50 protein-coding genes, 1 tRNA gene and 1 other RNA gene (2 of these 52 cut by a window edge) are annotated in these 57,554 nt (G+C 64.2%); 16 read left to right on the forward strand and 36 right to left on the reverse strand.

The genetic code is table 11. The features are described 5' to 3' along the window. The 4 genes from GE253_RS17445 to GE253_RS17460 form a co-directional block, all read right to left on the reverse strand. A protein-coding gene (locus GE253_RS17445) for an inositol monophosphatase family protein (protein ID WP_153205427.1) crosses the window boundary here: on the reverse strand, positions 1 to 659 show its 5' portion. Its footprint begins 169 nt before the window's first position; the window shows 659 of its 828 coding nt (coding positions 1-659); the start codon lies at positions 657 to 659; its stop codon lies off the left edge, out of view. Between the two features lie 154 nt (positions 660 to 813). Continuing rightward, positions 814 to 2,481, reverse strand: coding sequence for a glycosyltransferase family 4 protein (locus GE253_RS17450; protein ID WP_153205428.1), 1,668 nt, complete (start codon positions 2,479 to 2,481; stop codon positions 814 to 816). A 128-nt stretch (positions 2,482 to 2,609) separates the two neighbouring features. Beyond that, entirely contained in the window at positions 2,610 to 3,176 is a 567-nt protein-coding gene (gene efp / locus GE253_RS17455) for an elongation factor P (protein WP_153205429.1), read from the reverse strand. A gap of 128 nt (positions 3,177 to 3,304) precedes the next feature. After that, on the reverse strand, positions 3,305 to 3,730 hold the full coding sequence (locus GE253_RS17460) for a VOC family protein (protein ID WP_211101500.1): 426 nt from the start codon (positions 3,728 to 3,730) through the stop codon (positions 3,305 to 3,307). A 100-nt stretch (positions 3,731 to 3,830) separates the two neighbouring features. Here GE253_RS17460 and parA point away from each other — a divergent pair, with 100 nt between their 5' ends. Further along, on the forward strand, positions 3,831 to 4,469 hold the full coding sequence (gene parA / locus GE253_RS17465; RefSeq protein WP_153205430.1) for a ParA family partition ATPase: 639 nt from the start codon (positions 3,831 to 3,833) through the stop codon (positions 4,467 to 4,469). A gap of 47 nt (positions 4,470 to 4,516) precedes the next feature. On the opposite strand, the gene bcp is transcribed toward parA, so the two are convergent. Next, a complete protein-coding gene (bcp, locus tag GE253_RS17470) occupies positions 4,517 to 4,981 on the reverse strand; it encodes a thioredoxin-dependent thiol peroxidase (protein WP_153205431.1) in 465 nt (154 codons plus the stop codon). A 77-nt stretch (positions 4,982 to 5,058) separates the two neighbouring features. Between bcp and GE253_RS17475 the strand changes: the two genes are divergently transcribed. Further along, positions 5,059 to 5,607, forward strand: coding sequence for a DinB family protein (locus tag GE253_RS17475; RefSeq protein WP_153205432.1), 549 nt, complete (start codon positions 5,059 to 5,061; stop codon positions 5,605 to 5,607). A gap of 48 nt (positions 5,608 to 5,655) precedes the next feature. Here GE253_RS17475 and GE253_RS17480 read toward each other — a convergent pair whose 3' ends face one another. Then, positions 5,656 to 6,138, reverse strand: coding sequence for a peroxiredoxin (locus tag GE253_RS17480; RefSeq protein WP_153205433.1), 483 nt, complete (start codon positions 6,136 to 6,138; stop codon positions 5,656 to 5,658). A 163-nt stretch (positions 6,139 to 6,301) separates the two neighbouring features. Here GE253_RS17480 and GE253_RS17485 point away from each other — a divergent pair, with 163 nt between their 5' ends. Together GE253_RS17485 and pal are read left to right on the forward strand one after the other, a co-directional pair. Then, the gene (locus tag GE253_RS17485; protein WP_153205434.1) at positions 6,302 to 6,913 is read left to right on the forward strand and encodes a YqgE/AlgH family protein; all 612 of its coding nucleotides are present in this window, start codon (positions 6,302 to 6,304) and stop codon (positions 6,911 to 6,913) included. Between the two features lie 193 nt (positions 6,914 to 7,106). Next, positions 7,107 to 7,649 carry a peptidoglycan-associated lipoprotein Pal gene (pal, locus tag GE253_RS17490; protein WP_153205435.1) on the forward strand — a complete coding sequence of 181 codons (543 nt, stop codon included), beginning with the start codon at positions 7,107 to 7,109 and terminating at the stop codon, positions 7,647 to 7,649. A 9-nt stretch (positions 7,650 to 7,658) separates the two neighbouring features. On the opposite strand, the gene GE253_RS17495 is transcribed toward pal, so the two are convergent. Continuing rightward, complete coding sequence (locus GE253_RS17495) at positions 7,659 to 10,937, reverse strand: DUF3971 domain-containing protein (RefSeq protein WP_153205436.1); 3,279 nt, start codon at positions 10,935 to 10,937, stop codon at positions 7,659 to 7,661. Between the two features lie 98 nt (positions 10,938 to 11,035). On the opposite strand from GE253_RS17495, the gene GE253_RS17500 reads away from it, so the two are divergent. After that, on the forward strand, positions 11,036 to 13,996 hold the full coding sequence (locus GE253_RS17500; protein ID WP_153205437.1) for a bifunctional [glutamine synthetase] adenylyltransferase/[glutamine synthetase]-adenylyl-L-tyrosine phosphorylase: 2,961 nt from the start codon (positions 11,036 to 11,038) through the stop codon (positions 13,994 to 13,996). Positions 13,997 to 14,252: 256 nt separating this feature from the next. On the opposite strand, the gene GE253_RS17505 is transcribed toward GE253_RS17500, so the two are convergent. The 24 genes from GE253_RS17505 to GE253_RS17620 form a co-directional block, all read right to left on the reverse strand. Continuing rightward, positions 14,253 to 15,023 (reverse strand): AAA family ATPase, encoded by a 771-nt coding sequence (locus GE253_RS17505; RefSeq protein WP_153205438.1) that lies wholly within the window; start codon positions 15,021 to 15,023, stop codon positions 14,253 to 14,255. Positions 15,024 to 15,154: 131 nt separating this feature from the next. Beyond that, a complete protein-coding gene (gene recN / locus GE253_RS17510; protein WP_153205439.1) occupies positions 15,155 to 16,849 on the reverse strand; it encodes a DNA repair protein RecN in 1,695 nt (564 codons plus the stop codon). Between the two features lie 40 nt (positions 16,850 to 16,889). Next, positions 16,890 to 17,717: an outer membrane protein assembly factor BamD gene (locus tag GE253_RS17515; protein ID WP_153205440.1), complete on the reverse strand. Its 828-nt coding sequence runs from the start codon at positions 17,715 to 17,717 to the stop codon at positions 16,890 to 16,892. 142 nt (positions 17,718 to 17,859) lie between these two features. Continuing rightward, a complete protein-coding gene (locus GE253_RS17520) occupies positions 17,860 to 18,642 on the reverse strand; it encodes a transporter substrate-binding domain-containing protein (RefSeq protein WP_153205441.1) in 783 nt (260 codons plus the stop codon). Between the two features lie 158 nt (positions 18,643 to 18,800). Beyond that, positions 18,801 to 19,700: a UDP-3-O-acyl-N-acetylglucosamine deacetylase gene (lpxC, locus tag GE253_RS17525; protein ID WP_153205442.1), complete on the reverse strand. Its 900-nt coding sequence runs from the start codon at positions 19,698 to 19,700 to the stop codon at positions 18,801 to 18,803. 353 nt (positions 19,701 to 20,053) lie between these two features. Next, positions 20,054 to 21,766 (reverse strand): cell division protein FtsZ, encoded by a 1,713-nt coding sequence (ftsZ, locus tag GE253_RS17530; RefSeq protein ID WP_153205443.1) that lies wholly within the window; start codon positions 21,764 to 21,766, stop codon positions 20,054 to 20,056. 163 nt (positions 21,767 to 21,929) lie between these two features. Beyond that, positions 21,930 to 23,210: a cell division protein FtsA gene (ftsA, locus tag GE253_RS17535; protein WP_153205444.1), complete on the reverse strand. Its 1,281-nt coding sequence runs from the start codon at positions 23,208 to 23,210 to the stop codon at positions 21,930 to 21,932. Between the two features lie 12 nt (positions 23,211 to 23,222). After that, entirely contained in the window at positions 23,223 to 24,137 is a 915-nt protein-coding gene (locus GE253_RS17540; RefSeq protein WP_153205445.1) for a cell division protein FtsQ/DivIB, read from the reverse strand. Further along, complete coding sequence (locus tag GE253_RS17545) at positions 24,125 to 25,060, reverse strand: D-alanine--D-alanine ligase (RefSeq protein WP_153205446.1); 936 nt, start codon at positions 25,058 to 25,060, stop codon at positions 24,125 to 24,127. The genes GE253_RS17540 and GE253_RS17545 overlap by 13 nt, the downstream gene beginning before the upstream one ends. 228 nt (positions 25,061 to 25,288) lie before the next feature. Next, entirely contained in the window at positions 25,289 to 26,224 is a 936-nt protein-coding gene (murB, locus tag GE253_RS17550) for a UDP-N-acetylmuramate dehydrogenase (RefSeq protein WP_153205447.1), read from the reverse strand. Beyond that, a complete protein-coding gene (gene murC / locus GE253_RS17555) occupies positions 26,224 to 27,657 on the reverse strand; it encodes a UDP-N-acetylmuramate--L-alanine ligase (RefSeq protein WP_153205448.1) in 1,434 nt (477 codons plus the stop codon). Before murC ends, murB begins: the two co-directional genes overlap by 1 nt. A 3-nt stretch (positions 27,658 to 27,660) precedes the next feature. Further along, on the reverse strand, positions 27,661 to 27,858 hold the full coding sequence (locus GE253_RS17560; RefSeq protein ID WP_153205449.1) for a hypothetical protein: 198 nt from the start codon (positions 27,856 to 27,858) through the stop codon (positions 27,661 to 27,663). Beyond that, on the reverse strand, positions 27,855 to 28,958 hold the full coding sequence (murG, locus tag GE253_RS17565) for an undecaprenyldiphospho-muramoylpentapeptide beta-N-acetylglucosaminyltransferase (RefSeq protein ID WP_348770889.1): 1,104 nt from the start codon (positions 28,956 to 28,958) through the stop codon (positions 27,855 to 27,857). Before murG ends, GE253_RS17560 begins: the two co-directional genes overlap by 4 nt. Continuing rightward, positions 28,955 to 30,094, reverse strand: a complete 1,140-nt coding sequence (locus tag GE253_RS17570; protein WP_153205450.1) for a putative peptidoglycan glycosyltransferase FtsW — start codon at positions 30,092 to 30,094, stop codon at positions 28,955 to 28,957. The genes murG and GE253_RS17570 overlap by 4 nt, the downstream gene beginning before the upstream one ends. A gap of 4 nt (positions 30,095 to 30,098) precedes the next feature. Further along, positions 30,099 to 31,496 carry a UDP-N-acetylmuramoyl-L-alanine--D-glutamate ligase gene (gene murD, locus GE253_RS17575; RefSeq protein WP_153205451.1) on the reverse strand — a complete coding sequence of 466 codons (1,398 nt, stop codon included), beginning with the start codon at positions 31,494 to 31,496 and terminating at the stop codon, positions 30,099 to 30,101. Between the two features lie 14 nt (positions 31,497 to 31,510). Further along, positions 31,511 to 32,596 carry a phospho-N-acetylmuramoyl-pentapeptide-transferase gene (gene mraY, locus GE253_RS17580; protein WP_153205452.1) on the reverse strand — a complete coding sequence of 362 codons (1,086 nt, stop codon included), beginning with the start codon at positions 32,594 to 32,596 and terminating at the stop codon, positions 31,511 to 31,513. Continuing rightward, entirely contained in the window at positions 32,586 to 34,061 is a 1,476-nt protein-coding gene (locus GE253_RS17585) for a UDP-N-acetylmuramoylalanyl-D-glutamyl-2,6-diaminopimelate--D-alanyl-D-alanine ligase (RefSeq protein ID WP_153205453.1), read from the reverse strand. Before GE253_RS17585 ends, mraY begins: the two co-directional genes overlap by 11 nt. Before the next feature lie 219 nt (positions 34,062 to 34,280). Continuing rightward, positions 34,281 to 35,753, reverse strand: a complete 1,473-nt coding sequence (locus GE253_RS17590; protein ID WP_153205454.1) for a UDP-N-acetylmuramoyl-L-alanyl-D-glutamate--2,6-diaminopimelate ligase — start codon at positions 35,751 to 35,753, stop codon at positions 34,281 to 34,283. Continuing rightward, positions 35,750 to 37,564: a penicillin-binding protein 2 gene (locus GE253_RS17595; protein ID WP_153205455.1), complete on the reverse strand. Its 1,815-nt coding sequence runs from the start codon at positions 37,562 to 37,564 to the stop codon at positions 35,750 to 35,752. The genes GE253_RS17590 and GE253_RS17595 overlap by 4 nt, the downstream gene beginning before the upstream one ends. Further along, entirely contained in the window at positions 37,561 to 37,989 is a 429-nt protein-coding gene (locus GE253_RS17600) for a septum formation initiator family protein (protein ID WP_153205456.1), read from the reverse strand. The genes GE253_RS17595 and GE253_RS17600 overlap by 4 nt, the downstream gene beginning before the upstream one ends. Continuing rightward, complete coding sequence (rsmH, locus tag GE253_RS17605; RefSeq protein ID WP_153205511.1) at positions 37,986 to 38,951, reverse strand: 16S rRNA (cytosine(1402)-N(4))-methyltransferase RsmH; 966 nt, start codon at positions 38,949 to 38,951, stop codon at positions 37,986 to 37,988. Before rsmH ends, GE253_RS17600 begins: the two co-directional genes overlap by 4 nt. Beyond that, positions 38,951 to 39,439, reverse strand: a complete 489-nt coding sequence (locus GE253_RS17610; RefSeq protein WP_153205457.1) for an MraZ family transcriptional regulator — start codon at positions 39,437 to 39,439, stop codon at positions 38,951 to 38,953. The genes rsmH and GE253_RS17610 overlap by 1 nt, the downstream gene beginning before the upstream one ends. A gap of 660 nt (positions 39,440 to 40,099) precedes the next feature. After that, positions 40,100 to 40,529, reverse strand: an RNA gene (rnpB, locus tag GE253_RS17615) — RNase P RNA component class A. Positions 40,530 to 40,539: 10 nt separating this feature from the next. Then, complete coding sequence (locus GE253_RS17620) at positions 40,540 to 41,346, reverse strand: N-acetylmuramoyl-L-alanine amidase (protein WP_153205458.1); 807 nt, start codon at positions 41,344 to 41,346, stop codon at positions 40,540 to 40,542. A 70-nt stretch (positions 41,347 to 41,416) separates the two neighbouring features. Here GE253_RS17620 and GE253_RS17625 point away from each other — a divergent pair, with 70 nt between their 5' ends. Continuing rightward, on the forward strand, positions 41,417 to 41,803 hold the full coding sequence (locus tag GE253_RS17625; RefSeq protein WP_153205459.1) for a VOC family protein: 387 nt from the start codon (positions 41,417 to 41,419) through the stop codon (positions 41,801 to 41,803). A gap of 6 nt (positions 41,804 to 41,809) precedes the next feature. Here the strand turns inward: GE253_RS17625 and GE253_RS17630 are convergent, their stop codons facing one another. After that, positions 41,810 to 42,685 carry an EamA family transporter gene (locus tag GE253_RS17630; protein WP_153205460.1) on the reverse strand — a complete coding sequence of 292 codons (876 nt, stop codon included), beginning with the start codon at positions 42,683 to 42,685 and terminating at the stop codon, positions 41,810 to 41,812. 373 nt (positions 42,686 to 43,058) lie between these two features. Between GE253_RS17630 and GE253_RS17635 the strand changes: the two genes are divergently transcribed. From GE253_RS17635 to GE253_RS17660, 6 genes are all read left to right on the forward strand, one after another. Beyond that, entirely contained in the window at positions 43,059 to 43,937 is an 879-nt protein-coding gene (locus GE253_RS17635; RefSeq protein WP_348770891.1) for a radical SAM/SPASM domain-containing protein, read from the forward strand. A 119-nt stretch (positions 43,938 to 44,056) separates the two neighbouring features. Beyond that, on the forward strand, positions 44,057 to 45,361 hold the full coding sequence (locus GE253_RS17640; RefSeq protein WP_153205462.1) for a CAP domain-containing protein: 1,305 nt from the start codon (positions 44,057 to 44,059) through the stop codon (positions 45,359 to 45,361). A gap of 204 nt (positions 45,362 to 45,565) precedes the next feature. Next, positions 45,566 to 47,035 carry an IMP dehydrogenase gene (gene guaB, locus GE253_RS17645; RefSeq protein ID WP_153205463.1) on the forward strand — a complete coding sequence of 490 codons (1,470 nt, stop codon included), beginning with the start codon at positions 45,566 to 45,568 and terminating at the stop codon, positions 47,033 to 47,035. Between the two features lie 99 nt (positions 47,036 to 47,134). After that, positions 47,135 to 47,884 (forward strand): RNA methyltransferase, encoded by a 750-nt coding sequence (locus GE253_RS17650; protein ID WP_153205464.1) that lies wholly within the window; start codon positions 47,135 to 47,137, stop codon positions 47,882 to 47,884. After that, positions 47,871 to 48,083 (forward strand): hypothetical protein, encoded by a 213-nt coding sequence (locus GE253_RS17655; RefSeq protein ID WP_153205465.1) that lies wholly within the window; start codon positions 47,871 to 47,873, stop codon positions 48,081 to 48,083. Before GE253_RS17650 ends, GE253_RS17655 begins: the two co-directional genes overlap by 14 nt. Positions 48,084 to 48,226: 143 nt before the next feature. Next, positions 48,227 to 48,394, forward strand: a complete 168-nt coding sequence (locus GE253_RS17660; RefSeq protein WP_153205466.1) for a hypothetical protein — start codon at positions 48,227 to 48,229, stop codon at positions 48,392 to 48,394. A gap of 6 nt (positions 48,395 to 48,400) precedes the next feature. Here GE253_RS17660 and GE253_RS17665 read toward each other — a convergent pair whose 3' ends face one another. Beyond that, entirely contained in the window at positions 48,401 to 49,009 is a 609-nt protein-coding gene (locus GE253_RS17665; protein WP_153205467.1) for a UbiX family flavin prenyltransferase, read from the reverse strand. Between the two features lie 300 nt (positions 49,010 to 49,309). Here GE253_RS17665 and GE253_RS17670 point away from each other — a divergent pair, with 300 nt between their 5' ends. Further along, complete coding sequence (locus GE253_RS17670) at positions 49,310 to 49,477, forward strand: YdcH family protein (RefSeq protein WP_153205468.1); 168 nt, start codon at positions 49,310 to 49,312, stop codon at positions 49,475 to 49,477. 442 nt (positions 49,478 to 49,919) lie between these two features. On the opposite strand, the gene GE253_RS17675 is transcribed toward GE253_RS17670, so the two are convergent. Next, positions 49,920 to 51,755, reverse strand: coding sequence for a tetratricopeptide repeat protein (locus GE253_RS17675; protein ID WP_153205469.1), 1,836 nt, complete (start codon positions 51,753 to 51,755; stop codon positions 49,920 to 49,922). Between the two features lie 172 nt (positions 51,756 to 51,927). Here GE253_RS17675 and GE253_RS17680 point away from each other — a divergent pair, with 172 nt between their 5' ends. The 3 genes from GE253_RS17680 to GE253_RS17690 all read left to right on the forward strand — a co-directional run bounded on the left by GE253_RS17680 (position 51,928) and on the right by GE253_RS17690 (position 56,776). Beyond that, on the forward strand, positions 51,928 to 52,944 hold the full coding sequence (locus GE253_RS17680) for an MBL fold metallo-hydrolase (RefSeq protein ID WP_247878718.1): 1,017 nt from the start codon (positions 51,928 to 51,930) through the stop codon (positions 52,942 to 52,944). 88 nt (positions 52,945 to 53,032) lie between these two features. Next, the gene (locus GE253_RS17685) at positions 53,033 to 55,201 is read left to right on the forward strand and encodes a TonB-dependent receptor (RefSeq protein WP_173012701.1); all 2,169 of its coding nucleotides are present in this window, start codon (positions 53,033 to 53,035) and stop codon (positions 55,199 to 55,201) included. 399 nt (positions 55,202 to 55,600) lie between these two features. Then, positions 55,601 to 56,776, forward strand: a complete 1,176-nt coding sequence (locus tag GE253_RS17690; protein ID WP_211101501.1) for an MFS transporter — start codon at positions 55,601 to 55,603, stop codon at positions 56,774 to 56,776. 198 nt (positions 56,777 to 56,974) lie between these two features. Here the strand turns inward: GE253_RS17690 and GE253_RS17695 are convergent. Beyond that, a tRNA-Pro gene (locus GE253_RS17695) sits at positions 56,975 to 57,051 on the reverse strand. A gap of 233 nt (positions 57,052 to 57,284) precedes the next feature. After that, positions 57,285 to 57,554, reverse strand: partial view of a polyprenyl synthetase family protein gene (locus GE253_RS17700; RefSeq protein WP_089286352.1) — the 3' portion only. 753 nt of this gene lie beyond the right edge of the window; only the last 270 of its 1,023 coding nucleotides appear in the window; its start codon lies off the right edge, out of view; its stop codon occupies positions 57,285 to 57,287.

Here is a 57,554-nt window from a genome sequence, read left to right on the forward strand (position 1 = left end):
ATGCCGGCGGCCAGATCCCACGGCTTCAGATCGGCTTCAAAGAAACCATCAAAGCGACCGGCGGCGGTATAAGCCAGATCCAGCGAGGCGGCACCGAAGCGGCGGATGCCGGAAATCTGACCCATCAGCGCTTCCAACTGTACCAGGAATTCCTTGGCATTGCCGTGGCCCTTGAAGGGGATGCCGGTGGCGATCAGGGCGTCGGCCATGGTGCGACGGTTGGAGACGCGCAGGCGCTGGTGATTCAGGAAGGCACCGGCACCCTTTTCGGCCCAGAACATCTGGTCATGCACCGGTTCATAGACGACGCCGGCGATGATCTCACCCTCACGCTCCAGACCGATGGAGATGGCCCAGTGCGGAACGCCGTGCAGGAAATTGGTGGTGCCGTCCAGCGGATCGACGATGAAACGGTGGGCCGTGTCCTTGCCCTTGATCTCGCCCGTCTCTTCCATCAGGAAGCCGAAATCGGGGCGGGCCTTTTGCAGTTCCTCACGCACAATACGCTCGGCCTTCTGATCGGCGGCGGAGACGAAATCGGCGGGGCCCTTGCGGGAGACCTGGAGATGCTCGACCTCACCAAAATCGCGCAGGATGGCCTTACCGGCCTTTTCCGCCGCACGGGTCATGACGTTCAGGATGGCCGAACGGGCTGCCATGGTCGAACACTCCACAATGTCTAAGATCGCTGGAGGCCGCGCCAGCAGCCTCTCATTCTGGGGAACAGCGTATATTCCATTCTGCTGTTACAGCAAATGCGGCAGCGATGCGCAGCAGGGTTGCGGCAGACTGGAACCGTTGATGTGGCACCGATCAATCGGGAATGATGCTGATCAGATCGAATTTCCATAGCCACATGACCATGCGTGCCCCGGTGGCATTCATCATCCCCGCGTCATTCAGCAAGCTCTGTACGCTGCAACCCCTCTGCATCGCCAATCGTAACAACCGCGCGGCGGTTTCGGGGTCGAACTGGTTATTATCGAACGCATAGTTGGCGATACCGAGATCTTGAATCACGGCCAGCCGTTCCAGGCTGTCAGGCTTGGCAAAGATAGGCCAGTGGAGTTGAAGCTGGTCGGTGGAGAAGTGGCCGAAAAGCCGGAACGGGTCTTGCTGCTGTGGCAGGAGAAAGGGCTGTGATGTCTGTTGGACCGATGCCGCCAGCCTGATCTCCCGCAGGTGTGCGGCCAATTCTGCGTAACGGTGCAGGATCTGCGGCCAGTCATATTCCTGCTGCGCCCGTCGCTGTCCTGCGGCACCCATGCGTCGGCGAAGTTCCGGGTCGTTGACCAGCCGCGCCAAGGCATTGTGGATGGCATCCACCGTTATGACCGTCGCCAGGCTGCACCGCCCGATATACCTGTCATAGGCTTGTTCATTGCCAAGATAGAGGTCCATGATCGGGACGCCGCTGCCGGGTGGCGGCACGAAGGATGGGACGCGGAACCCGTCAATGCCGTCCCTCACCGTGTCCTTGTAGCCGTCCCAATCGCTGACGACGGTTGGCAGGCCGTAGGCCATTGCCTCCACCGGTGTCAGGCCGAAGGATTCTTGAATATTGTCAGAAAGGGAGACGAAAATATCCGCCGCCTGCCACGCGGCCCCATAGGGTGCCGGGGCGGCCCCGTCGACCTGGATGAAGCGAACAGAAGGCGCCAGCGCTGCCCGTGCCTTTGCCAGCGCTGCCGGCACGGCATGATGGGAGACGACCCCGGCCTCAATGCAAATGATCGGCTGGGTCTTCGCCAGACGCTCAAGCGCCAGATAGAGGGGGGCTGGGTTGCTTTTGGCGTGGATGGTCAGCCGCCCGGCGGAAAGAATGACAATATCGTCATCGGCCAGCCCCATGCTTGCCCGTGCGGCGGCACGCCCGATACCCCCCGCCGCACGGGCGGGGACGTCAACACCCAGCGGGATAACAGGAAGAACGGGTTCATTGAACTTGCTGGCCCCCGTTGTCCGCGCCCAGAGTTCGCAACTTTCCTGAAGCAACCGGGTAACCAGCGTCTGCACGGCTGTGGAGGTGCAGATCAGCGCATCCCAGGGGCGGAACGGCGGCAACATCAACGCTGCAATCCGATCAAGGGCCCCTTGCGAGGACAGGCTGTGGGTGACACCCATCAGGCTGAAGGCGGTGGGGCCGATCCGCTCCCGGCGGACGGCAATATCTTGCGGTACCGGGCATGGATAATAAAGGCAGCCACTGTCGATGGCGGCCTCCCAGCCGGGCGGCAGGCTGCTGCGGATCTGGCCGCGATAGCCAAAATCGCGCATCTGGCTGTTCAGGGCCGCAAGCGCCACCTGGGACGGGCAGATGGTATTGATCGGCGAATCCGGCCAGGTTCGGGCCATGCCCTGCAACAGTGATTTGCCTGCCACCTGTCGGCCCATGATCTTATCATCGGTGCTGTAGGCTTCACCGATGTACCAAAGGCAGAAGGGCGCGGGCGGCAGGGTGTGGCTGTTTTCTGCCGTCATTTTAAAGCCTGAGCCGTGATTGTGACCGATCAAGGTGGACTGATCGTTGCCCTTGCCTGGATAAAGAAAAAGCCCGCGTGCATCAACACGCGGGCTTTTTCAATAACCGTCAGGAACTGATCGGAAGATCAATCCTTGGCGCGTTCCAGATACTCGCCCGTCTCGATATTGACGACGATGCGGGTGCCGGCTTCGATGTGCGGCGGCACCAGAACGCGGGCGCCATTTTCCAGCACAGCGGGCTTGTAGGAGGAAGAAGCCGTCTGGCCCTTCACCACCGGGTCAGCCTCGGTGATCGCCAGCGTCACGGTCTGCGGCAGTTCAACCGACAGCGGCGTACCTTCGAAGGACTGCACGACCACTTCCATGCCATCCTGCAGGAAGATCTTGCCGTCGCCGATGATGTCACCGCCGATGGTCACCTGCTCGAAGGTTTCCTTGTCCATGAAGGTGAAGTTGTCGTCTTCAGCAAACAGGAACGTCATCTCGTGATCGTCGAGACGCGCACGCTCGACGGCTTCGCCGGTGCGGAAGCGCTCGATATTCTTGTTGCCGCTCTTCACGTCCTTCATTTCCAGCTGAATGAAGGCGCCGCCCTTGCCGGGCTGCACGATCTGGGTGCCGGTGATGACATAGAGTCGGCCGTTATGCTCAAGGATATGACCCTTGCGCATGGTGTTCGCATTGACCTTCATGACACGCTTCTCAAACTTTGGAATCGAGCGGCGCGGAACCTAACAGCAAAGGCCCCATCTGGCAAACACCCTCTGCGGGCGCTCACCGCATAGGCAACCGGCGGGGCACGCAGGGGCGGGCGGGCCGATCAGGCCACCCCCGGCTTCAGCGAGAAGACCACGCCCCAGCCATCGGGATCTTCAAAACAGACGGCCCGATCCAGCCAATAGGCATTTTCCGGCTGTACGGGAATCCCGCCGCGCGCCTGGATGGCGGCGCTGACGGCGTTCAGCGCCGCCCGGTCATCCACATACATCACCAGCAGATAGTCCCGGCTGGGGGCGGGGCAGGGGCTGCCATCGCGGTGCTGGGTGAATTCCAGCTGGATCCCGGCATCGGGCAGGCCGAACAGCACCCCGTCATAGCCGCCATGATTGCCGCCTTCATCCCGCCAGCCGCCAATCAGCGGCAGACCGATGACATCACGGTACCAATTGGTGACGGCATCAATCTGGTCTGTCGGTCGGGCAACGCGCAGGCGGGTGATGGGCAGATGGGCGGGCCAGGAAGTCACGGCGCTCTCTCCTTTTGTGCGGCGCAACACTTGCCGCGTCGCTGCCTTACCGGCACACTCCAAGGCCGATAATCAGAACATGAAGGGGGGGAAACCTGCCATGGCGGGCCGCGTCTTTACAATCGCACAGCAGAAGGGCGGGGCGGGCAAGACGACGCTGGCCATCCATCTGGCCCATGCCTGGGTGCTGGCCGGGCGCAGCGTCGCCCTGGTGGATATCGATCCCCAGGGCAGCCTTTCCGCCTGGTATCAGCAACGGGTGGCGGCCCTGGGGGAGGGGAGCACAGGCTTGACCCATGCCCAGCTTTCCGGCTGGCGCACCCAGCGGGAGGTGGAAAAGCTGGTGCAGGCGCATGAGGTGGTGGTGATCGACAGCCCGCCGCACGCAGAGACGGAAGCGCGAATCGCCGTGCGCGCTGCCGATCTGGTGGTGGTGCCGGTCCAGCCCAGCCCGATGGACCTGTGGGCCACCCGCCCCACGTTAGAGCTGGCCAAAGCCGAAAAGCGCCCGGCGCTGATCGTGCTGAACCGGGTGCCGGCGCGGGGGCGGCTGGTGGATGCGGTGGCGGAAAAGGCAGCCGAACTGGGTGTTCCGGTTGCGGTGGCGCACCTGGGCAACCGCATCGGCTTCGCCGCCGCCCTGATGGAGGGGTTGACCCTGCCGGAAACCGAGCCGCGTTCGCGTGGGCGGGACGAGGTGGAGGCGCTGGCGGCTGAAATCTGGGGCTTTGATCGGTAAGGGAAAATCCCGGCGGCACCCTTGCCCGTGATGCCACCGTGGAAACATCACAGTGACTGAACGGCCTCCAAAACCTTCTCCACATGGCCGGGCACTTTTACCTTGCGCCAGATCTGGCGGACCACGCCCTCCTTGTCGATCAGGAAGGTGCTGCGTTCGATGCCCATATATTTCTTGCCATACATGTTCTTTTCTACCCAGGCGCCGAACTGCTCCGTCACGTCGCTCTCGGCGTCAGAGGCCAGGGTGAAGGGCAGCTTGTACTTGGCCTTGAACTTGTCGTGGCTGGCCACACTGTCCTTGGAGATGCCGATGATGGTGGCGTCCACCTGCTCAAAATGGGGCAGGTTCTCGCCAAAGCCGCAGGCCTGTGTGGTACAGCCGGATGTATCGTCCTTGGGGTAGAAATAGACCACGACATTGTGACCCCGCAGGGCCGACAGGGTAACGCTGCCATTGCCGTCGGTGGGCAGGGTGAAATCCGGCGCGGGTGCGCCGATGGAAATGGTCATATCGGGTTTCTCCGATGGTGGTCGAGGCACGATGGCTGTTAGGTAGCCCGCCACCGGCATCAGAAAAGGGTTAAGGAATGATCGACGTCGATTATGTGCGGACCATGCTGGTTTATGGAAGCTGGATGAATCGCCGCCTGCTGGACGCCAGTGCTGCCATCCCCGACAGCGACCGCCGCCGCGACCTGGGCGCCTTTTTCAAGTCGCTGCATGGCACGCTGGATCATCTGTTATGGGGTGATCTGATCTGGATGCAGCGTTTCATCGGCAGCCCCGTGCCGCAGCCCGGCGCCGATGGCCTGATCTGCCCGACCTGGGAGGGCTTGGTGGAACACCGTGCCGCCGCCGATGCGCATATGCTGAACTGGGCGGAAAATCAGCTTACGGCAGAATGGCTGGCCGCCCCGCTTCATTATGCCAGCAAGCTGGCGCGTCGCCAGCGCGTCATGCCGGCCTGGGTGCTGGTGACCCATATGCTGAACCATGGTACCCACCATCGCGGTCAGGCGACCACGCTGATGATGCAGTTGGGTGTCGATCCGGGGGTCACCGATCTGGCGGCCATGCCGGCCCTGTTCGATGGTTCGCTGGGGATTGCGGCCCAGGACGAACCCTGGCTTGAATGATGACTGAAGCGGATGGGCGCCGGCCGCAGCCGGCACCCATCCTGCCGATTACAGCTGCTTCAGGATGTAGTCAGCGCTGGATACTTCGAACGCGCCCGGCTTTTCCACTTCCAGGCGGGTCACCACGCCATCGTCGGCCACCAGGGCGAAACGCTGGCCGCGATGGCCCAGATTATAGGCAGTGCCATCCATTTCCAGGCCCAGGGCCTTGGTCAGGGTGCCATTGCCATCGGGCAGCATGGTGATCTTGCCGGCCGTATTGTTGGCCTTGCCCCAGGCCTGCATGACGAACGGATCGTTCACGGCCAGGCAGACGATCTCTTCCACGCCCTTGGCCTTCAGCGCCTCGGCATTATCGACAAAGCCCGGCAGGTGCTTGGCGGAGCAGGTGGGGGTGAAGGCACCCGGCACCGAGAACACCACCACCTTCTTGCCCTTGAACAGATCGTCCGTGCTGATCTCCTGCATACCCGACTCAGTCAGATGCTTCAGGGTGACCGACGGAACGCGGTCGCCAACCTTAATGGTCATCGCTTGGTTCTCCCCATGGGATACATGTTGGTGGATGATGCATAGGTTCTAGGCTGTGGACCGTTCCACGGCAAGGCGGGGATGGATCGGCCAGGAAATTAACCCACATTCTCTTCACGGGGACTGGTATCATTCCCCCTGTCATCCTGTTGAGCCGATGCCCATGAAGCAACCCTTCAAACACGCCGCTGGCCGGTCGGACAAGCCGGCAAACCCACCTGGTGATAAGCTGACCGGGCAGTTCCTGGTCGCCATGCCCCAGATGCCGGACGAGCGATTCGCCCGCACCGTCATCTATATCTGCGCCCATAGCGGCGAGGGGGCCATGGGGCTGGTGGTCAATCGCCTGTTCCAGGGCGTGGCCTTCCCCGATCTGCTGGCGCAACTGCATGTCGAGGTGGAGAAGCCGCGCGGCAGCCTGCGCGTCCATTATGGTGGCCCGGTGGAGACCGGGCGTGGTTTTGTGCTGCACAGCGCCGATTACCTGCGCGAGGGCAGCATGGCCGTCACGCAAGAGGTGGTGCTGACCGCCACGGTGGACATATTGCGCGCCGTGGCGGAGGGGGCGGGGCCGCAAAAGGGCTTCCTGGCCCTGGGCTATGCCGGCTGGGGGCCGGGTCAATTGGATCAGGAAATGCAGGCCAATGGCTGGCTGAACGTGCCGGCCGATGCCGCCCTGCTGTTTGATCCCGACCTGGACCATAAATGGGAGCGCAGTCTGGCCCGGCTGGGCATCGACCTGTCCATGCTCTCCGCCGATATCGGCCACGCCTGATCTTGTGATCCGAGGGGGCGCCTGTTGTGTTAACGATCCGACCACGCGGGTCCGCGTGGCTGCGGCCGGCCCCGGCCTTGCCCGTCTTTCGTCTTACTCCAGACGCAATCATGGGCTGTTCTTGGGGCCGGGTGTGCCCGGAAGGGTGCCGGGCCGCCCCCTGCGAAAGCCAATAAGGAAGCGAGAGACCACCATGAAGCCTTCCCACCTTCTGATGCTGGCCCCGATGATGCTGCTGGCCGCCTGTGCCGGTGTGCGGGACGATAAGGCCGGCGCCACGCGCAATGGCAGCGGTGCCTATGACGCGGCCGCAGCCGGAACCGCCGGCCAGGGGCAGGGCTATGGCGCCACCCCGGTGGATAGCAGCACACTGAACAGCAACCTTTCCCCGCAGCAGCAGCTGGCCAGCATCGGCGACCGGGTCTTCTTCACGGTGGACCAGTATGAGGTATCGGCGGAGGCGACGGCCACGCTGGACAAGCAGGCCGCCTTTCTGCGCAGCAACCCCAATATCAGCCTGACCATTGAAGGCCATGCCGATGAGCGTGGCACGCGTGAATATAATCTGGCGCTGGGCCAGCGCCGTGCCGATTCGGTGCGCCGCTATCTGATTGCAAGCGGCATTGAAGCCAGCCGTCTGCAGACGGTCAGCTTCGGCAAGGAACGCCCCGCTGTGGCCGGCAGCGGCCAGGCCGTGTGGGACCAGAACCGCCGTGCAGTCAGCGTCGTCAATTAATCGATCGAGCTATGGTCCCGGCGGTGATGGAGGCGGCTGGGCGGGTTCGCCTGCCGCCGCCTTTGCCGGCGCCGGGGCAACGTCGCCCTTCTTCTCCTTGGCCGGCTTCGGTGCCTTTTCCTCCTTCGGCGGGGCTTCGCCGGCGGGCGGGGGCAGGAAGAACAGGTTGCGCAGGAAACCCGGTGCCAGCACGGCCAGCGGGTTTACGCCGGTCTGCAGATTATCCAGCGGCCCCTTCACCGTATAGGTGGCGGCAAACAGGCCCTGGCCTTCGCCGCCCACCAGCAGGTCGCCCAGCAGCGGGATCGCCCCCAGCAGCTTGTTGACGGTGGAGAAGGGCACAATCGTACCCTGAAGCTGGGCTTGGCCCTTCTTCAGGTCGATATTGCCTTCCAGTGTCAGCCCGACCTGCGAGCCCGACGTGCGCATGTCGCGCAGGGAAATCCCATTGCTGTTCCACTGATACTGGCCATGCAGCTGCGAGAAGGCGATGGGCTGGCCGGACATGAAATTGGCAAAGCCGCGCGGGGACGCGGCGGAGAGCAGCCGCGCCAGCACCGGCGCATCCTGCACCTGATAGTCGCGCAGGTCGGCCTCTCCGTTCACGGCCTTGGCCGGATCGTCGGCGGCGCTGCGGCCATTAATGGTCAGGCTGCCACCCTTGAGCTGACTGATCACATCCAGATTGCGCAAGGTGGCCCCGGCATCATCGGTGGCCATATCCAGGGTCAGAATACGCGGATCGGCGGCATCCGGGCCATAGCGCACCGAAAGCCGGCCCTTTTCACCGACCTCCGCATCCAGATCGGTGCGGAACCAGATATCGCTGTCGCGTTCCATCCGGCCGCGCGCATTGCGGATCACCCGGCCGTCATCGCCCATGATGGCGTGGCCCAGGTCAAAGCTAATAGCCAGGGCGGGCAGCTTGGCAGGCTCTGCCGGTTCGATCGGTTCTGCCGGATGGGTGTCGGCCTCCCCCTTTTTCTTCTTGCCCCGGAAGGGGCGGACATCAAAGGCGGGGCCGCGCACATCGATGGCCATGCCGCCCTGCCGGTCGGTGCTGCGCAAATCGATGCGGGCGTCGCTTTCGCCCAGCCGGAAGCTTTCCAGCAGCAGATGATCCATGCCGAAATCATCCTCGCGCAGGCGGGCGCTGCCGGTGGCATGCAACTCCTCCGTCTCCACCGTGAAGCCGCTGATCACCAGCGGCTTGCCATCGATGAAACGGATATTGGCCGTGCCCCGGCCGGGCTTGCCGGCCTCCTTCCGCCAGCCCAGCACATCGATGCGCAAGATGCTGGGGGTAAGGTCCAGGGCGGCATCGATGGTTTCCACCCGTGCCGGCCCGCTGCCCCGGCGGGTATAGGTCATGTCCACCCCGGCGGGGCCGTTCAGCCAATCGGGGAAGTCCAGCTTGAAGGCGGCGCGCTGGGCATCATCCGGGCGGGCCAGTACCTGGACCCGTGTACCGAACGGGGCGGTATCGTCGAAATTCTCCGTCCAGGCGATATCGGCCGGCACGCCGTTCAACAACGCCTTGCCGGTCACATCCAGCTTGTGGGAATCGACGGTCAGATCAAGCTGGCCCTGGCTGGCGCTGATATTGGCGACGATGTTGGGCACGGCGACATCGGCCAGCTTCGCCATGCCATCCAGCGCCACCATATCCATGGTCAGCTTGGCGATCAGCGGGAAGGCGAAATGCATGTCAACCTTGGCCTGCCCGCTGACGCTGCCCGGCACCAGCCCGACCTTGCCAGCATAATGCAGCGGTTCGGCATCCAGCACCGTCAGCGCGGAAGAGGCCGGGCCGGACAGCGCTACCTTGATATCGATCTTCTGGATGGTTTCCTTATCCAGGTCGGTGATGCGCACCAGGCCGGGGCCGGCCTGCATATCCAGCAGTTTGCCGGACTTGATATCAATGGCAAAGGTGGCACCGTCAAACGTCGCCTCCGCCGCAACATCCTTTACTGGCGGCAGTGGGCGGCGGTAATGCACGGTGAAGCCGGACATGGCAATGCGCCCTTCCAGCTTGGTCGGCTTGATATCCAGCGGCTTTTTGGCCGGCGACGTGCCTTCCAGGGTGAAAATGGTGCTGGTGAAGGTGCCATCGGCCAGATTGCCGACCATCCAGTCGCGCGTGCTTTCCTGCACGCCCAGCGGCCAGTAACGCTTCAGGTCCGCCATGGGCAGGCCTGTCAGCTCCTCCTTCAGCGCCAGATGAATCTGGTCCCCTTTCTGGCGCGCGGTGCCGGTGACGGTCAGCTCCGCCGGGCCGGTCAGGTCCAGGTTGAACTGGTCCAGGATCAGGCGGCGGCCGGCATCTTCCAGCCGGCCATGCAGGGAGACACTGTCAAAGGCAAGCGGCTCCGGCAGGTGATCGGGCAGCACCAGCCGTCCCTTTTTGCCGGTCAGGCCCATCACCATGGCGGTGGGGTTCAGGTTCTCATCCACCTCCATCGTGATGGAACCATCCAGCGTCACCTCCAGCGCGCTCAGCGGTTCCAGCACCGGGGCCAGCTGGGCGAAATCGGCGGGGCGCAGATCGGCCAGGGCGGTACGCACATTCATGCCGCCATCGGACAGGCGATAATCGATTTCAGCCGCGATCTGGTTGATCTTGCCGCCCATATCGATATCGGCGGCGGCCGTACCGAACACACCGCTGTTGCCGCGGCGCAGGCGCAGGTCCAGTCTCGGCACCTGCCAGACCGTGCCGGTGGCCAGATTATTGACCACCAGCCGCGCTCGCGTCACCCGCAGGTCACGCAGGGCGCCGGTCTGTTTCAGGGCGTCCGGGGGTTCCCTCAGGGCCGCCAGCAATTCGCGCGCGATGCGCGCACCGGCATCGGGGTCCAGTTCCTCATCACTGCTGCGGATATCCAGGCGGAATTCGCCGTCTACCGTCCGCTCTGCATACAGCCTTGGCTCCACCAGTTCGATCCGGCTGGGGGCGACGGTGCCGCGCAGCAACGCCGGCACAGAGAGGCCCAGCCGTACCTCGGGCACGGCGGCGATGACGGTCCCGCTGCTGCCATAGGCAGTGACGCCGCGCAGGCGCAGATCGACCCGGCTGCCAAACCCGTTCCAGGCCAGAACGGCCTGCCCCAGATCCAGCCGCGTGGGCGACTGCGCATTCAGCGCCTGCTCCAGATAGCGGGTGGCAAAATCAATGGGGATCGGGCCCTTGGTCAGCTGCCAGGCGAGGAACCCGCCACCCAGCACCACGACCGCCAACAGGCCAGCCAGTAATTCCAACAGGATAAGGGCGCTTCGGCGGAACATCAATGAAGGATCTCGGGCGCTATCCGGCTGGGCTTGACCTGGGTTGGGCAGGCGGCGCACTGTGGCCCGCGCCCGACCCAACTCTGGGATAGCCCGGTATGCGCCTTATATTCAATCAAGAAAGCCTCCCGCTTCCCGGTGATGTGCAACGTGCTGCCGTTGGCCTGGAACATTGGCGGGATGCCATCCGCTCCATCCCTGATACGGCGCTTGCCGAATTTGCCCGCACCTTCATGGATCAACCGGAAGGGCGGACGGTGCTTGAAACAATTTTCGGACATAGTCCGTTCCTTGGCACCGCCCTTTTACGGGAGATCGGCTTTTTCCGCGCCATTGTGGAAAATGGCTTCGATGCGGCCTTTGCCGACCTGCTGACCGATATGGGGGCCCAGTATGGGGCCGACAATAAGACCGATCGGGTGATGAAGGGCCTGCGCGTGGCCAAACGCCGCGCCGCCCTGCTGATCGGTCTGGCCGACATGGCCGGGGCCTGGGCGTTGGAGCAGGTGACGGGTGCCCTGTCCGATTTCGCCCAGGCGGCGCTGCAGCTGGCCACCCGGCTGGCCCTGCGGCAGGCTGCCGCGTCGGGCAAGCTGGTGCTGCCCTTCCCGGAGGAGCCGGAACGCGGCAGCGGCTTCATCGTGCTGGCCATGGGCAAGTTTGGCGCGCGGGAGCTGAATTACAGCTCCGATATCGACCTGATCGTGCTCTATGATGATGGCATCGTGCAGGTGCCGGACGGGGAAATGACCCGCACCTTCGTGCGCATCACCCGTGAGCTGGTGCGGCTGATGGATGAGCGCACGGCCGATGGCTATGTCTTCCGCACCGATCTGCGCCTGCGTCCCGATCCCGGCGCCACGCCGGTGGCGGTCAGCGTCTCCGCGGCAGAGGCCTATTACAGCAGCCTGGGCCAGAACTGGGAACGCGCCGCCATGATCAAGGCCCGGCCGGTGGCCGGCGATCTGGCGGCGGGTGAGGGTTTCATGGATATCCTGCGCCATTTCATCTGGCGCCGGAATCTGGATTTCGCCGCCATCCAGGACATCCATTCCATCAAGCGCCAGATCGGCGCCCATAAGGGCCATCGGGAAAAGACGGTCAACGGCCATAATATCAAGATCGGGCGCGGCGGCATCCGGGAGATTGAGTTCTTCGCCCAGACCCAACAACTGATCTATGGCGGGCGCGACCGTTCCTTGCGCGTGCCTGCCACCGTCCAGGCGCTCTATGCGCTGGTGGAGGCGGGGCGGGTGGAACAATCCGTCGCTGACGATCTGTCCCGCGCTTATCGCTTCCTGCGCACGGTGGAACACCGGGTGCAGATGGTGGATGACCAGCAGACCCACGAACTGCCCAAGACCGATGAAGGGGTGGCGCGCATCGCCGCCTTCCTGGGCTATGCCGATGATCAATCCTTCCGTCAGGCCCTGCTGGAGACGCTGGGCGTGGTGGGGGATCATTATGATGGCTTGTTCGCCGACAGCCCGACCCTGTCCGGTCCCGGCAATCTGGTCTTCACCGGCACGGAGGATGACCCGGAAACCATGGAGACGCTGCGCTCCATGGGTTATGCCAACCCGTCTGCCATCGCTGGCCAGATCCGGGCCTGGCACCATGGCCGTTACCGCGCCACCCGTAGCCAGCGGGCGCGGGAATTGTTGACCGAACTGGTGCCGACCCTGCTGGCCGCCTTTGGCCGTACCGCCCATCCCGATCAGGCCTTCCTGAAATTCGATGAGTTTCTGGAGCGGCTGCCGGCGGGCGTGCAGCTTTTCAGCCTGTTCTATGCCAACCCCAACCTGCTGGATTTGCTGGCAGAGGTGATGGGCACCGCCCCCCGGCTGGCCGAACAATTGGCCCGCCGCCCGGCGGCACTGGATGCCGTGCTGCTGCCCGGCTTCTTCGATCCGCTGCCGGGGCGGGAGGAACTGGAGGCCGGGTTTGAGGCCCTGTTGGGCGGGGCCGGCTATTTCGAGGAATATCTGGACCTGGCCCGGCGCTGGACCAGCGAGCACCGCTTCCGCGCCGGTGTGCATATCCTGCGCCATATCTCCGACGCCGATCGGCTGGGCGCCTTCCTGACCGATGTGGCGGAGGTGGCGCTGGTCGGCCTGCAAAAGGTGGTGGAGGATGAATTCGCCCGTCGTCATGGCCGGGTGCCGGGGGCGGGCTTTGCCGTCATCGCACTGGGCCGGCTGGGCGCCCGCTCGCTCTCCCTGCGCTCTGACCTGGACCTGATCACGGTTTATGAGGTGCCAGACGGGGTGAGCCAGTCGGACGGTGACAAGCCTTTGTCGCCCAATGATTATTTTATCAAGCTGACCCAGCGGCTGGTCAATGCCATCACCGCCCAGACGGCAGAGGGGCAGCTTTACGAGGTGGATATGCGACTGCGGCCCAGCGGCAATGCCGGGCCGCTGGCCGTCAGCTTTGATGGGTTCGCCAAATATCAGCGGGAAAGTGCCTGGACCTGGGAACATATGGCACTGACCCGCGCCCGCCCGGTGACGGGGCCGGCACCGTTGCGGGCGCGGCTGGTGGCGGAAATCAAGGCCGTGCTGACCAGTCCGCGCGATGCGGAAAAACTGCGCCAGGACGTTGTCTCCATGCGCGCCCGCATCGACCAGCAGCATCACACGGACGATATCTGGTCGGTGAAGCATGTGCGCGGCGGCATGACCGACATCCAGTTCATCGCCCAATATCTGATGCTGCTGCATGGCCCGGAAAAGCCGGAAATCCTGGATACCAACACCACCGGGGCGCTCGCCTGGCTGGGGGACAGTGGCTTCCTGGCGGTGGAGACGGCCAATCGGCTGATCGAGGCGCACAAGACCTGGCGGCGGGTGCAGGGCTTCCTGCGCCTGACCACTGATGGCGCCTTCGATGCGGCCAAGGCCCCGGCCGGGTTGAAACAGCAACTGGCCAAGGTGGCCTTGCCGGACGCCGCCGCCAGCCTGTCCTTTGATGAGGTGGAAAGTCAGCTCCGTGCCATGGCAGTGCAGGTGCTGGCCGATTTTGCGGCAATTGTGGGAGCCGAGGTGGGGGCTGGCTGAACCTTACCCTGACGCTTGCTTGCAATGATCAGAACCTTTGGTACCGATCATTGCCCCCAGTGTCTGTCCGGAAAGTTATCCCGCCTTTCGAAACCTTGCCCTTTCTCCACCGTCATTCCCGCCTTCGCGGGAATGACGGTGGAGATTGGAAACGCAGTGAAAGTTCTTGGACGGACACTTAAACGCCGGTGCTCAACGCCCCAACCGAGTTGTGATGCGTGGAACTCATCACAACTCGGTATGACAGCGTCACCAGCTATTCGCAGAAGATGCCATCCATGAAGCTGTCAGGGTCCAGGTAAAATTCACGCAGAATTCTGAAATGTTCTGTCATCTGATATGGCCTTTCCACAATTCCTTGATCCGTCATATTCAGCAAGGTGGCACCGGGATAGGCCATGATCAGGGGGGAGTGGGTGGCCATGATGAATTGGCAGTCTCCCCTATTCTCAAAATTCTTTACCATGCGTAAAAATTCTATTTGCCGCATGGGGGAGAGGGCGGATTCGGGTTCGTCAAAGACGAATATTCCTCCCCCGTTCATTTTATGTCGAAAAATGTCGATATAGGCTTCACCATGCGATCGCTCAGCAAGCGATCGGCCACCGTAAGCTTGATAGATGCCGGCACCACCCTCCCGGGCCAGGCTATCGACCTGATTTATGAAGGCAAATAAGGCTTCTGATCGGACATGGAATCCCCTTGTGACCTTGGGAAACCAGGATGCCCGTATATATCCGTGCAGAATATTCTGTTCATCTTTGTTGAGATTATAATTTCTATTTCCACCAAACGGGCCAAAACCGCACAGGCCGGCGATGGATTCCAGAATGGTGGATTTCCCGGTTCCGTTTTGTCCGGCGAATATCGTAACGGGTTTGTTAAATTCTATCTGAAAGTTACCGGTGCCAAAGGCCGGAATGGAGAATGGATATTGCGTGCGGTCGATCGTCTTTTTGTCATCGAGCCAGATCGATTTCAGGAATGGTGCCCTGAACATCGATGTTTTTGACTTGCTTCCCGTCATCCGTAAGCCCCGGCCGTATGGTTCAGGCTACTGACCCGCCCACCGTTCAGACAGCATCATGCACGGCACTGTGATAGGCAAGGGATGCCTTCCCACTGCCGTCAGATGTTAGCTTTTCCAGATCGCCGGGTTTACAGCAGGGTAGGGAAGGCGTTGCGCCCGGTCAGCAGGCTTTGTGCGGCCGCGCGGGCGGCCTCGGTGATTTCGGCACCCGACAACATTCGTGCCAGTTCTTCCAACCGTTCTGCTGTGGTCAGCGGCACCACTTCGGTCACCGTGCGGCCGCCGGCCGCCTTCTTGCGCACATTCCAATGGTGGGCGCCACGGGCGGCCACCTGCGGGCTGTGCGTGACCACCAGCACCTGCAGGTTCTGGTCGCCCAGCCGCGCCAGCCGTTCGCCAATGGCATCGGCCACAGCCCCGCCCACGCCGGTATCCACCTCGTCAAACACCAGGGTCGGCACCGTGCCCACCTGGGCCAGCACCACCTTCAGCGCCAGCATGAAGCGGGCCAATTCACCGCCAGAGGCGATCTTGGCCAGCGGCCCCGGCGGGCTGCCGATATTGGTGGCGACCTGGAAGGCGATATCGTCGATGCCGTGCGGCCCCCAGCCTTCTTCCCCCTGCGGTTCCACCTTGGTGACGAATCGGGCCTTTTCCAGCTTCAGCGGTTTCAGCTCGGCGGCCACCGCCTGATCCAGCTTGGATGCCGCCTTCATGCGGGCGGTCGACAGAGCCTTGGCGGCCTCCAGATAGGCGGCTTTGGCGGTTTCCGCCTGGGCCGCCAGCTTCTGCAACAGGTCGCCCTGATCCTCGATCAGCGACAGCTTGCGCGCCATTTCCGCCCGCAGGGTCACCAGACCGTCAACATCGGTGCCATGCTTGCGGGCGGCGGCGCGCAGGGCAAACAGCCGCTCCTCTATCTTGTCCAGATTGCCGCCATCGATATCCATATCGGCCGACAGGGCCTGGAGCGAGCGCGCGGCCTCGCCCACATCATTGGCGGCCTCATCCAGGGCGCTGATCACCGGGTCCAGCCGGCCACCGGCCTTTTCTGCCAGCCGGGACAGGGTGCGCAGCGCGCTGGCCAGCGCCCGTTCGGCCCCGCGTTCGCCGGACAGCTCCCCGTTAGCCTGATTGATGCCCTCAATCAGCTTTTCCCGGTGCTGCAGCACGACGCGCTGTTCGGCGAGCCCCGTCTCTTCCCCTTCATTGGGGTCAAGCTGGTCCAGCTCCTCCACCGCATGGCGCAGGTAATCTTCCTCCGCACGGGCGCGGGCGGCATCGTCGGCGGCGGTCAACCGCGCCTGTTCCACCTGCCGCCAGGCCCGCCAGGAGGCTGAAACCTTCTGCTGGCGGTCGGCCAATTGCACATAATCATCCAGCAGGTCGCGGTGGGTGCGCGGGTCCAGCAGGCCATGGGTATCGAACTGGCCATGCACCTCCACCAGCGTTTCGCCCAGCCGGCGCAGCAGGGTGACCCCTACCGGCTGATCATTGACGAAACAGCGGGAACGACCATCCGCCGTCAGGGTGCGGCGGATCACCAGCGTATCCTCCACCTCCAGTTCCTGTTCGCGCAGGATGGCGAAGGCCGGATGGTCCGGCGTGCGGCTGAGATCGAACTCCGCTGTCACACTGGCCTGCTCGCTGCCGTGGCGGACCAGCCCGCTGTCGCCGCGCGCACCCAGCGCCAGCCCCAGCGAATCCAGCAGGATCGACTTGCCGGCCCCGGTCTCCCCCGTCAGCACGCAGAGACCGGCCTGGAACGACAGTGTCAGCCGTTCGATCAGCACCACATCGCGGATCGAGAGCGTCACCAGCATCGGATCATTCCTGGACGTTTATGAAGCGGCTTGGATCAGATCAGAACATCCAGTCCCAGGCACGGGTCATGAAGGAGGGCTTTTCCCCGCGCGCGGCGCGGTTCATCAGGGCATAGGTGTCCTGATACCAGACGCTGCCGGGATAATTATGGCCCAGCAGGGCGGCATTGGCCTGCGCCTCTTCCCGGATGCCCAGGGCCAGATAGGCCTCCACCATGCGGTGCAGGGCTTCGGGCACATGGCTGGTGGTCTGATACTCGTCGATCACCCGGCGGAAGCGCTTGATGGCGGCGACATATTCGCCGGTATTCAGATAGAAGCGCCCGACCTCCATATCCTTGCCGGCCAGATGGTCGCGCGTCAGATCGATCTTCAGCTTGGCATCGCGGGCATAGGGCGTGGTGGGGAAGCGGCGCACCACCTCATTCAGGGCCTTCAGCGCCTCTTCCGTCGTGCTCTGGTCGCGGCGCACGTCGGTGATGCGCTCATACTGGCAGAGCGCCTTCAGATAATAGGCATAGGGCGCATTGCGGTTGCCCGGATGCAGGGCGATGAAGCCATCCAGTGCGGCGATGGCATCGTCATACTTCATCGCCTCATAGTGCGAATAGGCAGACATCAGCTTGGCCCGCACTGCCCATTGGCTGTAGGGGTGCTGGCGCTCGACCTCGTCGAACAGCAGGGCCGCCTTGGTATAGTTCTTATTGTCGATGGCGTTGGACGCCTCGGTGTAGATCTGCTCCACCGGCCGCTCGACATAGGGGATCTCCTCCTTCTTGCCCGAGCAGGCGGTGAGGAGCAGCAGGGCGGCCGGCACCAGGTAACGGGCGACGGCGGACGGGCGAATGGTGCGGGGCGTGCGAAGCATCGGCAATGACAACCAAGCTCTGGGGCATGAATGCGGGAAGCCTTATAGCACGCGCGGGACGGCACCCGCCAAGCGGCAAACGACGCGCTATCATTACATGCACGCTTTTGCCGCCAAATCCTGGCGGAACAAAGGCATTTCATCACGGATCGGGGCGCGCCGCGTTCTGTTCGGCCTGAATTTCCGGCAAATGGCGCAGAGATTCGTCAAAACGGGCCCGCAAGGCTGTGCCCGCTTCGTCGTTGCGGAAGCAGACATGCAGGCTTTTTTCCTCCAGCAGCCGGGCATTCAGCCGCAATGCGGCGCGGTGGGGAATCAGGTCCGGGTCGGTGGCCAGCAGATATGACAGCACATTGCTGTCGATCACCACCAGATCCAGCCGGCCTGCCGCCAGCTTGCGCAGATTGGTGGCATCATCGACCGCCGGTTCCACCGTCAGCCCGCCGGCAGCGGCCATGGCATCGAATTCCGGATTGTTGACATAGCCGCGCACGATACCGATGCGCCGGCCGGCCAGATCGGCCAGCTGTCTCCAGGGGGCCGGCGCGTCCACCCGTTCGGCAAAACCCAGCGGGCTGTTGCCGATGGGGTCGGACAGCAGGCAGTGCCGCGCCATCGTGGCATCCCGATATTCCGGGAAATAGCCCTGAAAGTCGGGGTCACGCAGGCCGCTGGCCAGCGCCCGCTGCCAGGGCAGGAAATCCACCTGCAGGTCCAGCCCCGCCCCGGCCAGGGCTGCTTGCACAATGGCGGTGGAACGCCCCTGATCGGGCAGATGCGGGCCGGTGAAGGGCGGCCAGTCCAGGCTGGCCAACCGCACCACATTCTCCGTTTGTGCCTGTACCTGTGCCATGGCGGATCGGCCTGGAAGGCAGCCCAGGACGATCAGCAGGACAGCGAGACGAAAGGGGCTGCAAATGATCATGGCCACCGGACATGGGGTGTCGGGAACAGGTTGGCCGATTCTATATATGTTTTAAGACTACTTTATGACCTGCCGGCTGGATTGTCACGGGCGGAACAAGCAACGGCCGGACATTGGTGAATGTCCGGCCGTTGAAAATATTCCTTATCTGTGGAGGGTCAGGCGACGGTCGCCAGTTCTTCCTGCCAGACAGGGGCATCTTCGATGCGGTAATTGGCGGGATCGGCGAACAAGGCGCGCAGGACGGCGTTGTTCATGCCGTGACCGCCACGGATGCCGTGGTATTGGCCCAGGATCTGGCCACCGGCCAGATAGAGGTCACCCACCGCATCCAGAATCTTGTGACGGATGAACTCGTCCTGGAAGCGCAGGCCGCCTTCATTCAGTACATGGTCGCCATCGATGACGACCGCATTGTCCAGCGACCCGCCCAGGCCCAGACCGGCCTGGCGCATCTGCTCCACCTCATGGGCGAAGCCGAAGGTGCGGGCGGCCGACACTTCAACCTTGAAGCTGGTCGGGTCAGTCAGCCGCAGGCTGCCTTCCTGGCGGCGGATCAGGGCCGTATTGTCATAGATGATCTCCGCCCGGAAGCTGGAGGTCGGGGCCGGGCTCAAGGTCACCTTCTTGTCGCCGTCAATGGCGCTGACTTCCTTCAGCACGCGGATCACACGGCGCGGCTTTTCCTGCACGCGGGTGCCGGCACATTCGATCAGGAAGATGAAGGGGGCCGAGCTGCCATCCATGATCGGCACTTCGGCGGCACTCACCTCCACATAGGCATTGTCGATGCCGCAGCCGCGCAGGGCGGCCATCAGATGTTCGACCGTACCGATGGTGGCGCCATGTTCGTTGCGCATCAGGGTGCAGAGGCGGGTATCCGCCACCAGATCCCAGCGGGCGGGGATGATCCCCTGACCTTCCGGCAGATCGGTGCGGATGAAAACGATACCGGTATCGACCGGGGCCGGGCACAGAGTCAGATGGACCCGACGGCCGGAATGAAGGCCGATGCCCATGCAATCGATCGTGGAATTCAGAGTCTGTTGCCAGGACATGGTATGTCCCCTTTTCCGATCAATCTAGACAGTGCCCCCGTGCAAAGTGATCCCCCTGCCTTTTCCCCGTCCTTCCACTGGCGGGGTTTGCGCTGCACCCTGTCCCACAAGGCACCCCGTTTCACGAGGCATTGCAACGCAGCATTGGCATCGCTTCACCACCTCAACATGACGCCTGTCCCGGCAAGACACAAATCACTCTTTATTACCGATTGTTACGCATCCGTCGGATAACAGTATGATCTAACGTCACAATTTTGCCCAGATCGGTTAACGGTAAAACAGAAGGGCCGGCCCCCGCCGGGCCGGCCCTTCATAATGCAACGCGATAAAGCCTTGATTGCGAACGATGTTCAGTTCGCCTGGCGGCGCAGGAAGGCCGGGATATCCAGCATATCCTCTTCGCTCTGCGGGGCCTTGGCGCGGGGCGCTGCCTCGGCCGGCTGGGCCTGCGGGGCGGCCTGTGGCACCGGCGCCGGTGCCGGCTGGGCCGCCGTGCGGGACTGCTGGGGCTGGAACTGCGGTGCCGCCTGTGCCTGCGGGGAAGGGGCCGGCTGCTGGCGCGGAGCCGGCTGGCTGCCGCTTCCCAGACCGAACATGCGGCTGAACAGGCCAGCTTTCTTTTCCACCGGCGGCGGGGTGAAGCGCTCCGGCACATGGCTGTTGCTGCGCGGCGCGCCTTCGGCCGGACGCGGCGGGATGAAGGCATCGTCGCGCCGGGCCGGTGCCGGCGGGCGCATATCCACCGGGCGCAGCTCATGGCTCACCGGGGCGTGCTGTGCGTGCGCGGCAGCCTCTGTCACCGCTTCAGCGGCAGGGGTGGCCTCTGCCACGGCAGCCTGCTGCTGAGCCGCCATCGCGGCCGGCGCCATCGGCACGGCACCCGGCACCGGGGCGGGGGTCATGGCGGGGTAATGCGGCGTGGCGGCGGCACCGGGAATGCCGGCCGGCTGCATGACCGCACGGGCGGGAATGCCGTTGGCTGTTGCGGCGGCAGCGGCCGGGACGGGCGGCACCGAGGGTACACCGGGGCGTCGGGTAGCGGCATTGGCCGCCGGCAGGGGCTGCGGCTGGGCCACCGGGCGCATCTGCTGGCCGGCATTATCGATGCCGGTGGCGACGACGGACACCCGCATCTTGCCGGACATGTGTTCATCGAAGGTGGAGCCGAAGATGATATTGGCTTCGGGGTCCACCTCGTCGCGGATGCGGTTGGCCGCCTCATCCACCTCGAACAGGGTCATGTCATGACCGCCGGTGATGTTGATCAGCACGCCACGGGCACCCTTCATGCTGATATCATCCAGCAGCGGGTTGTTGATGGCGGCTTCGGCGGCGTCGATGGCGCGGTTATCGCCCTCTGCCTCGCCGGTGCCCATCATGGCCTTGCCCATCTCGCTCATCACCGTGCGGATATCGGCAAAGTCCAGGTTGATCAGGCCCGGCATCACCATCAGATCGGTGACGCCGCGCACGCCGGCATGAAGCACATCATCGGCCAGCTTGAAGGCATCGGCGAAGGTGGTCTTCTCCGTGGCGATGCGGAACAGGTTCTGGTTGGGGATGATCAGCAGCGTATCGACATATTGGGCCAGTTCCGTGATACCGGACTCGGCCGTGCGCATACGGTGCGCCCCTTCGAAATTGAAGGGCTTGGTCACCACGCCGACGGTCAGAATGCCCTGTTCACGCGCCGCGCGGGCGATAACGGGGGCAGCCCCGGTGCCGGTACCACCGCCCATGCCGGCGGTGATGAAGCACATGTTGGTGCCGTTCAGATGGCCCAGAATCTCTTCCAGCTGCTCTTCCGCCGCCGCACGGCCGACATCGGGGCGCGAACCCGCCCCCAGACCACGGGTGATGGTGGAGCCCAGCTGAACCCGCTTGGTGGCCAGATTGCCCTGCAGGGCCTGGGCGTCGGTATTGGCGACCACAAACTCGACCCCTTCCAGATTGGAACGGATCATGTTGTTGACGGCATTGCCGCCGGCACCGCCAACACCGAACACGGTGATGCGGGGTTTGGTCTGCACTTCAACGCTGGGGATACCGAGTTTCAGGCTCATCGGGGGCTACTCCTCTGGCGGGGGAGGGGGTCTTGGGCGGTGGCCCTGGGGGCAGGGCCAATCATCGGGGGCAATCGGGGGTCAGGCTTGGGCTGCCGGTGGGCGGGCGCTGGCCTGGGGTGACGGTCTTCGTCGGTGATCCATCATGGCGGCGGCTCCATCTTCACAGATTCTCCCGCAGCCAGAGGTTCACCCGGCCCCACAGGCTGGACGGTCTCTCGTCCAGCGGGGTGAGGGCCGGCATCTCATGGGTCTGTTGCATCGCATAGGCCAGCAGGCCGGCGGCAGAGGCAAAGGCCGGGCCGGACAGGTTGCTGGCCAGCCCGCCAATGCGCAGCGGGCGGCCCAGCCGCACCTGCTTGTCCAGCACATTGGCGGCCAGTTCGCGCACGCCGGCCAATTGGCTGCCGCCACCGGTCAGCACCACGCGGCGGCCGGCGGCCTTGGCAAAGCCCGAGCCTTCCAGCCGGCCGCGCACCAGCTCAAAAATCTCTTCCAGCCGGGGCTGAATGATGCTGACCAGATAGGATTTCGGCACATGGTTGCCCTGGCCGCGCTCTTCCTCCCCCACCTGGGGGACGTCGATCATCTCCCGCTCGTCGGAGACGGCGGCGGCGGCACTGCCATGCAGAGTCTTCAGGCGCTCGGCATCCACCACGGTGGTGGTCAGGCCACGGGCAATATCGTTGGTGACATGCACACCGCCCAGCGGGATGCTGTCGCACCAGACCATCTTGCCGTCATTGAATACGGCGATGCTGGTGGTGCCACCGCCCATATCGATCAGGGTGACCCCCAGATCCATCTCATCTTCGACCAGACAGGACAGGCCGGAGGCATAGGGGCTCATCACGAACCCCTCCACCCCCAGATGGCAGCGGCCGACGCAGGTGGTCAGGTTGCGCACCGGGCTGGCGGCGGCGGTGACGACATTCATCCGCACGCCCAGCCGTTCCCCCACCATGCCGCGTGGATCGCGGATGCCCTTGGACCCGTCAATGGCATAGCCGACGGGGATGGAATGGATCAGCTCGGCATCGGTCGACACATCCAGCCGGCGGGCCTGGGCCAGGGCACGGCGTACATCGGCATCGCCGATTTCAGGCCCGATCACCGGGGTTTCCACCGTCAGGGTCTGGCTTTCCGGCTGGCCGCCGGACAGGCTGACCAGCACCTGACGGATCTGTTCACCCGCCATCGTTTCCGCCGCATGGACGGTGGTGCCAATGGCGGTCTCCGCCGCTTCCATATCGACGATACCGCCGGAGCGCACGCCCCGGCTGACCTGATGGCCGATGCCGACCACACGGATGGAGCCGGGATCATCCACCTTGGCGATGAAGCACACCACCTTGGTCGAGCCCACATCCAGGGCCGCGATGGTACCGCCGCGCGTTACCTTGCGCGGGCCTTTACGGGTATTCAGTGCGCCGGGAAATGCCATGTCCGCCGCCCCTCAGATCTTCTGCTTCTTTTCCGGCGGCTTGCGCCGCTGGTCGGCCGCCATGGCCGAGGTCTGGATGGCCAGCCGGTCGGGCATCCGCAGGTCAATTGCCACCACATCCTTGTCCAGTATCTGATTGGTCTGCTGGATCAGCGCCAGCTGGTGCAGGGCCTCCGGCACCTCATGTTCGGGCAGACGCACATCAACGCCGTTCTTCAGCTTCAAATCCCAACGACGGCCAGCCACCAGGATGGCGGCTTCCACCCTTTCCCCGATGGTCGGTTCGGCTGCCAGCCGGCGGAGCAGTTCCGGCCCGCGCGCCGGCGCATCGGCCCCCACCAGCATGGGCAGGTTGGGCCAGCGCGACAGGTCTTCATCGGTCAGCACCACGCCATCGGCATCCACCAGCCGCAATTGCCGGTCATGCTGCCACAGCGCCATCGGCTTGCGCTCCTTGATGGCGATGAAGATCGTGTCCGGCAGGCGTCGTTCCACCCGCGCCTCCGCCACCCAGGGAATCTGTTCCAGCGCCAGCCGGGCGGCGTGGGGATCGAAGGCCAGGATGGGGCTGCCGCGCTGCACGCCCAGGGCTGCCAGCATGTCGGTCTTCGCCGTGCGTTTGCGCCCCTGCACAAAAACTTCCCCCACCGACAGGCCGGCATCTACCGATGCGTGCATGAACCTGTCGGTCACCGTGGATGTCAGCATGGCCGCCTGCCCACTGGCCCAGGCCCAGGCCCCAACGGCGGCCAGCAGCAGCAGCGGGGCCGCCGTGCGGCCGATGCGCATGGCGGGGCCGGCCCAGCGCGGCATGGCGCGGCGGCGATTGGCCTCCTGCGCTGCACGCAATGTGGCCCGCCGCGCCGTTTCGGCGAAGCGGGCCCGGGGATTGTCGGGGATGGCGTCGGCGGGCGTCACACGTGGCATCGGGCTCGCTCCACTATCCAGGCGCACAGATCGGCATAGGCGATGCCGCGCGCGGCCGCCTGTTCCGGCAACAGCGACAGGGGCGTGAAGCCCGGCTGCGTGTTGGTCTCCAGAAAGCACAGCCCGCTGGTGCCGGGCTTGCTGTCATCCCAGCGGAAATCGGAGCGGGATACCGGCTCGCAGCCCAGCACCCGATGGGCCAGCAGCGCCAGGCGCTTGGCCTCTGTCGCCACCTCTTCAGGGATCTGCGCCGGGCAGATATGGGTGGCGCCGCCATCGGTATATTTGGCGGTATAGTCGAAGAAATTCTGCGTCGGCACGATCTCCGTAACGGCCAGCGCCTCATCCCCCATGATGCCGACGGTCAGTTCCCGGCCGGGGATGAACTGTTCCACCAGCACCTTGTCGCCATAGACCCAGGCATCTTCTGCCAGCACGGTGAAATTATCGCCCGCCTTGACGATGCGCACGCCCACGGACGAGCCCTCATCCACCGGCTTCACCACATAGGGCGGGGGCAGCACATGGCCGGCCAACACCTGATCCTTGGTCGCCACCACACCATCGGCCACCGGCATCCCCGCCGTGGACAGCAGGCGCTTGGTCATTTCCTTGTCCATGGCGATGGCAGAGGATTTGACGCCGGAATGGGTATAGGGCAGGCCCATATATTCCAGCACACCCTGGATCAGCCCATCCTCCCCACCGCGCCCGTGCAGGGCGTTGAACACCGCATCCGGGCGCGGGTTCGACAGGGCAGCGATCAGCGCCGGCAGGTCGCGCTTCACATCCACACGGGTGACGCGATAGCCCTTGTCCTCCAGCGCCGTGGCGATATTGGCCCCGCTGACGAGCGACACCTCGCGCTCGGCAGACCAGCCACCCATCAGGACGGCGACATGCTTCGCGTTCGTCTCACCCATCACACCAGACTCCCCCACGGCCCGCATACACCAGGATGCGGACGTAATGGCCGAACAATTCGGCAACTTCTGCGCATACGCAAGATTTTGTGTGACGGCCAGCATATCCGCCCACAAAATCCGGTGTAAGCGAGGCGCCGAGCGGTCGCAAGCGGCAATCTGCGCCGCTTTCAAAAAAGCCGAGGGCGTTAACCCGAAGGTCAGGGGGGAGGGGGTGGGTAAACGCGTTCATCCGCCCCCCCCATGCGAACGGGGTACGCCGATCCGCCGTATCTCCCAACGCAAGTCTATGCCGCTCTGCGCTTTCACGCGGCGGCGGACTTCCTCGCCCAAGGACTCGATATCGTCTGCGGTGGCGTCACCCAGATTGATCAAGAAATTGCAGTGTTTCTCGCTGATCTGCGCCCCGCCGATGGTCAAACCCCGGCAACCGGCGGCATCGATCAGTTGCCAGGCCTTGTGCCCTTCCGGGTTGGCGAAGGTGGAACCGCCGGTGCGGGCGCGCACCGGCTGGCTGTCGGCGCGGGTCTGCTGGATCGCCTCAATCCGCGCCTGGATGGCGTCCTTGTCATCGGGCCGGCCGCGCAGGGCGGCGGCGGTGAAGATGACATCCTCGGGCAGGCCGCAATGGCGGTAGGTCAGGTGCAGCTCATCGCGTGTCCAGCGCCGGCTATGGCCCTGGCCGTCAACCCCTTCGGCCCAGTCGATGACATCCACCAGCTCGCCGCCATAGGCCCCGCCATTCATGCGAATGGCCCCGCCAATGGTGCCGGGAATGCCGGAGAGGAATTCCAACCCCGCCAAGCCGGCCTGCTGTGCCGTCAGCGCCACGTTCAAATCCAGCGCGCCAGCGCCGGCGATGATTGTTTCGCCTTCGACATAAATTTCGGCAAAGGCACCCCCCAGGCGGATCACCAGACCCGGCACCCCGCCATCGCGGACCAGCAGGTTCGACGCCACACCGATTACCGTCACCGGCAGATCGGCGGGGCAGCGGGCGCGGAAATAGGCCAGATCATCCCGGTCGGCCGGACGGAACAGCAGCTCGGCATTGCCGCCGACGCGGAACCAGGTGGTCGGCCCCAGCGGCGCGTCGGCCACCAGCCGGCCGCGAAGGTCGGGTGCTTGTTCCTTGATCCGGTCGAGCAGCGGGGAGGCAACCATCAGTCGGCACCCCCGATGGCAAACAGCTTGTCCAGCTCACCCGGCAGGGCGTTGGCCCATTGGGTGATGGTGCCGGCGCCTAAGCACACCACCATGTCACCGGGTTTGGCGATGTCCTTCACCAGGGCCGGCAGGGCATCCGGGCCGGTGAGCGCACGCACGTCGCGGTGGCCGCGCACGCGCAAGCCCTCCACCAGATCATCGCGCGAGGCGCCGGCAATCGGTTGTTCACCAGCGGCATAGACATCCGCCACCACCACCGTGTCGGCATCGTTGAAGCAGGTGCAGAAATCGCCGAACAGGCTTTGAAGGCGGGTATAGCGGTGCGGCTGCACCACGGCGATGGTGCGGCCGGTGCCGGCCATGCGGGCGGCCTTCAGCACGGCGGAAATTTCCACCGGATGGTGACCGTAATCGTCAATCACGGTGATGCCGTTGCTTTCCCCGGTCTTGGTGAAGCGGCGCTTCACCCCGCTGAACTTGGCGAAGGACTGGCGGATCGCCTCGTCGCTGATGCCCAGATTGATGGCCACGGCGACGGCGGCCAGGGAATTCTGCACATTATGCAACCCATACATCGGCAGATGGATGCCGGTGATGGTGCGCGCTTCCCCCCGTGATTCTCCGCGGGCGCGGTCGCTGACCGCCACGTCATAGGCGCAGCCGCTGGTATCGGTCACCACATTGATGGCCCGCACATCGGCCTGAGGGGAGAAGCCATAGGTGACGACGCGGCGATCCACCCGGCCCAGCATGGCCTGGACCTCAGGATGGTCGATGCAAAGGGCCGCGAACCCGTAGAACGGAATGTTTTCGACAAACCGGTCGAAGGCCTTCCGCTCCTCCTCAAACGTGCCGTAATGGTCCAGATGCTCCGGGTCCATATTGGTGACGATGCCGATGGTGGAGGGCAGCTTGGTGAAGGTGCCGTCGCTCTCATCGGCTTCCACCACCATCCAGTCACCGCTGCCCAGCTTGGCATTGGTGCCCAGTGAATTGATGATGCCGCCATTGATGATGGTCGGGTCCATCGCCCCGCCTTCCAGCAGGGCCGCCACCATGCTGGTGGTGGTGGTCTTGCCATGGGTGCCGGCCACGGCGATGGACCATTTCAGCCGCATCAGCTCCGCCAGCATTTCCGCCCGGCGCACCACCGGGATCATGCCGGCGCGGGCCGCCACCACCTCGGGATTGTCCTTCTTCACGGCAGACGAGATGACCAGCACCGCCGCTTCGCCCAGATTTTCCGCCCGGTGGCCGATTTCCACCTTGATGCCCAGCTTGCGCAGCCGCTGCACATTATAGTTATCGGACATGTCGCTGCCCTGGACCGCGTAGCCCAGATTGTGCAGCACCTCGGCGATGCCGGACATGCCGATACCGCCAATGCCGACGAAATGCAGGGTTCCGATGTTCAGCGGCAGGGCCCGCATGGCTTAAACTCCAAACAGAAAATCAAGAAGACCGGGTTTACGGCGCGGTGTGTGGGTGGTTTCGCTATCGTAATAATGGCTTGTGGCCATTTCGCGGCCCTGTCGTGCCGGATAGGGCCGCGTCATCGGCCCATTGCCCAGCAGCAGGGGGAAGGCGGTTTCCAGCTCACGGAGGCTGGGCGAGGGGACAGATTGCCTCATGCCTTGCCTCCATTGGCCAGATCCAGCACGGCATCGGCCAGCTTTTCCGCCGCTTCCGGGATGGCCCAGCCGGCGGCGGCCGTGGCGGCATGGGTCAGTTGCGCCGGGTCGGCCAGCAGGGCGATCAGCTTGTCAGCCAGCACGGCGGGCGAAAATTCCGTCTGCGGAACGACCCAAGCGCCACCAACCGATTCAACCGATCTGGCGTTGGCGGTCTGGTGATCATCCATGGCGTATTGATAGGGCACCAGGATGGAGGGACGGCCCACGACCGTCAGTTCGGCGACCGTTCCGGCCCCGGAACGAGCGACCATCAGGTGGCAACCGGCCAGCCGGTGGGGCATATCCTTGAAGAAGGTGGCCAGCTCGCACTCAATGCCCATCTCGTAATAGGCTTTGCGGGCGACCTCGATATTTTCCGGACGGGCCTGCTGCACGATCTTCAGGCGATATCGCAAATCGTCGGGCAGCATCTCGATGGCGCGGGGCACCACCTCCCCGAAGATGCTGGCCCCCTGGCTGCCGCCGGTGATCAGCAGGTTCACCGGGCCGCCGGGCACCGGGGCGGGGTAGGGGGCATCGCGCAGGGCCAGGATGTCGGGGCGCACCGGGTTGCCGGTGCGGATGATGCGCTTGCCATCGGCCTGACCCAGCCCCTTCACTGCCGGAAAGCTGGTGCAGATGCGGGCGGCCTTGCCGATCAGCAGCCGATTGGCCCGGCCCAGCACTGCATTCTGTTCATGCAGCAGGGTGGGAATGCCGGTGGATTGGGCGGCGAACACGGTGGGAACGGATGGATAGCCGCCGAAGCCGACGACAAGGGCGGGGTTCAGGCGGCGCAGCAGGCTGCGGGCCTGCGCGGTGCCCAGCACCAGATCGACGGCCATGCGGGCCTTGCCCAGCAGGCCGGCGGCCCCGTTCGACGCGCGGATACGTTCCACCCGTACATCCGGCAGGCTGTCGCCAAACGCCTTGCCGCGCGGATCGGTCACCAGAATCGGCAAATGGCCGCGCGCCATCAGGGCGCGGGCCAGCGCTTCCGCCGGGAACATATGGCCGCCGGTGCCCCCGGCGGCGAGGATGATGGGGCGGGCGCTCACAGGCCTTCTCCCGGTGACAGGCGTTTGCGGGTCAGGGCCAGCAGCATCCCTGTGCCGATCCCCAGCGCGATCAGCGAGGAACCGCCATAGGAGATGAAGGGCAGGGTCATGCCCTTGGTCGGCATCAGATGCAGGGCGGAGCCCATATTGATCAGCGCCTGCAGGCCGAACTGCATGGCCAGCCCGGTGGCGGCCAGCATGACGAACAGGCTCTGATCATTGGCAGCGCGGTTGAAGCTGCGGATCACCACAATGGCGAACAGCACGATGATCAGGGCGCAGACCACCAGCCCCAGTTCCTCCCCCGCGACGGAGAAGATGAAATCGGCATGGGCATCGGGGATGGCCATCTTCACCCGCCCCTGGCCGGGACCGGTGCCCCAGATTCCGCCATTGGCGAAGGCTTCCATCGACTTTTCGACCTGATAATTCTCCCCCGTTGCCGGGTTCAGGAAGCCGTCGATACGTTTTTGCACATGCGGCCACAGGAAATAGGCGCTGACCAGACCGCCCATGCCCAGCACCACCATGCTCGCCACCAGCACGATGGGCAGGCCAGCCAGGAAAAACTGACCGAAGAAGATGGAGGTGATGACGAAGGTTTGCCCCAGATCAGGCTGGCTCATCAGCAGCAGCACGATCATGGCATAGAGGGCGCAGTTGACCTGGATGCCGGGAAAATGTCCACCATTCGGCCCCGGCGTGCGGTGGAGCGAGAACATCCAGGCGGAGACGACGGCAAAGGCCGGCTTCAGGAATTCCGACGGCTGCACTGATGACAGGCCGGGCACATGAATCCAGCGCGTTGCGCCCTTGATCTCCTCCCCGATGAACAGGGTCAGCACCACACCGAAGACGGCCCCCCCGAACAGCACCACCGCCAGCCGCCGCACCCCGCGCGGGGTGAGCAGGGAGACGCCGACCATGATAGCCAGCGAGGGCAGCAGCATGATCAGGTGACGTTCGATGAAGTGGAAGGTGGTCAGCCCGATGCGGTTGGCCACCGCCGGGCTGGCCGCCTGGATCAGCACCACACCGATCAGGGCAATGGCGATAATGATGGCCAGCGTCCAGCGGTCCACTGTCCACCACCAGCGGCCCAGAACCGAATGATCGGTGCGGGAGAAGGAGAGCATGGGCTCAATCCCCCTGCCGGGTGGTGGCCAGGGATTGCGCCGCCGCGGTGAAGGCGTCGCCCCGCACCTCAAAATTCGGATATTGGTCGAAACTGGCGCAGGCCGGCGACAGCAGCACCACGGGTGATGCCTCCCCATCGGCCTTGGCGGCGGCAAAGGCCGCTGCCACCGCCTTTTCCATCACGCCGCAGCGCGTGTGCGGCACCTGATGGTCGGCCAGCCAGCCGGCAAAGGCCTCCGTCGCCTCCCCGATCAGGAAGGCGTGGCGCACATTGCCGACGAGTTCCTCCAGACCGGCCAAGCCGGTATCCTTGGGCTTGCCGCCCAAAATCCAATAGATCGGCTGATAGCAGACCAGGGCCTTGGCCGCCGCATCGGCATTGGTGGCCTTGCTGTCATTGATGAAGCGGACGCCATCAATGACAGCCACCTGCTGCTGGCGATGGGCCAGGCCGGGGAAGGTGCGCAAGCCATCCAGAATGTCGGAATGGGTCAGCCCACCGGCGCGTGCCAGGGCATAGGCGGCGAGCGCATTCTGCCAATTATGCTGGCCGGGCAGGGTGGCTAGTTTGGTCAGGTCGGTGAAAGGGTGGCGCGTGCCTTCGGTGGCATCCACCAGCACGCCCTGTTCCACCCCGATGCCGCCCGGCGGCACGCCATGGACAGAAAGGCGGATCACCCGCCCGGCAAATTCCCGTTCCAGTGCATCGGCCATCTGGCGGCAAGGCTCATCATCCACGCCGATGATGGCCACCTGCGGCCTGCCATCGCCCTTCTGGAAGATGCGCTTCTTGGCGGCGATATAGCCGTCCATGCCGCCATGCCGGTCCAGATGGTCGGGCGTGATGTTCAGCAGCACGGCGGCATCAAAGCCCAGCGAGGGCGTCAGTTCCAGCTGGTAGCTGGACATTTCCAGCACATAGACGCCGTTCTTGCCCAGCCGGTCGATGCTCAACGCCGGAATGCCGATATTGCCGCCGATCAGGGTGGGCCGGTTGGCCCCGGCGAAGATATGGCCGGTCAGTGCGGTGGTGGTGGATTTGCCATTGGTGCCGGTGATGCCGACATAGAACGGGGCCGGCACGGCCCGGGCCAGCAATTCAATATCGCTGATCAGCGGGATGCCGGCCGCCTTGGCGCGGGCGGCCACCTTGTTGGGCTCAGGGAAGCAGTGCGGGATGCCGGGGGAGAGCACCAGCAGCTCAACCCCGGCCAGATCGGCGCTGTTCAGATCGGTCAGGGCGATGCCCTCAGCCTGGGCGGCCTGTTGCCCGGCGACCCCATCATCCCAGGCCAGCACCTCGGCCCCGGCATCCAGGGCGGCGCGCGCGGCGGTAAGGCCCGAGCGCGCCAGACCCATCACTGCGATTTTACGCCCCTTCAGGATGCCGAGATCAATCATGATGCCCCCTTGGATTACCGTAGTTTCAGCGTGGACAGGCCGATCAGCGCCAGGATGACGGCGATGATCCAGAACCGGATGACAACGGTGGGCTCCGACCAGCCCTTCTTTTCGAAATGATGGTGGATCGGCGCCATGCGGAAGACACGGCGTCCGGTCAGCTTGAAGCTGGCCACCTGGATCATCACCGACAGCGTCTCCAGCACGAACAGCCCGCCAATGATGGCCAGCACCAGTTCATGCTTGGTGATGACGGAGATGGCCCCCAGCGCGCCGCCCACCGACAGCGAACCGGTATCGCCCATGAACACCATGGCCGGCGGGGCGTTGAACCAGAGAAAGCCCAATCCGGCCCCCACCAGCGCGCCGCAGAACACTGCCAGCTCACCCGTGCCCGGCACATGGATGATGCCCAGATAGTTGGAAAAGATGGCATTGCCTGACAGATAGGCGATCAGCCCGAAGCAGGCGGCGGCGATCATGATCGGCACGGTGGCCAGACCGTCCAGCCCATCCGTCAGGTTGACGGCGTGCGACGAACCGATGATGACGACCACAGCGAACGGCACATAGAACCAGCCGAGATGAACCAGCAGATCCTTGAAGAAGGGCAAAGCCAGCCCGCTGCCCAGCTCCCACGGGGTCACCAGCAGATACCAGCCGGTGGCCAGCAGGGCGACGACAAAGGTGGCCACCAGTTTCAGCTTGGAAGACAGGCCCTTGGTATTGCGCTTGGTCAGTTTCAGATAATCATCGCCGAACCCGACCAGCCCGAACCCGACCGTCACCAGCAGCACGATCCAGGTATAGGTATTGGTCAGATCCACCCAGAGCAGGGTGGAGATGATGACGGCAATCATGATCATCAGGCCGCCCATGGTGGGCGTGCCCTTCTTCTTCAGATGCGTTTCCGGCCCGTCGGTGCGGATGGGCTGGCCTTCCCCCTGCTTGGATTTCAGCCAGCGGATCACGCGCGGGCCGATGACGAAGCTGATGATCAGCGCGGTCATCACGGCTCCGCCAGTCCGGAAAGTCAGATACCGGAACAGGTTGAAAATCTGGAACTGATCCGCCAGGGGGTAAAGCAGATTATACAGCATTCTCGTCTCTCGGTTCCCCGCCATTCAGCGTGGCGGCTGTCCCCTGCGGGTCGAATTTGTCAATTTTATTGGCCATGGCCTTTACGGCTTCCACGACGGTGGCCATACGGCTGCCGGCAGAGCCCTTCACCATCACCACGTCACCGGGCCGCAATGCGGCCACCACCAGCGGGGCCAGGGCGGCACTGTCCGCCGCATGGGCCCCGCGCATGGCGGCCGGCACGGCGTCAAACAGGTGCCGCATGTTGGGACCGCAGCAGTACAACAGGTCGCAATGCCCAGCCACCAGGGCGGGGGCGACACTGACATGCAGTTCCGGCGATTGTTCGCCCAGCTCCCGCATGTCGCCCAGTACGGCGATGCGGCGGCCACCGGCACCCGGCGGCACCTGGCCCAGCACCCTGGCGGCGGCCTTCACCGATACCGGGCTGGCATTATAGCTTTCATCGATCAGCGTCAGCGTGCCGCCCGGCAGGGCGACGGCGCTGCGCTGGCCCCGCCCCTTGATGGGGGACAAGTTGGCCAGCGAGGCGGCGGCGATGGCGACATCGCCGCCGGCCGCCTTCACGGCCAGCAGCACGGCCAGGCTGTTGATGGCATGGTGCCGGCCCGGCAGCGGGATGGTGTAGGTGACATCCACCCCATCGATGCGGGCCTGCACATGGCTGCTGTCGGGCAGCAGGTCCAGCGCCAGCAGACGGCCATCGGCGGCGGCATCGGCCCCGAAGGACAGGATATGCAGGCCCTGGGTGCGGGCGGCGGCCAACAGGCGACTGTAATGCGGGTTGTCACGCGGCAGCACGGCGGTGCCGCCCGGCCCCATGCCCTCAAAAATCTCCGCCTTGGCGTCGGCAATCGCCTCCACCGAAGGGAAGAACTCAATATGCACGGCCTCCACGGTGGTGATGATGGCCACGTCCGGGCGCACCATGCGCGACAGGGGGCCGATCTCCCCGGCATGGTTCATGCCCAGTTCAAACACGCCGAACCGGCTGTCGGCCGGGAAGCGGGAGAGTGACAGCGGCACGCCCCAATGGTTGTTCAGGCTGCCCACGGTGGCAAAGGTCTTGCCCTGGCTTTCCAGCGCTGCCTTCAGTGCCTCCTTGGTGCCGGTCTTGCCGACGGAGCCGGTGACGGCAATCACCTTGCCACTGGCGTTCAGCCGGCCCATGCGGCCCAGATCTTCCAGCGCCGCCATGGTGTCTTCCACCTTCACCAGACGGGCGTCATGTTCCAGCCCGGCGGGAATATCGGCGACAATGGCCCCGGCAGCTCCCTTCTCCAGGGACTGGGCAACGAAGGCGTGGCCATCGAAATTGGGGCCCTTCAGCGGGATGAACAGGTCACCCGCCGCCACGGTGCGGCTGTCGATGGAAACACCGGTGGCCGCCCAGGCAGCGGAGCCGGCCCGCCGGCCATTACAGGCCGCCGCCACATCATCCGCCGTCCACAGGACTTCAGCCATTTCCCACCCCACTTCCAACACCAGCCGGGATGCCCATCCCGGCCCCCCGTCACATCAAACTCATACTAATCCGCCTTGATATTGACCGTTGGTCACTATCAAGGCGGCCCTCAATCGCCGGGCGGGCGCATCCGCGCCCTTGGCTCTCGGCGCACGCGCGCCGGGCTGGCAGTCGCCAGCCTCCAACCTGCCAAGGGTCAAACCCTTGGCAGGTTGGTATTAAAGCGCTGCGACGGCCGCCCGTGCCACCGTCGCGTCATCAAAGGGACGCACCTCGTTGCCGATGATCTGTCCCTGTTCATGCCCCTTGCCGGCCAGCACCAGCACATCGCCGGGCCCCAGTTCCCCCACCGCCAGCGCAATGGCTTTGGCGCGGTCATCCACCTCCGTCGCACCGGGGCAGCCCACCATCACCTCGGCCCGGATGGTGCCGGGCACCTCGCTGCGCGGGTTGTCGTCGGTCACGATCACCCGGTCGGCCAGATCGGCGGCGATGCGGCCCATCATCGGACGCTTGCCCTTGTCGCGGTCCCCACCGCAGCCGAACACCACCGACAGCCGGCCATGCGTGTGCGGCCGCACCGAGCGCAGCACCGTTTCCAGCCCATCGGGCGTGTGGGCATAGTCCACATAGACCGCCGCGCCATTGGGCAGGGTTGCCACCATCTCAAGCCGGCCCCGCACGCCTGTCAGGTTGACAAGGCAATCTGCCGCCCGTTCCGCATCCGTACCGGTTCCGATCACCAGCCCCAGGGCACAGAGCGCGTTCCAGACCTGGAAGCGGCCCACCAGCGGCAGCTCCAGCGTGCGGCGCTTGCCGAACAGGTCCAGCTCCAGCCGCTGGCCATGGGGTAGGGGCGTGGCGTCGATGACGCGCAGTTCCTTGCCCGCCATGCCGAAGCCGATGACCGTCTGCTTGCGGGCATGGGCCACGCTGGCGATCTGTTCAAATTCCGGGATGTCGGCATTGATCACCGCCGTGGCGCCCTTGGGCATCACCCGGTCGAACAAAGCCAGCTTGGCCTGAAGATAGGCCGCCATCGTGCCGTGATAATCCAGATGGTCACGGGTCAGGTTGGTGAAGCCGGCCGCCTCCACCACCACCCCATCCAGGCGGAACTGATCCAGCCCGTGCGACGATGCCTCCATCGCCAGATGGGTGACACCGCCACGCGCCACATCGGCCAGCGTGGCGTGCAGGGCCACCGGGTCCGGCGTGGTCAGGCTGGGGGTTTCCGGGAAGCCATCGGCCACCAGCCCCAGCGTCCCCATGGCCCCAGCCTTGTGGCCCAAAGCCTGCCAGAGCTGGCGGGTGAACTGGGCCGTGCTGGTCTTGCCATTGGTGCCGGTGACGGCGGCGATATGGGCCGGCTGCTCGCCATGGAAGGCCGCCGCCAACAGGGCCAGTCGGCGGCGCGGGTTGGTATCTTCGATCAGGACCACATCGCCGGCCCCCTCGGGCAGGCTTGTACCCTTGGGCGCCAGGATGGCGACGGCACCGGACGCGATGGCCTGGGGAATGAAATCCCGCCCATCACGCAGAGTGCCCGGCAACGCGGCGAACAGCGTTCCGGGCACCACCTTGCGGCTATCCGCCGTCAGGCCGGTAATGGGTGGGTCGCGTTCCAGCGCCAGGGCCGATACCGCGATTTCCGTGCGCGATGCCATGATGTCTGACAGCCTTTTCGTCATTCCTCATCCCCCGCCGCCGGGCCGGATACCGGCAGGGAGGCCAGTTGCGCCCCCGGTGCCGCCGGCCGGACCGGCCGCACCGCCAATGCATTGATGATCTGCGGGGAATTATTGTCCTGCGGCTTCACTCCCAGCAGCGGGCCGATCTGGGCCACGATGGAGTTGATGGCCGGTGCCGCCACCCAGCCGGCGGTGGCGTAACCATAGGTCTTCTTGGTGCCCTTGGGCTCATCCACCATGACATAGACGACGTAGCGCGGGTCATTGATGGGGAAGGCCGCCACCATGGAGGAGACGCGGGCACCGCGCGTATAGCTGCGGCCCTTCACTTTATCCGCCGTGCCGGTCTTGCCGCCGACAACATAGCCCGGCGTATCCGCTTTGGTGGCGGTGCCCTCGGTCACCACCAGCCGCATCAGCTTGCGCAGCGCATCGGAAGTCTTTTCGGAGATGATGCGGGTGCCGGGCACAGCAGCCGAGCTTTCCGGCTTCAACAGGGTGGCCGGATGCATGACGCCGCCATTGACGACGCCGGACACGGCAGAGACCAGGTGCACCGGGCTGACCGACATGCCATGACCGAAGGCGATGGTCATCATATTCACCTCGCGCCAGGGGTTGGGCACCATCGGCCAGCCCCGTTCCGGCACTTCCAGGTGAACGGGCTTCAGGAAGCCCAGCTTGGTCATGAATTCCTTCTGCGCCGTCGGCCCCACCTCCATCGCCATCTTCACCGAGCCGATATTGGAGGAAACCTTGAAGATTTCCGGCACATCCATCCATTTATTTTCCGGATGGAAATCACTGATGGTGAAACGGCCGATACGGATCGGGCGCGTGGCATCGAACATGTCGTTCATATGCACCCGGCCCGACTCCAGAACCATCGCCGTGTTGAAGATCTTGAAGGTGGAGCCCATTTCATACACGCCCAGCGTGTTGCGGTTGAAACGGGGGTCGGTGTCCTGTTCCTCCGTCGGCGGGGGCGGGGAATGCGGGTCGAAATCGGGCACGCTGACCATGCCCAGCACCTCACCGGTGCGGACATCCATCACCATGCCGGCGGCACCGATGGCGCTGAACTCTTCCATCGTGTTCAGCAGTTCGCGGCGCAGCACATGCTGCAAGCGCACATCGATCGACAGGCGCAGCGGCTCTTCACTTTCCTTCAGGCGGGTATCGAAAGACTGTTCGATCCCCATCAGCCCGTTATTGTCGATACCGCTGAACCCCACCACATGCGCGGCCAGGGGCCCCTGCGGATAGACGCGCCGTTCTTCCCGCTGGAAATCAATGCCGGGGATGCCCAGGCGGAACACATCTTGTTGCTGGCGCGGGGTCAGGTTGCGTTTGATCCAGATGAAGCGCTTGTCGGACCTCAGCTCCTGCGTCAACTGCGCGACATTGATGTCCGGCAGCACTGTGGCGATCTGTTCGGCCGCCTCCCTGGCATCCAGGATCAGCTTGGGGTCGGCAAACAGCGAGGCCGTGTGCAGGGAGGTGGCCAGCAGCACCCCGTTACGGTCCACAATGTCGGCCCGCGTGCCGGTGCTATGGTGCGTGGCGGTCTTGGCCACCGCCCCCTTGCCGTCACCCCGGCCGAAATCCACCGTGGCGCCCACCAGCTTGGCACCCACAGCGCCGAAGCCCAGGCTGAACACAGCCATCAGCACCATCAGGCGGGCGCGCCCCTGTTCCAGCGCGCTCTGCGCCGGGCTGTGCAGTCGGACGCGCGGCTCCGCCCGGCTGCCACCGGCGCGGTCAGTGCCGGCCAGGTCGAAACCGGTGAGGCTGAAGGGCGCATCGGTCATCGGGCGACTCCATAATTCACCATCATCACCGGGGTGTCCGGCCGGGCGGCAATGGCGGGTTCATGGGACGGAGCAGGGTTGGGCGCCGGCCTGGGCGCCCCCGGCTTGCGGCCGGGAATGGGGGTCAGGCGCAGCGGGGCTGCGTCCGGCTGGCGGTCGGGAATGTCGGTCAGCACGGCGATCTGCTGGGCCGTGGTGGGAGCCAGCACCAGATGTTCGCGGGCCAGCCGTTCCAGCGTGGTCGGGTCGTTCAGGGAGGCCCATTCGGCCTTCAGCACCTGAATGGACTCGCGTTCCTGCTGAATGGTGCGGTTGATGCGCGCCAGCTCCCGCTCCTGTTCCTGGGCCTTGTAGCTGGTCTGGTAAAGGATGCCGGAGGCAGCACAGATGGTGCCGATCCAGATGATGGTGGACTTGCCGATCATACGGGTTCTCCCGTCGACCAGGCGGGCGCCTGGGTGCGGATGGCGGTGCGCAACCGGGCGGACCGGGCGCGCGGATTGGCGGCCTGCTCTGCCGCACCGGGGCCGGTCCCCGATTTGGACAGCAGGCGGAATGTGGGGGCCGGCGGGGTGGCCACCGGTCCCGGTACATGGCGCGACGGGCCGGGCAGATTGCCCGAGCGTTGGCGCATGAATTCCTTCACCACCCGGTCTTCCAGCGAATGGAAGGTGACGACGCAGAGTCGCCCGCCGGGGGCCAGCAGCCGCTCGGCTGCCACCAATGCCCGCTCCAGTTCCCCAAGCTCATCATTCACATGGATGCGCAGGCCCTGGAAGCTGCGGGTGGCCGGGTCGATTCCGTCCTTGGATTTCGGCACGCAGGAACGGATCACATCGGCCAGATCGGCCGTGCGGGTGAACGGCTCGATGGCCCGGCGGGCCACGATGGCGCGGGCGACGCGGCGGGACAGCCGTTCTTCCCCATAGTGATAGAGGATATTGGCCAGATCATCCTCTTCGGTGCTGTTCACCACATCGGCGGCGGTGGGGCCATCGGCCCCCATGCGCATGTCCAGCGGACCGTCGAAGCGGAAGCTGAAGCCCCGCTCCGGCGTGTCGATCTGGGGGGAGGAGACGCCGATATCCAGCACAATGGCATCCACCTGCGCCACACTCTGGGCGGTCAGCAGGTCGGCCATATCGCCAAACCTTCCCTCCAGCACCTTCAGGCGGCCGGCATAGGCCGCCTCCAGCGGGCGGGCGCGTTCCAATGCTGCGGGGTCGCGGTCAATGCCCCAGACGGTGCAGGCGGCACTGTCCAGCAGGGCGCGGCTATAGCCGCCAGCCCCGAACGTGCCATCCACCAGCACCTCGCCATCACGGGGGCCCATCTCATGCAGCACTTCGGCCAGCAGAACGGGGATATGGATCGGGCTGGCCGTCATCATGCCCCCTTCGCCAAGGCGGTCGCCTTGGCCACGATGGTGGAGAGCGAGATGGAATGGGCGCGGGCCAATTCCGCCATTTCCCGTTCATGTTCTTCGTGTTTCACCGGATCCCAGATCTGGAAGGTCTTGCGGCGGCCGACAAAGACGATGTTTTCGGTGATGCCGGCATAATCCAGCAATTTAGCGGGCAGAATGATGCGCCCCTCGGTATCGGTGCTGATTTCGACGATGCGGCCGAACACGGTGGTTTCAATCAGTTCGCGCTGTTCTTCCGGCATGTTCGGATCATCCAGCGCTTCAGACAGGGTGGTCAGATAGGAACGCGGGGCCACATCCAGGGCCGGTGCCTTCAGCGAGGGGAAGATCACCATATCGACGCTGGTTGCCGGCGGAAGCGGGCCACCATACAGGGTCGTACGAAAGGAAGCGGGGATCGAGACCCGCCCTTTCTTATCGACCTTGTTGGTATGTGTTGACAGGAACATTCCTATCACGCCCCACTTATGGCGCCGTTGGCGCCGGTCCCATCATCCGCACTCCACCACGGGCTTCTTGCCGCCTGTGCCGGGTGCCGCGAAGCGGGTCGGGTTGGGGCGGAAATGGACCTGTGATCCCTTTGTTTGGGTTTTTTTGGGATACCATGGGAGCGATTGGGCGGTCAATGGCCGCCCAGTAGAATCAGCATTTTTGGAAGAATTATCTTTAGGTATAGGCCTGGTTGTGGATAATTTTATGCATTTTTGATGGTTCTGTTTAATTCATGGGTTTTTTGATGGTCATTATTTAGTTTGTATTTAATTTTTTGCTTATGCCTATTGATTCTTACCCCAAAAGTTTAGGGTATGATTATTCAAATTTTTCTTATGGATACTATGTTTTTCCTAAAGAGTTCTCGTCGCAGAGATGCTGGCCAAAGCCATTTTGATGGTAAAATAGATTTAAAATCAAAGTTTAATCAGATTATCGCGCCAATATACACCATATATGGTGCTTCCTCCGTATTTTTGGGCATATATATGGTGGGTCACAGGGTGCATCCGAGTCATGCTGCAGTGCAGAAGCAAAGTTGTGCATTTTTGGCTGAATCGAGCATGTGCAGCAGGGGGGCTGCTGACTCAATATTCACGTCCCGTTAACATAGTTAAAGTGCCAGACGGCCTGTAAGCCGGGTTCTGTCCACCGAACCATATCCCACGTGTGGATGGTATTCGGGGGATGGTCATTCCTCTGGGACGCCCGTTGCCGGACGCCTCACGCAACCCACCCGGACAGCGACGCGGAAGTGCGCCTGGGCGGTTGCCCGCCCCTGCCGTCCCTATTCGGTTTTGCTCCCGGTGGGGTTTACCATGCCGCCCCTGTCGCCAGGGGCGCGGTGCGCTCTTACCGCACCCTTTCACCCTTACCGGAACCTTGGAATCGCAAGGATTCCAACGCGCCGGCGGTCTGCTCTCTGTGGCACTTTCCCTGGGGTCACCCCCGCCGGACGTTATCCGGCACCGTACTTCCGTGGAGCCCGGACTTTCCTCCCCCGTGCGGGTTTCCCCATTGCACGGGAGCGACCATCCAGCCGTCTGGCCTGGGGCTTTTAGGCGTCCGGGTCGGGGAATGCAAGATCGGCTTCGGCGGAAAGCCGCACCAGGGCGCGCAAGGCAGCCACGCTTTGCTGATCCGCGCCCCGGCCCAGGCTTTCCGGTGCCCAATGGCGCTGAAACGCTGTGAGCGCGCTTTCCAGGCCATTTTCGCCCGTCTTTTCCCATGAAATCCCACCGGCCCCCGATGGTGGGGGATTTTCCCATGAAATCCCATCCGGGAACTGGCTGAACGGGGTTTCATAGCCCAGATGGGTCAAAAGCCGCCCCACCTCCCCAGCTTCCGCCGGGCGGTGATCGGCCGGCAGCGGGTCCGGCCAGGCGCCAATGCCGGCCATGGCCAGGGCCAGCCAGTCGAATTTCTCCCCCGGATCCTGTTTGCGGTCGGGGGCGACGTCGGAATGGCCCAGCACACGCAGGGGCGAAATGGGGTGCCGTCCCATGATATCCCGGCAGAGCGCGATCAGCGCTTCCATCTGGGCGCGCGGGAAGGGGCGATAGCCCCATTCATGGCCGGGATTGACCAGTTCAATGCCGATGGAGCGGCTGTTGATATCGCGCTCCCCGCGCCAGAAGGATTTGCCGGCGTGCCAGGCCCGCCGTTCCTCAGCCACCAGCTTCCATATCGTCCCATCCTCTCCCACCAGATAATGCGCGCTGACCTGGGAAGCCGGGTCGCAGAGCCGGGCCAGGGCCGACGGCCCATCCGGCATCCCGGTATAATGCAGCACCAGCATATCCGGCGGCCCGCCAACGCGCGGGCCGTGGTTGGGACTGGGATGATCGATCAGGGGGAGGGGCATAGGTGCTTTACGGTCTTTTCCCGGACGGACATGGGTGACACTATCTCACTGTAACCAGGGAGAAAGAAACATGCTCGACCACATTGGCTTTCCGGTGGCTGATTTAGAAAAATCCATGGCCTTTTATGATCAGGTGTTGCCCAGCGTCGGGGCAAGCCGGATGGCCCTGGTCACAGCGGAAATGACGGGGGCGGAGGCCCATGCCGGTTATGGCACCGACCATCCGTCCTTTTGGATCAGCAGCGGCCAACCGATGCGGGGCTGTCTGCATGTCGCCTTCAGCGCTGCCAACAGGGCGCAGGTGGACGAATTCTATCGCGTGGCGCTGGCGGCGGGTGCGCGTGACAATGGCCCGCCGGGCATTCGCGCCCATTACCATCCCCATTATTATGGGGCCTTCGTGTTGGACCCGGACGGCCATAACATCGAAGCGGTGTGTCATCGTCCGGAATCGTAAGCGGCGTCAAACCGTGGTTCGACCGAACATGAAGCGTGGCCGGCGGATGATGATGATGCCGATGCCGGCCACCACCAGCAGCCCGCCGGCGATCAGGCTCCAATGCAGCGGCTCGCCCAGCCAGATCACGCCCGACCCGACGCCGAAGACCGGCACCAGCATCAGGAACGGCATGGTCTGGTTGACCTCATATTGCTTCACCAGCGGCTGCCAGAACATATAGGCGACAATGGTGGACATCAGCGCCATATAGGCAAGGCAGGCCCAGGTCTGCCCGCTGGCCTGCATGATCTGTCCCAACTGATCCCGTTCGGCGATCAGGCTGAGCAGGGCCAACTGTGGGGCGGCGAACAGGGCCATATAGGCGTTGAGCTGCAAGGGCTCGATCGCCCCCATCCATTTCAGCTGGATGGAGGAGAAGGCAAAGGCCAGGGCCGCCCCGGCGATCAGCAGCATATGCAGCAGGTCGCCATGGCCCTGGCTCTGGGCGGCGATCACCGCCACCCCACCGAAGGAGGTGGCCATGCCCAGCGCCCGGCGCCAGCCCAGCTTGTCCTTGAAGAAAATCGCCGCCAGCAGGCTGGCGAACGGCACCTGCAACTGAATGATCAGGCTGGCGATGGAGGCGGTGACGCCAGTCAGCCCGCTCAACATCAAGGGAAAATGAAAGCCCCCCAGGCTGATCGAATAGAACAGCAATGCCCGCATCTGTGACCGCGGCGGCGGTTTGACAAAGGGTACCAGCACCAGCGCCACCAGGGAGAAGCGCACCGCCATCAGCAACAGTGGCTGTATCTCCTGCACCGCCTGCCGGGAGACGGCGAAATTGGTGCCCCAGATGGCCATGACGGCCAGGGCCATCAGCATATGGATGGGTTTCATCACACGGTTCCGGTCGGCGGGCTGCCAGCCGGAGGGGCTGGGCGCAAGCTGCTGTTTGTTCATCCATAACCGATCCGTCCCCCCCTGTGGCGTGCGCTTTGCGCAGGTCCGGCCGTGCTGCGGGCCAATGGTGGGGGCGGAAAAATGTTACAGGGCCCATATAGAAATGGGGATGTCGTCCGTGATCCCGGTGACGGGGCTGCCGCGGACCATATTCGCTTGACGCTGTCGGTCGCCCCAAACGACAGTGCCGCCTTGGTCACGCACCATCGCAGGGGGCTTTCGGTCGATGTGGGAACGTCTAAGCGCTGCGCAACTGGTTCCAGGGGCCGATCCGGGTGCGGCACGCGACCTGTTCAAGCGAAGCGTCACAATGGTTGAGATAGAGATATTCTCATACTGCAACCGCCGCTGCTGGTTCTGTCCCAATTCCAAGGTTGATCGGATTTCGCAGAATGTGTTGATGCCAGCGGCCATGTATTCCCGCATCATCGACCAACTGGCAGAGATCAGTTTTGACGGGGTCATTGCCTATAGCCGCTATAACGAACCCCTCTCTGACCGGATCATTCTGGATCGGCTGCGTGAAGCGCAGGCCAAGGTGCCGATGGCCCGCCTGCATACCAATACAAATGGCGACTATCTCGATCATGACTATGTCCGGTATCTCTATGATGCCGGTATGCGAAGCCTGAACGTTCAACTCTATCTCAAGAATGATGAGCGCTATGATCACGAGCAGACCCGCAAGAAGGCTGCGCTGACGCTGAAGCGGATCAACCTGCCCCACGTCCTGACCCGTGATGAGCCGGGGGTCTGGCTTGAATATGCGGTGACCTATAAGGATATGAGTATCCGGGTCTATGGGCGGAACTTTGCGGTCAACGGCACCAATCGCGGTGGTCAGGTCGATATCATGCAGGATTATGTGCGCACAGCCCCCTGCCTGATGCCGTTCTGGTCCGTTTATGTGGACTATAACGGCCTGTTGATGCCGTGCTGCAATCTGCGCTCAGACGTTCCTGAGCACCGGGACTATGTTCTGGGGGATATGGCCGGGGATGGCGATCTATTCCTGCATTACACCAGCCGACAGGCGGCCCTGTTCCGTAAATCGCTGCTCAACCATCAGGTTAAGGAGGGGGTGTGCCAGAACTGTCATTTCGCCGTTCCCGACATTAACCAGGATTGTACGGATATCATGGACCGGCTTTCCCGCGAGGCCGAGGGGGAGATGGCCGATACCGTCTGAGTTGGGGGTGCGAAAACGAAAAGCCCTGGCGCGCGCACTATCCATGATTTGCCACAAGCGGGGATGTGGCCGGGCGATTAAAATGCCGTCCACTTTCTGCCCTCGGTCGGAGCCAACCCATGGCTGATCTTGATGCCTATGAGCTTTATATGCTGTCGCTGGTCAACCGGGCGCGGCTGGACCCGGTGGGCACGGCGGCCGCCTTTGGCATTGATCTCAACCAGGGTCTGCCAGCCGGCACCATCAGTGCCACGCCCAAGCCGGTGCTGGCCCCCAACAGCCTGTTGGAACAGGCGGCCGATGCCCATAGCGCCTGGATGCTGGACAGCGATATTTTCAGCCATACAGGCGTGAATAACAGCAATCCCGGCCAGCGCATCGCCGCCACCGGCTATAGCGCGCGGGCCTGGGGGGAGAATATTGCCTGGCAAGGCACCACCGGGCCACTATCGGCCCGTGACCTGCAATCCTATATCGAAGCCCAGCATCGCGGCCTGTTCCTCAGCGCCGGGCACCGCACCAATATCCTGGCGGATAATTTCGTCGAACTGGGGATCGGGCAAAGGGTAGGGGAGTTCACCGGCTATAATGCCTCCATGATCACCCAGAATTTCGGCACGTCTGGCAGCGCCCGCTTCTTCACCGGCATCGTCTTCCAGGATCAGGATGGTGATGGCTATTACGATCCCGGCGAAGGGATCAGCGGGGTGGATATCCAGGTTGACGGGCAGGTGGTGGGGCGCACCACGGCGGCCGGCGGCTATGCCGTCACCATGGCCAACGGCACCCATGCCGTCAGCTTCAGCGGCGGCGGTCAGACGGGCAGCGTGGCCGTCGCCGTGACCATGGCCGGGCAGAATGTCGGGCTGGATGTAAAGGCGGCCAGCTTTGTCACCAGCCAGTTCCAAAGCTGGAATGCCAGCCTGAACAAATGGCTGGCGGTGACGCCGGAGAAATATGCCGGTCCCGTCGCCGGGCTGGACTGGCAGTTCCTGGGCAGTGCCGCCGGTGAAGTGGTGTCGGCCAGCGACGGGGCGGATTTTCTCAATCTCGGCGGCGGCAATGATGCCGCCAATGGCGGGGCCGGCAATGATGTGATCGATGGTGGCACCGGCTCCAATTTCCTGACCGGCGGGGTGGGCGCGGATATTTTCTTCGCCGATGGACGGGGTGGCCAGACAAGCTGGTCCACCATCACTGATTTTAGCAAAAGCGAGCAGCTCAGCCTGTGGGGCTGGCAAAAGGGTGTGTCGAAACTGAGCTGGGCCGCCAATGATGGGGCGGAGGGGAACAAGGGGGCGACCCTTCATGCCGATCTGGATGGCAATGGCAGCATCGATGTCAGCGTCACCTTCGCCGGGCTGGCCATCGGCACCCTTGGCACGGTGGAGGAACGCGACGGGCTGTTATGGATGCTGGGATAGCCCCATCCTCCTTGCTGGAAAAGCAACCCAGGCCCGCTAACCCTGGTGGCTTTCCAATCGCTTATCCCTGTGTATAGTGCGTCGAACCTTTCGAATTGGGATGTCGACCTGGCCTTGGGCGCTGCGTGCGTTCAGCGCCGGAACGGCGTCCCATAAGCCGTATCTGGCGGTTCCCAGCCCGGCCGCCCTTGGGAGATCAGGTTCATGTCCTACGCCGACCGTTTCCGCGAAGCCCTTACCTTCGATGACGTCCTGCTGGTGCCGGCCGAAAGCTCGGTGATGCCGGCGGAGGTCGATACCCGCACCAAGCTGACGGGCAAGATCGAACTGGGCATCCCGCTGTTGTCGGCCGCCATGGATACGGTGACGGAATCGGCCCTGGCCATCGCCATGGCCCAGGCCGGCGGTATCGGTGTCATCCATCGCAACATGGATATCGAACGTCAGGCCGACGAAGTGCGCGCCGTGAAGCGGTTTGAAAGCGGCATGGTGGTCAACCCCATCACCATCCGCCCGGATGCCACCCTGGCCGACGCGCTGGCCCTGATGGCCCGTCATCGCATCTCCGGCATTCCGGTGACGGCGGAAAGCGGCAAGCTGGTCGGCATCCTGACCAACCGCGATGTGCGGTTTGCCAACAATCCCAACCAGCCGGTTTCCGAGCTGATGACCCATGAGGGGCTGATCACCGTCAAGCCCGGTGTCGGCAAGGATGAGGCCAAGCGCCTGCTGCACAGCCACCGCATCGAAAAGCTGCTGGTGGTGGATGATGCCTTCCGCTGCATCGGCCTGATCACCGTGAAGGATATCGAAAAGGCCCAGTTGCACCCCAATGCCTGCAAGGATGGTGATGGCCGCCTGCGCGCCGCCGCCGCCACCGGCACCGGCCCGGACGGGCTGGCCCGTGCGGAGGCCCTGTTCGACGCCGGGGTGGACGTGCTGGTGATCGATACCGCGCATGGCCATTCCAGGAAGGTGGCTGATCAGGTACGCGCCGCGCGTGCCCTGCGCAACTATACCCAGATCATCGCCGGCAATGTCGCCACCGCTGACGCCGCCCTGGCCCTGATCGATGCCGGTGCGGATGCCATCAAGGTGGGGATCGGCCCCGGCTCCATCTGCACCACCCGCATCGTGGCCGGCGTGGGCGTGCCGCAGCTGACCGCCGTGCTGGATGTGGTGGAAGCCTGCAACAAGCATGGCGTTCCCGTCATCGCCGATGGCGGCATCAAATATTCCGGCGATCTGGCCAAGGCCATTGCTGCCGGTGCCTCCTGCGCCATGATGGGCGGTCTGTTCGCCGGCACCGATGAGAGCCCCGGTGAGGTGATCCTGTTCCAGGGCCGTTCCTACAAGGGCTATCGCGGCATGGGCTCCGTGGGGGCCATGGCCCGTGGTTCCGCCGACCGTTACTTCCAGGCCGAAGTGTCCAACACGCTGAAGCTGGTGCCGGAGGGTGTGGAAGGCCGCGTGCCCTATAAGGGGCCGATCGCCTCAGTGATCCATCAGTTGATCGGCGGTCTGCGCGCCTCCATGGGCTATACCGGTTGCGCCACCATTGCCGAGATGCGGACCAAGCCGAAATTCGTGCGCATCACCAACGCAGGCCTGCGCGAAAGCCATGTCCACGATATCACCATCACCAACGAAGCGCCGAACTACCGTCAGGGGTGAGGCGTTTGACCGGTGGCGGATTGTATTTCCGTCGCTGACATGATGATCTTGAACGCGCCCATCTTGTGATGGGCGCGTTCTGTTTTTCCGTGGTAGCCCATGTTCCATCAGATCGACAGCCCGCAAAATCCGCAGTTCAAGGCCTGGGCCGGGCTGCTGGAAAGCCGTGGCATCCGTAAGCAGGGTCAGTTCCTGCTGGCTGGCCTGAAGACCGTGCCGGAGGCGCTGACCCGCTGGCCGGACCTGTTCAGCCGCATCCTGATCCGCCATCCGGAATGGATCGCTGATTGGCCGTTGCCCGAGAATGTGCAGCCGGTGGTGCTGGCCGGTCCCCTGTTCCGGGAACTGGATGTGTCGGGCACCGATTACCCGATCCTGGTGGGGCAGGTGCCCGAGATGCCGCCGGCGGATTTGAGCCTGCCGCCGGAAGGGCTGGAACTGGTCTGTGCCTTGGGTGATCCGGCCAATCTGGGGGCGCTGCTGCGCTCCGCCGCCGCCTTCGGGGCGACCAAGGTGATCCTGCTGGAGGAATCGGCCCATCCGTTCCACCCGAAATGCCTGCGTGCCGCCAGCAATGGCGTGTTCAGCCTAGCGTTGGCGCGCGGTGGGCGCTGGGCGGATTTGGCCCAGGCTGCCGGCCCGCTGCTGGCGCTGGATGCCGGGGGGGAGGATCTGGTGACATATCCCTGGCCGCAGGATGCCCGGCTGGTGCTGGGGGAGGAAGGGCAGGGGGTGCCGGCGGACCTGCCGGCCACGCGCCTGACCATCGGCACCACCGGTGCGGTGGAGTCGCTGAATGCCACGGTGGCGGCCAGCATCGCTTTGTTCACCTATCATGCCGGCGGATAAGGCCCCGCCGGCGGACCCGCCGGCCGCCGATCTGGCCGCCGTGGCCGAAGACCTGCAGGCCAGCCTGTTGGCGCTGTCCAGTGTGGGGGCCGCCGGCCTGCCCGACCTGCTGGCCCGCATCGATGCCCTGAAAGCCAAGGTGGATGCGCTGGAACGCCGCATCCGGGAAGAGATGGAAGGGGCAGACGATCAGGCGTGATCGCCGTACCATTGGTATCTATCCCTTTGTGTGGATCGACAATCCAGAGCTGACATCCGACCTTAAGACCTCGTTCATCATCTTGGCCTATAGGCTTGCAGGGTCGCTTTCAGCAGCGGGTGGAGCGGGCGATGGGCGCCGGAATGAAAAGGTTGGATCTGGAAGGGCTGCGGCACGATATCGTGCTGAAGGCTGATGAGCTGCAGGCAGAAGCCGCGCGGCTGGAAGCCTCCCAACCCGATGATGCTGCCATGCTGCGCCGCATCGCCGACCGTTTGATGGTCTATATGCAGGAATATCTGGAGGCTTGAGGGGGGTTAGCCCGTCTGCCCCGGATCGCCCGCCTCCTCGCCCCAGCGGCGCACCAGACCGCTATCCAGGTCGAACAGGTCCAGTACCCGGCCCAGCGTGTGGTCCACCATGTCTTCCAGGCTCTGCGGCTTGGCGTAAAAGGCGGGGACGGGGGGATAGATGATGGCCCCCATCTCCGTCGCCTGGGCCATATTGCGGATATGGCCCAGATGCAGCGGCGTTTCCCGCAGCATCAGCACCAGCCGCCGCCGCTCCTTCAGCACCACGTCAGCGGCACGGGTCAACAGGGTGCTGGTCACGCCGCCGGAGATTTCCGCCAGGGTACGCACCGAACAGGGGGCCACCACCATGCCCAGGGTGCGGAAACTGCCCGATGAAATGGCCGCCCCGATATCGGCCGGCGAATAGGCGACATCCGCCAGGGCCCGCACCTCTGCGGCCTTCAGCCCTGTCTCATGCGCAAGGGTCACTTCAGCAGACCTGCTCATAACGAGGTGGGTTTCGACGCCGATGCGGCGTAAAATCTCCAGCAGGCGAATGCCGTAAATTACCCCGGAAGCGCCGCTGATCCCGACGACAAGCCGGGGCCGGCCGTGTTTTTGCGGGCGGTTCATAAGACCGGGCGAACCGGTCGCGTCGTGGGATGAATGGACCATAGGAGGTGATGTAGCGCTGACACTGGGCTTCGTCCAGCGCGGCATTTCGTACCCTTAAAAGTCACCACCCCTAACCCTTATTTGAGATGGCCAAGTTGCGGTTTCGTGTCAGGATGAAGTCCGGCCCCACGGTAATGGTGGCCGGATAAAGAAAGCGCGAGAGGACGCCCCCTTTGCTGGGGCATCCCCGACAGGAGCCAGAAGAGCAGGTAAAGCAGGCAGTTCAACCCATCCATCAGCCACTTTAGGAGGGACTTGATGTTGTTTCCCGAGCGCGTGGAATCGCTTCGCATGAAACATGAAAGCCTGGATCGAGAGGTGCGGATGGAAAGCCGCCGGCCCCTGCCGGACAGTACCGCGCTGAAAATGCTGAAACTGGAGAAATTGCGGGTAAAGGAGGAGATGGAACGCCTGGGCCGCGCCTGAGCGCTGCGCCCTTGCCCGCCTGAACATGGATGGCGGCCGGATGTTCCGGCCGCCATTTTGTTTAGAGCCGGGTGCGTTTAACCGGAAACGCACCCGGCTCTAAGAGCCCGTCCGGAAAGTTTCACGCTATCTCAACGTCTTACACGTCTTATTTTTAAACGCTTCCGTCACCCCGGCGAAGGCCGGGGTCCAGAATCACAAGCGCTTTGCTCTACGAACTGGACCCCGGCCTTCGCCGGGGTGACGGGATTAAAACATTAACATGTTGAGAAAGAAGAAAAACTTTTCAGACGGACTCTAAGTCCTTGTTCAGCGAGCGGATTCACGCTCCAAAGCGATTCCGCTTTTCCGCGATCCGCTTTAGCACGATTGGTCAATCTCTTGACCAATCGTGCGGCGGTGACTGCTGGCATCCAAGAGCCATGCGTCATGCCCCTTGGGACTATTCAGGCACCAGATCAAACGCGATGGTGATGCGGGGTGTTTCATCCTGGAAGGGCACGGTGCCGTGCCACATGAAACTGGGGAACAGCACAAGCCGCCCCGGCCTTGGCTGTACCGCGTGCAGGGCAGGCAGCTCGATTTCCGGGCCCAGATTGGGTTCCCCGAAGGTCAGCCAGCCTTCCTGTCCGGCCTTGTCGGCCGCTGGCGGTACTTGCAGATAGAACACCCCGCTGATCCAGCCTTCCGGGTGGATATGGTGGGTGTGAAAGCCGCCATCGCGCAGGCGCGACGACCAGGAACCGGCGAAGCGCACGCCGCGCTTTCGCCGCCCGAAATAGGGATGGGCCGGGTCCGCCGGCATGGCGGCCACATAGGCCTGCACCTGCGTCAGAATCATCTCCCGCAGCGCCACCAGGGGCGGATCATGGCGGAAGGCGAACAGGTTGGCGCTGGTCTGGGTGCCCCGGCGCAGGGTCAGGTGGATCGGCTCATTCACCGTATCATGCAGCCGGTCCAGCACCGCCAGCGCATCGGCCAGAAACTGCCCCCTATCGGCCCAGCCGGCGGGGGGGAGCAGGTCGAAAACCCCGACGCAGCGATCAATGGCCGTCCGCTCCGCCAGGGCCGTGGGGTCGGCCAGTCGGTCCAATGTGGCCAGCAGGGCAATAGCATATTGATCATAGGGGTCCAGGGCCAGGCTGCTTCGGGCGGCCTCCCGCGCGGCTGCCACCTCCCCCTGCCGGGTCAGTGCTACGGCCAGATCGTTCCAGAGCGGCTTGTCCTGCGGCAAGCGGGCGGTCAAGGCGCGCAGGATCGGCGTGGCCTCTGCCAGATGCCCGGCGCGCAGCAGCAAATCCGCCCGCCGCCGCCGCAGGGCCGGATCGTCCGGCGCCAGGGCCACGGCCCTGGCGCTGTTGGCCAGCGCTTCCTCCCCCCGGCCGAATTCCGCCTGGATGCCGGCAGCAATATCCAGCGCAGTCGGATGATCCGGCCATTGCCGCAGCATCTGGTCAACCGCCTGGAACAGTTCCCCAGTGCGGCCCAGGGTCCAGAGCCGGCGGGCAAGGTTGCGATGCGCATCGCGGTCAAAGGCGTCGCGGCGCAGTACTTCGCGCAGTGCGCCGATGCTCTCCTCATATTGGCCCAGGTCGCTCAGCACATTGGCCAGGTTCAGCCATGGTTCCTTCTGGGCCGGGGCCAGGGCGACGGCGCGGCGGCAGATGGGTTCGGCCTCCGGGTAACGGTGCTGGCCGCGCAGGGTGAGGGCGAGATTATTCAGCGCGATGATATTATCCGGGTCCAGGGCCAGCACCTGCCGGTTCGCCGCCGCCGCCGCCGCCAGTCGATCCTGTCCGAACAGGATCAAGGCCAGTAGTTGCAGGCTGGGCAGATGCTGGCTGCCCCGGGACAGGCTGACTTGTACGGCCTTTTCGGCCTCCGCCAGCTTTCCCAGGGCGTGGAGTGACTTGGCGCGGTGATAGAGATAATCCTGGTTGCCCGGTGCCAGTGCCAGGGCGGCATCGTAGCAGGCAAGCGCCTCGGCCGCCCGTCCTTCCGCCAGATGCAGATTGCCCAGATTGCTCAACACATTGGGTTGGCGGCGGTTGATCTTCAGCGACTTTTCCATGAAGTCGCGCGCCGCCGCCATCTGGCCGGCCTGCTTGGCCAGCAGACCCAATAATTGCAGTGCGTCAGCATTGCGCGGGTCCAGGGCCAGCACCTGCCGATAGGTCTGCTCTGCCATCGCCGCCTGCCCCTGGCGCTGGGCCGTCAGCCCCGCCTGCAGCAAAGCGGGAATGGCGCCGGCGGGCGGGGGGGCAGGACGGCGGAACATGGGGGTGCCAATTCAAAGTGGAGCCATCCACATGTTACCGCTCAGTAACCTCGGGTCAAGCAAGCAAGGGGCGGGGGCCACACCCCTGTGCGCGGCGCCACTGTCAGCGACCAGTGCTTGATCCATCTTGCTGGCGGATTACGGACTTTCAGCCACGGGATGTATGGAAAAGATGACCCGCCGCGCCGCCCTTGCCGGGCTTGCCGTTGCCAGCATGGCGGCCAACCGCGCCGCCGCCCACCCGCCATCCGACCATTATGATGGCAAACGCTTCTTCAATCCCGGTGTGGCGGAGCGGGAGAAGAGTCTGGGCGATCTCTGGCGCTGGATGCGGGAGCGACAGCCGACGCCCTGGCCGGACTGGATCGAAAACCAGCCCTGGCCCAAGCCGGGGCCGGTGGCGCAGACGGCCCTTTCCGTCACCTTCATCGGCCATGCCTGTTTTCTGATCGGCATTGGCGGGCGCTGGTTCATCACCGATCCGGTCTATGCCGACCGTGCCAGCCCGGTGCCCTTTGCCGGGCCGAAACGGGTGCGGGCACCGGGCCTGTCCTTCGATGATCTGCCGGTGCTGGATGGCATCCTGGTCAGCCATAATCATTATGATCATTTGGACCGGGCCAGTTTGCGGGAACTGAACCGGCGCTTCCAGGCCCCCGTCGTCACCAGCCTGGGCAACAGTGCGCTGATCCGCGCCAGCGGGCCGCAGCAGGTGACGGAACTGGACTGGTGGCAGTCCCACCCTCTGGCGGGGGTGAGTGTCACCTATGTCCCGGCGCAGCATTTTTCCGCCCGTGGCCCGTTCGACCGGAACGAGACGCTGTGGGGTGGCTTTGTGCTGCAGGCGGCCGGGCGCACGCTTTATTTCTGTGGCGACAGCGGCTATTGCCCGCACTTCCGGGAGATCGGGCAGCGCTTTCCCGACATCGACCTGTCCTTGCTCCCCATCGGTGCCTATGAGCCGCGCTGGTTCATGCGCACCATGCATGTGAATCCGGCAGAGGCGGTGCAGGCGCATCTGGATCTGGGCAGCCGGCGCAGTATCGGGATGCATTTCGGCACCTTCGCCGGCCTGACCGATGAAGGGATCGACGATCCCGTTATCGCCCTGGCTGCCGCCCGGCAGGCCCAGGGGCTGGGCGAACAGGATTTCGGCGTACTGGCGGTGGGACAGACCCTGGTTTTGTGATCAGCAATGCCCGGATGGCGTATGGACGCCATCGGGCAAACGCGATAGGGCGGGGATCGCCCAAGAACAGCCATCCCCAGGTCGCCCCATGCGTCACACCTTGCCCGCCCTTGGCCTGCTGGCCACCACCATCGTCACGCCGGCCGGCCTGGCCGATGCCGCCCCGGTGGAGGAGATTATCGTCACCGCCCGGATGCGGGCGGAAGACCCGCAAAAGGTGCCGGCCAGCCTGATTGTGCTGGATGCGGCCATCCTTGACCGCGCCGGGATCAGCAGCATTGCCAGCATCGCCAGCCATGCGCCGGGGCTGGTGGTCAGTGACCCGTTCGGGCGGTTCAACCCGGCCCCGGCCATGCGGGGCCTGTCGCAGCCGGGTACGGGGGATGAACCGTCGGTCGGCTTCTTCCTGGATGGCGTCTATATCTCCGGCCGCAGCTCCATCAATATGTTCCTGGCCGATCTGGCGCGGGTGGAGGTGCTGAAGGGCCCGCAGAACGCCCTGTTCGGCCGCAACAGTTTCGGCGGTGCCGTCAATCTGGTCACCAACCCGCCGGGGGAGGAGATAGCGGGCAGCCTGGAACTGACCGCCGGTTCCAAGGACAGGCGGGAGGCGACGGGGGCCGTCGGCGGGGCCCTGGTGCCGGGCAAGCTGTCGGCCCGGCTGAATGTGGCGCACAAGGAATATGGCGGCTTTTATAAGAACAGCGTGGCGGATGGGCCGGAGATCGGGTCGGAACAATCGACCTCCGCCGCCCTGACCCTGCGGGCCACCCCGACAGACCGGCTGGAGGCGACGTTGCGCCTGCTGACCGCGCGCGACCGCGACGGCCAGCCCAAGGGCTATTATCTGGCCACCAATTGCCAGCCGCGGGCCGGCACGGTTGCCCTGTCGCAATATTGCGGGGAAATCCCGGATTATCAGGGGGCGTTCGCCGCCAACGCCCAGCACACAGGTTTCATGCGCGATGCCCAGCGGGCGGCCCTGACGGCGCGTTACAATGCCGACGCGGTGGAAGTGACCAGCATCACCGCCATCGGGCAGGAGCGTAACGAGTTCAACCGCGATGATGATTACAGCGCCGCCCTGCTGTCCCGCGCCGGGCAACTGACCAAGCGCTGGGACGGGTCGCAGGAAATCCGCCTGCTGTCGCTGGATCAGGGGCAGGCGCTGACCTGGCTGCTGGGCGGCAGCCTCTACCGCTTTGATAACAGCACCTGGCGGCGCAATATCCAATATTTCCAGGGCCAGACCAGCCCATCCGGCGTGGCCACCGATGCCCGCACCGACAGCGCGGCGCTGTACGGATCGGCCACGCTGCGGCTGGGCCAGGGGCTGGCGGTGACCGGCGATCTGCGCTGGCAGCGCGATGCCAAGGATTTCGCCAGCACCGCCCGCAATGCCGCCGGCCAGCCTATCCGGCTGTCCGACCAATGGACCCTGTGGACGCCGCGCGTTCAGCTTTCCTGGCAGGCCAGCGACGATCTGCTGGCCTATGTCAGTGCGGCCAAGGGGATGAAATCCGGCGGCTTCAACGATATGGCCAATCTGTTCGATGCCGAACGCCGCTTCGGCCCGGAAAGCAACTGGACCTATGAGGCGGGGTTGAAATCCGTGCTGGCGGATGGCCGCCTCACCGCCAATGCCGCCTTGTTCCATATCGATTGGCGCCGGCAGCAGGTGGTGGCGGCATCCACGGCCGGGCTGCTGAATAATTTCTACACCAACAATGCCGGGCGCAGCCGGTCACGCGGGGTGGAACTGGAACTGACGGCGCGGCCGCTGGAAGGGCTGGATCTGCACGGGGCCTATAGTTTCATCGATGCCGAATTCCGGGATTATGCTGATCCGGATTACCGCGACATCCCGGCCTTTGCGGCGGTGGGGGGGCAGATTGGCGGGCTGGCCCTGCCGCGCCAGTCCCGCCATCAATTGGCCCTGGGGGCTGATTACCGGGCCGATCTGCCGCTGGATGATCTGGCGGGCTTCGCCGGGGGCGAATGGCTGTGGCAGTCGCGGCAATATGCGGAGAATTCCAACCTCTCCTGGGTGCCGGCCGACAGTAAGATCAACCTGTGGACCGGGCTGGAGAGGGGCCCCTATCGCCTGACTTTCAAGGTGCAGAACCTGCTGGATGAGCGTAACCCGCTGGTCGCCGTCCGCTTCTCCCGCCCCACGGCGGCGGGCTTCACCCGCGCCTGGCTGGTGACACCGTCGGATGGGCGGACCTGGACTGTGTCGCTGCGGGCGCGGATGTAGAGCGGATTCAATCAGGTCCGGTAGACGGTGATGGTTGCAATGGCAAAAGTGGAAAGGAAATTTCTGGCGAGCTTGTCGTACCTTGTGGCGACGCGAATGCCCTGCACCGGTATTGACCCGAAGGGCCGCGCGCTAGCGACGCCGCCAATCAAGGGGGGCTTGCGAACAGGCCCGATCCTGGCATAGTTTTGGTCCAGCCGCGAAAAATGACCGCCGCCTTTATGCCCCCGTGCCCTGCACCGGCAGCTTGAAACAGGCGGTCACGCATATCCTGCCTGCTGCCTTTCCAGGGCAAGGGGCTGGTCAGCGTCTCCCCTGAACCCGCCTGTCCTCAACAGGCTGATCGCCGGTGGCCGGTCCCCCTCGGGTGCCGTTCTGCCGGGCGGATCGGAGAGCGCCGTGCAGAACAAACCCCTTACCGTTATTTTCATCACCATCCTGCTGGATGCCATGGGCATCGGCCTGATCTTCCCCATCCTGCCGACCCTTTTGCAGTCTGTCAGCCCGCAGGCCGATATCGCGCCGCTGCTGGGTCTGCTGGCGGCCCTTTTCGCCTTGATGCAGTTTTTCTGCGCACCTCTGCTGGGGGTGCTTGCCGACCGGTTCGGGCGGCGGCCGGTTTTGCTGCTGTCCCTGGCCGGGGCAAGCATCAATTATCTGTTCCTTGCCGGCGCCGACAGCCTGTGGATGCTGTTTCTCGGCCGTGCCATTGCCGGGCTGACGGCGGCCAATATGCCGGTTGCCGCCGCCCTGATCAGCGATCTGTCGCCGGCGGCGGAACGGCCCCGGCTTTTCGGGCGGCTGAACGCCATGTTCGGCATCGGCTTCATTCTGGGGCCGATGCTGGGCGGCCTGCTGGGGGATCACGCGCTGCGGCTGCCATTCCTGGCGGCCGCCCTGCTGACGGGCGGGAACCTGCTGCTGGCCATGGTCTTGCTGCCCTCCCCCCCGCGCCCGGCGGCGATGAAGGCCCCAAGCCCCCCGTTGAACCCGCTGGCCCCCCTGCGCCAAGCCCTGCTGGCCAAGGGGTTACTGCCCCTCATCGCCATTTTCTTCATCTTCAGCGCCACGGGGGAGGCTTACGGCGTCTGCTGGGCCCTGTGGGGCCACGACACGTTCCACTGGAACGGCTTCTGGATCGGCCTTTCGCTGGGCTGCTTTGGTCTGTGTCAGACGCTGGCCCAGATGTTCCTGCCCGGCCCCGCTGTGCGGCTTCTGGGGGAGCGCGCCACCATCCTGCTGGGCTCTGCCTGTTTCTGTCTGGCCCTGCTGGTCATGGCCCTGGCGCGGCAGGGCTGGTTGATCTTCGCCATCATGCCCCTCTTCTCTTTGGGCGGCATCGGCACCCCGGCCCTGCAGGCGCTGGCAACCCGGCAGGTGGATGACGCCCGCCAGGGCTGGCTGCAAGGTGTGATGGCCGCCGCCATCAGCCTTGCCGCCATCCTGGCCCCCGCCGGCTTCTCTGGCCTTTATCTGTTGGTGCAGGCGCAATGGCCGGGGGCGGTGTGGCTGTCGGTCATTTTTCTGCACCTGCTGGGCGCGCTGCTGGTTCTGCGCCTGCCCCCCATCGGATAGGCGGCAAAGCGCTGGTATACCCAAATGCCGGAAGAATCCCTGGGCTATGATTTCACCCTTTGGCGATCCGCTCCAAGGGACGGGGGCGGGGCTGGCCGTGGATCTGGCGTGATCCGCGGCCAGAGAGCCATCATCCAAAGCGCTTGGCGCCAAAAGCAAAAAAGCCGGCTTCGACATTGTCGAAACCGGCTTTTTTATTGGTCGGAGTAAGAGGATTCGAACCTCCGGCCTCTGCCTCCCGAAAGCAGCGCTCTACCAGGCTGAGCTATACTCCGTCACTATCACCACCGGACCGTTTTACCGGCTGCCGTTTCGCTGTCGCGTCGTCGGCGCCCCGTGGCGTGGGCGGGTGTATAGCGCTATCGACGGAGCATGGCAAGCACTAGATGCAGGTTTTTTGACAAAGGGGGTGCGCATGGCAGCATTGCGCATCCAAGTGCCTGAAAGACAAAGAAAAAGGCCGGGCATTTGCCCGGCCTTGCACCCTCTCGAACCGATCTGTCGGGGATCAATAGTCGCGGTCGACCACGAAATCCAGCACCTCCAGCAGGGATTGCTTCACCGGGCTGGTGGGGAACAGGCCCAGCGCATCGCGGGCCATGGCGGCGTAATGGCGAGCCCTTTCCACACTGTCATGCAGGGTATTGTGCTTGGCCATCAGGGCGATGGCGCGGTCCAGGTCGCCCTCCTGCTGGTCCATCTCTTCCATGGTGCGGCGCCAGAAGCCCCGCTCCTCCTCATCGCCCCGGCGGAAGGCCAGCACGACGGGCAGGGTGAT

The organism is Niveispirillum sp. SYP-B3756, from assembly GCF_009495745.1.
Classification (GTDB): domain Bacteria; phylum Pseudomonadota; class Alphaproteobacteria; order Azospirillales; family Azospirillaceae; genus Niveispirillum.

Coding starts and splice junctions, on each gene's coding strand:
- lpxC (WP_153205442.1), bottom strand. CDS start 19,700: ATGTCCTGGCAACAGACTCTGAATTCCACGATCGATTGCATGGGCATC.
- GE253_RS17610 (WP_153205457.1), bottom strand. CDS start 39,439: ATGTTCCTGTCAACACATACCAACAAGGTCGATAAGAAAGGGCGGGTC.
- GE253_RS17480 (WP_153205433.1), bottom strand. CDS start 6,138: ATGACCATTAAGGTTGGCGACCGCGTTCCGTCGGTCACCCTGAAGCAT.
- GE253_RS17600 (WP_153205456.1), bottom strand. CDS start 37,989: ATGATCGGCAAGTCCACCATCATCTGGATCGGCACCATCTGTGCTGCC.
- parA (WP_153205430.1), top strand. CDS start 3,831: ATGGCGGGCCGCGTCTTTACAATCGCACAGCAGAAGGGCGGGGCGGGC.
- GE253_RS17620 (WP_153205458.1), bottom strand. CDS start 41,346: ATGCCCCTCCCCCTGATCGATCATCCCAGTCCCAACCACGGCCCGCGC.
- GE253_RS17630 (WP_153205460.1), bottom strand. CDS start 42,685: ATGAAACCCATCCATATGCTGATGGCCCTGGCCGTCATGGCCATCTGG.
- guaB (WP_153205463.1), top strand. CDS start 45,566: ATGTCCTACGCCGACCGTTTCCGCGAAGCCCTTACCTTCGATGACGTC.
- efp (WP_153205429.1), bottom strand. CDS start 3,176: ATGAAGGTCAATGCGAACACCATGCGCAAGGGTCATATCCTTGAGCAT.
- GE253_RS17485 (WP_153205434.1), top strand. CDS start 6,302: ATGAAGCAACCCTTCAAACACGCCGCTGGCCGGTCGGACAAGCCGGCA.
- GE253_RS17665 (WP_153205467.1), bottom strand. CDS start 49,009: ATGAACCGCCCGCAAAAACACGGCCGGCCCCGGCTTGTCGTCGGGATC.
- GE253_RS17655 (WP_153205465.1), top strand. CDS start 47,871: ATGCCGGCGGATAAGGCCCCGCCGGCGGACCCGCCGGCCGCCGATCTG.
- GE253_RS17625 (WP_153205459.1), top strand. CDS start 41,417: ATGCTCGACCACATTGGCTTTCCGGTGGCTGATTTAGAAAAATCCATG.
- GE253_RS17590 (WP_153205454.1), bottom strand. CDS start 35,753: ATGACGAAAAGGCTGTCAGACATCATGGCATCGCGCACGGAAATCGCG.
- ftsA (WP_153205444.1), bottom strand. CDS start 23,210: ATGGCATTTCCCGGCGCACTGAATACCCGTAAAGGCCCGCGCAAGGTA.
- GE253_RS17570 (WP_153205450.1), bottom strand. CDS start 30,094: ATGCTCTCCTTCTCCCGCACCGATCATTCGGTTCTGGGCCGCTGGTGG.
- GE253_RS17545 (WP_153205446.1), bottom strand. CDS start 25,060: ATGGGTGAGACGAACGCGAAGCATGTCGCCGTCCTGATGGGTGGCTGG.
- recN (WP_153205439.1), bottom strand. CDS start 16,849: ATGCTGGTGACGCTCTCGATCCGCGATGTGGTGCTGATCGAACGGCTG.
- GE253_RS17650 (WP_153205464.1), top strand. CDS start 47,135: ATGTTCCATCAGATCGACAGCCCGCAAAATCCGCAGTTCAAGGCCTGG.
- GE253_RS17505 (WP_153205438.1), bottom strand. CDS start 15,023: ATGACGGGAAGCAAGTCAAAAACATCGATGTTCAGGGCACCATTCCTG.
- GE253_RS17450 (WP_153205428.1), bottom strand. CDS start 2,481: ATGACGGCAGAAAACAGCCACACCCTGCCGCCCGCGCCCTTCTGCCTT.
- mraY (WP_153205452.1), bottom strand. CDS start 32,596: ATGCTGTATAATCTGCTTTACCCCCTGGCGGATCAGTTCCAGATTTTC.
- GE253_RS17560 (WP_153205449.1), bottom strand. CDS start 27,858: ATGAGGCAATCTGTCCCCTCGCCCAGCCTCCGTGAGCTGGAAACCGCC.
- GE253_RS17515 (WP_153205440.1), bottom strand. CDS start 17,717: ATGCTTCGCACGCCCCGCACCATTCGCCCGTCCGCCGTCGCCCGTTAC.
- GE253_RS17685 (WP_173012701.1), top strand. CDS start 53,033: ATGCGTCACACCTTGCCCGCCCTTGGCCTGCTGGCCACCACCATCGTC.
- murC (WP_153205448.1), bottom strand. CDS start 27,657: ATGCGGGCCCTGCCGCTGAACATCGGAACCCTGCATTTCGTCGGCATT.
- pal (WP_153205435.1), top strand. CDS start 7,107: ATGAAGCCTTCCCACCTTCTGATGCTGGCCCCGATGATGCTGCTGGCC.
- GE253_RS17660 (WP_153205466.1), top strand. CDS start 48,227: ATGAAAAGGTTGGATCTGGAAGGGCTGCGGCACGATATCGTGCTGAAG.
- murB (WP_153205447.1), bottom strand. CDS start 26,224: ATGGTTGCCTCCCCGCTGCTCGACCGGATCAAGGAACAAGCACCCGAC.
- GE253_RS17680 (WP_247878718.1), top strand. CDS start 51,928: ATGACCCGCCGCGCCGCCCTTGCCGGGCTTGCCGTTGCCAGCATGGCG.
- GE253_RS17635 (WP_348770891.1), top strand. CDS start 43,059: ATGGTTGAGATAGAGATATTCTCATACTGCAACCGCCGCTGCTGGTTC.
- GE253_RS17585 (WP_153205453.1), bottom strand. CDS start 34,061: ATGGCTGAAGTCCTGTGGACGGCGGATGATGTGGCGGCGGCCTGTAAT.
- rsmH (WP_153205511.1), bottom strand. CDS start 38,951: ATGACGGCCAGCCCGATCCATATCCCCGTTCTGCTGGCCGAAGTGCTG.
- GE253_RS17520 (WP_153205441.1), bottom strand. CDS start 18,642: ATGATCATTTGCAGCCCCTTTCGTCTCGCTGTCCTGCTGATCGTCCTG.
- GE253_RS17675 (WP_153205469.1), bottom strand. CDS start 51,755: ATGTTCCGCCGTCCTGCCCCCCCGCCCGCCGGCGCCATTCCCGCTTTG.
- GE253_RS17495 (WP_153205436.1), bottom strand. CDS start 10,937: ATGTTCCGCCGAAGCGCCCTTATCCTGTTGGAATTACTGGCTGGCCTG.
- GE253_RS17475 (WP_153205432.1), top strand. CDS start 5,059: ATGATCGACGTCGATTATGTGCGGACCATGCTGGTTTATGGAAGCTGG.
- GE253_RS17670 (WP_153205468.1), top strand. CDS start 49,310: ATGTTGTTTCCCGAGCGCGTGGAATCGCTTCGCATGAAACATGAAAGC.
- GE253_RS17640 (WP_153205462.1), top strand. CDS start 44,057: ATGGCTGATCTTGATGCCTATGAGCTTTATATGCTGTCGCTGGTCAAC.
- GE253_RS17595 (WP_153205455.1), bottom strand. CDS start 37,564: ATGACCGATGCGCCCTTCAGCCTCACCGGTTTCGACCTGGCCGGCACT.
- bcp (WP_153205431.1), bottom strand. CDS start 4,981: ATGACCATTTCCATCGGCGCACCCGCGCCGGATTTCACCCTGCCCACC.
- ftsZ (WP_153205443.1), bottom strand. CDS start 21,766: ATGAGCCTGAAACTCGGTATCCCCAGCGTTGAAGTGCAGACCAAACCC.
- GE253_RS17500 (WP_153205437.1), top strand. CDS start 11,036: ATGCGCCTTATATTCAATCAAGAAAGCCTCCCGCTTCCCGGTGATGTG.
- murD (WP_153205451.1), bottom strand. CDS start 31,496: ATGATTGATCTCGGCATCCTGAAGGGGCGTAAAATCGCAGTGATGGGT.
- GE253_RS17540 (WP_153205445.1), bottom strand. CDS start 24,137: ATGCCACGTGTGACGCCCGCCGACGCCATCCCCGACAATCCCCGGGCC.